This window comes from Bhargavaea ginsengi, assembly GCF_900109165.1.
In the GTDB taxonomy this organism is placed as follows: domain Bacteria; phylum Bacillota; class Bacilli; order Bacillales_A; family Planococcaceae; genus Bhargavaea; species Bhargavaea ginsengi.
In genome coordinates this window covers 54,226-108,185 of the sequence record NZ_FNZF01000003.1, presented here as the reverse complement: position 1 = coordinate 108,185, position 53,960 = coordinate 54,226, and the positions used below count along the sequence as shown (strand labels likewise).

Below are 53,960 nucleotides of genomic sequence, written 5' to 3'. Positions count from 1 at the left end.
CCCAGTCAAAAGGGTTTGTCCTCGCCCTGATGTCGATTGCGAAAAGACAGAAGCGGGACCTGTGCCTGATCTTGTTTTCATCCCAGGTCCGGCAGTTTGAATTCAGCAAAGGGGACATCAGCGCCTCTCAGATCGTCCGGCTCGCAGAAGCATTTCTTGGAGGCGGGACAAAATTCGAGCTTGCCCTCGGGGAAGCCTTGGAGGTCATCGGCGAAAGCCGATTTAAAGAGGCCGACCTCGTGTTTGTCACAGACGGTGAAGATCAGGTAACGGACGAATTCCTGGAGCAATTTCACCAATTAAAACGTGAGAAGGCTTTCCAGGTGCTGTCTCTGCTCATCGGCACCAATCCGGAATCAGTCGAACCGTTTACCGACCGGGTGGTCCAGGTCAGTGATTTCAACGAAGAAGGCAGCTTTACCGCCTTTGAAGTCTAAGCTGAACAGGTATGCTCTCCTTTCCTTTTGTAAATGCTGAAAAGGAACAACACAGAGGAGGAGACAGCATGCTGAAGCTTCAGACACAACTTGAAGGGAAAGAGGCATCTTACGGCATTGTGAGCGACTGCATTCGTGACCTCGGCTATCATATGGGCGGAAACTGGGACTATGACCATGGCTGCTTTGACTATACCCTCTGCCAGGAAGGCGGAGAAACCATCTATGTCCGCCTTCCGTTCGTCGTCGTGGACGGCCAGCTGGATCACCCGTTTGCTACCATCAAGTTCGGCACGCCTTATGTGATCAAGCATGTGGTGCATGTAGGCCTGGATCATGACGGAAGTTCCCTGATGGATGCAACCGGCTTTAGCCAGTTCCAGAGTCCGGTTGATAAAGACGGGAACATCACCGATAAAAACAGGTGGATTCACGCAGGAGAAATGGCCGTAGAAGATCTCATGGACTGCATGCATTCGCAGGGGTTGCTGAAAACGAGCTGAATATGAAAACGCCCGTCCTGATGGACAGGCGTTTTTTCGTGATGGGCGCGCGGTTGTGTACTTTCGGGAGACGTTAGTGTACTTTCGCGGGCGGATGGTGTACTTTTGGGCGTCCATAGTGTACTTTCGTCGACGGATAGTGTACTTTAGCGGCCCTTTGGTGTACTTTCAAGGTCGTTTGGTGTAATTTCGCGGCCCCTTCGTGTACTTTCACGCAATGCCCCCGAACCTCATTCCCCCGTCAAAATCACTCCACCAAAACTCCCGCCGAGCACTTGCTTGCCGTGCTGGTTGTCGCAGCGGAATGTTGCGTATATGGCGGTTTTTCGTTCGTCCTTCTTATCCAGCTGTTCAATGGTGACGTCACAAACTATCGTATCTCCGGTGAATACCGGCCGGAAGAATTCGAAATTCATCGTGCGGGCGAGGACATTGTTGTCGCCGCCGACTTTCGTGGGCAGCGTCGCCGTCAGCAGCCCCTGGACGATGAGCCGGTCGAGCTCGTCGGGCTGCACGTGATGGTCGCCTTCGTCCTTTGAGACTTTCGTGAACAGCTCCACGTCTTCCTTGGTGAATGTCCGCTCAAAGCGGATCACATCCCCCGCTTTGATCCCCAATGCCGTTTCTCTCATTTGTGAATCCCCCTTAAGGTTTGCTGGCCGTGCCTTATAAGGAATTGTAACAGTCCGGACCGCTTCATTGCCAAGGGCTACATATTTGCGAGACAATGTTAATAGACTATTCAAATAAAAAGGGGGAAGGGTATTTGAACTACTTTGAACTGGACACACCGGCCCTGCTGGTAGACCAAGAAATTCTTCTGGAGAACATTCGCTCAATGCAAGCGTACGCCGATTCGAACAGTGTGAAACTGCGGCCCCATACAAAGACCCACAAGATGCCATACGTGGCCAAGCTGCAGAAGGAAGCGGGCGCATCAGGCATCACCGTCGCCAAAACCGGCGAAGCGGAAGTGATGGCCGCGCGCGGGATGAATAATATCTTCATCGCCAATCAGGTCGTCGGCAAGCCGAAGCTCGAGCGGGTTCGGAAACTGGCTGAGTCCATTAATGTCTCATTCGGGGTTGATAGCCCCGTCCAGATCAGACAGATTGAAGAAGTATTTAGTGGCGCACAAAAGCCGGCGCAGGTGCTCGTGGAAATCGAAGTCGGTGAAAAGCGCTCGGGGGTCATTGAAGAAAGCGGTTTTCGGGAGCTGCTTGAAGTGATCCGCAACAGTGAACATGTCCGTTTCCTCGGGGTGTTTTCCCATGACGGGCATACGTACAAGGCGGAAAACGCAGAGCAGTGCCTGGAGCTGTTTGAGGAAGCCTCGGCGAGGACGCTGCGGTTCGCGGAAACCGCCCGGGATGAGGGGATGGAGCCTGAAACCGTGAGCATCGGCTCCACACCGCCGTTTTTGCTCGGCTTCGATATCCCCAAAGGCATCACGGAGATCCGGCCCGGCACGTATGTGTTCATGGACGCCTCCCAGTCAAATGTGCTCGGCCATTACGACCGCTGTGCCGCCACGGTCCTGACGACTGTCATCAGCAAGCCGACCCGCGAGAGGGTGATCACCGATGTCGGGGCGAAAGGCATCACCGCCCAGACCCGGACAGCCGGCATCACGGCCACCAAGGGACTCGGAAAGATCAAGGAGTTCGACGATGTGTTCGTCGACGGCGTGTTCGACGAGCATGCCATCATCTACAACGAAGGATTCAGCCGCCAGGTTGAGATTGGCGACAAGGTCCGGATCATCCCAAACCATATCTGCCCGGTGTGTAACCTGCACGAGCGCGCCTGGCTTGTCTCAGGGGATGAAGCCGTGGATGAGATGCTGGTCGAGGCCAGGGGGAAATTATCTTGACCCGACCAAAGACCCGGATTCCTGACTATTGGACCATTTGTGAAACTTGAGTTGACCAATTGGAATTCATCCTGTAAGATGTCAATCAAATCAAAATAATCTTATCCAGAGCGGCGGAGGGAACTGGCCCGATGAAGCCCGGCAACCTTCAGGCGATGCCTGAAAGGTGCCACATCCAGCCGGACATCCGTTTGTCCGGGAAGATAAGAGAGTACGGGACAGTCGGCCTCTCTGATCACTCAGGGAGGCTTTTAGAATCCCATCAAAACTGAATAACGAATTCTTATCAAGAGCGGCGGAGGGACTGGCCCGACGATGCCCGGCAACCACCAGACAATGTCTGGAAAGGTGCTAATTCCTGTGGGAAGCAATTCCCAAGAGATAAGAAGAGGACGGAAAACCCGCGCTCTCTTCTTAGAAGAGGGCGTTTTTCAATGCAAAAGACAGCGGGATACATACGGATGAAGGGGAGAGGACAACATGAAAAACACGAAAATCAAACTGCTTGGACTGGCAGCGGCGGCACTATTGGCACTGGCGGGATGCTCGTCATCCAACGCGGAAGAAGACGGCAATCCGGAGAAGATCCGCGTGGACTACGCGCATTATTCGCCGACCAGCCTTGTTTTGAAAAAGTTCGGCTGGCTGGAAGAGGAATTTGAGGAAGACGGCATCAAGGTCGAGTGGGCATTCAGCCAGGGCAGCAACAAGGCACTGGAATTCCTCAACAGCAACAGTGTCGACTTCGGTTCGGCGGCCGGAGCGGCATCACTCATGTCCAAGGCGAACGGCGCACCGATCCAAAACGTCTACATCGCCTCGAAGCCGGAATGGACGGCACTCGTCACAGATCCGGATTCCGGGATCGAGAGCGTGGAAGACCTGAAGGGCAAGAAAGTCGCGGCGACGCTCGGCACGGACCCATACATCTTCCTGCTGCGCGCGCTCGATGAAGCCGGCCTGTCAGCGGATGACGTGGAAATTGTGAACCTTCAGCACAGCGACGGTGCAAGCTCCCTCACGACGGGCGCGGTCGATGCATGGGCGGGCCTTGACCCGCATATGGCGCGGCTCGAAGTGGAGTCTGGTGCGGAACTGTTCTACCGCAATGAAGACTTCAACACCTACAGTTTCCTGAATGTCCGTGAAGATTTCGCAGAAAAGTATCCTGAGCATGTCGGGCGGGTGATCGAAGCCTACGAGAAGGCGCGCCAGTGGGTGCTCGACAACCCGGAAGAGGCTGCAGAACTGCTTGCGGAAGAGGCGGAGATCCCGCTTGAAGTCGCGGAAATCCAGATGGAACGCAATGATTTCTCCAAACCGGTTCCGGGCGATGCACAGCGTGAAGCCCTGATCGAAGCCGGGAGGATCCTCCAGGAAGGCGAAGTCATCAAGCCGGACGCGGGTGTAAAGAAACTGACCGATGAACTGATTGACCCGGCATTCGCCGAAAATGCGATCGGAGAGGAGTGACCGGACATGGTAAAACAGGCGATCTCAATTCCCGGCACAAGCCGGCAGACTAAGGGTAAAGCAAACGCCAAAACAGCTGGCGCCCAGAAAGTGTTGCTCGGCGGCATCCTGCCGCTCGCCCTCATCATCGTATGGGAGGCGCTCAGCCGGGCGGGGGTCTTCCCGTCCTACCAGCTGCCGGCGCCGAGCGTGATTTTGTCGGCCATCACCGGCATGGCGCAGGACGGTTCCCTCTGGAGCCATGCCGGCATCACGGTCTACCGGGTGTTCGCAGGCTTCCTGATCGGGGCGCTTGTAGCGGTCGTGCTCGGATCCGTCGTCGGATTCTACAAGAAGGCGGAGCATGTGCTTGACCCGACTATCCAGGCTTTCCGTTCGATTCCGTCCCTTGCATGGGTGCCTCTGTTCATCCTCTGGATGGGGATCGGCGAACCGTCCAAGGTGACGATGATCGCTGTCGGCGTGTTTTTCCCGGTTTATCTGAACACGGTGAGCGGCATAGCCGGCGTTGACCGGAAGCTGATCGAGGTCGGCCGCATGTACGGCCTGAACGCTTATCAGCTGGTTACGCGGGTCATTCTTCCGGCGGCGCTTCCGTCGTTTCTGACCGGGCTCCGGAGCGGGCTCGGCCTCGGCTGGATGTTCGTCGTCGCGGCGGAACTGATGGGCGCAAGCCAGGGGCTTGGCTACCTGCTCGTCGTCGGCCAGAACACGCTGTCGCCCGAGACGATCATCGCGAGCATCATTTTGTTCGCCGTCATCGGCAAGCTGTCCGACTGGATCCTGAAAATCATCGAAGAGCGCGCCCTGCACTACCAGGACCGCGCAGTTAATTCGTAAAAAAGGGGGCCTCGGCCATGACACTTGAACTGAAAAACGTCGGTCGCACATTCGACGGCCAGACAGCGGTGCGGAACGTCAGCCTGTCCGCGGGGGAGGGCGAGATCATCGGCCTTCTCGGCACGAGCGGCTGCGGAAAAAGCACGCTGCTCCGGGCGATTTCGGGGTTGGACGGAGACTATGACGGAGAGATCCGGCTAAACGGCGAATTGGTGGACGGCGTGCAGGAGTCCGCGGGGTTCATCTTTCAGGAGCCGAGGCTGTTCCCGTGGCTGACCGTACTGGAAAACGTCACATTCGGACTGTCCGGCAAGACCGGGGACAAAGAGGCAAAAGGGCGTGAAATCCTCAGGAAAGTCGGGCTGGGGGACAGCGAGAACCTGTATCCGAAAGAGCTGTCAGGCGGCATGGCGCAGCGCGTCGCGATCGCCCGGGCGCTCGTTACTTCCCCCGAGGTCCTGCTTCTGGACGAACCGTTCAGCGCGCTGGACGCCTTCACGAAGATGCAGCTGCAGGACCTCCTGCTCGACATCTGGAAAGAGGCGGGCACGACGATGGTGCTCGTCACCCACGATATCGACGAAGCGCTTTATCTGTGCGACCGTATCGTCATCCTGCGCGGACGGCCGGGAGAGATCGTGAGTGAAATCAATGTCGGGGAGCCGCGGCCGAGACCGCGCGGCAGCACCCGGCTTGCGGAACTGAAGACGGACATACTGGAGAGCCTGGACCTGAGCCGGTCCCGATAAGGAGGAGACAGCATGACAATCGTAAAAGAAAAGATCCTGGCACCGCTGCCGGGCAACTATAACCTTGAAAACTATGACGAGATCCGGAACACATTCACCTGGGAAGATGCATCGGGCGAGCTGTTCTGGAAAGCCGGAAAAGTAAACGCCGCATACGCCACGGTCGACCGCCATGTCGACGAAGGCTACGGCGACAAAATCGCCCTCCATTACGCCAACGGGGACGAGCGGCGGTCTCTGACTTTCCGCGAGGTGAAGGAAAAGACGGACCACTATGCGCGGGTGCTGAAAAAGCACGGCGTGAAAAAAGGCGACCGCGTATTCGTTTTCCTGCCGAAAACACCGGAATGCTATATAGCCATTTTGTCGGTCATCAAGATCGGCGCCATCGCCGGCCCGCTGTTCGAAGCCTTCATGGAAGAAGCGGTAAAAGACCGGATCAACGACTGTAGCGGCACGCTCCTGATCACGGACCGGGAACTCGGCAAGCGCGTCCCACGGGAAGAGATCCCGTCGCTTGAAACGGTTTTGTACGACGATGAGATCGAAGCAGAGGAAATCGAAACGGTTCCGGGTGAGGAGCTGACCGAATGGGTCGGGCCGGAAGACGGCATGCTGATCCACTATACGAGCGGTTCCACCGGCAAGCCGAAGGGTGTCCTCCATGCGCACCGCGCCGTGTCCCACCACTACGTGTCGGGCAAATGGGTGCTTGATGTGAAGGACGACGATGTCTACTGGTGCACGTCCCACCCGGGCTGGGTGACAGGCAGCGTCTACGGCCTGTTTGCGCCGTGGCTCAACCGTGCGACAGTCATCATCCAGGGCGGCCGCTTCAAGGCTGAAGACTGGTACCGCCTCATCGAGGAATTCGGCGTGACGATCTGGTACAGCGCGCCTACCGCCTTCCGGATGCTGCTCTCCAAGGGAGATGCGCTCAAGCAGTTCGACCTGTCATCGCTCCGCCACATCCTGAGCGTCGGCGAACCGCTGAATCCGGAAGTCATCTACTGGGCGTGGAATGAACTCGGCGTCCGCATCCACGACACGTGGTGGATGACCGAGACCGGCGGGCACCTGATCGTGAACTTGCCGGCCGAGCCGATTAAGCCCGGCTCGATGGGCCGACCGTTCCCGGGCATCACTGTCGGCATCCTGGACGAAAACGGACAGGAACTGCCTCGCGGCGAAGTCGGCCAGCTGGCGATCAAGACCCCGTGGGCCGGCCTCATGAAGGAAATCTGGGGCAACAAAGACCGATTTGACGCCTACTTCAAATACGAAGGCTGGTACCTGTCCGGCGACCTTGCCTACCAGGACGAGGATGACTACGTCTTCTTCCAGAGCCGCGACGATGACATGATCAACTCCTCAGGCGAACGCATCGGCCCATTCGAAGTCGAAAGCAAGCTGATCGAGCACCCGGCCGTCGCCGAAGCAGGCGTCATCGGCAAGCCCGACCCGGTCCGCGGAGAAATCGTCAAGGCATTCATTACGCTCCGCCCGGGCTTCAAAGAGTCGGCCGAGCTGCTCGAAGACATCCGTATATTCGTCAGGCAGGGCCTCGCCGCACACGCCGCTCCGCGCGAGATTGAAGTGATGGAAGAGCTGCCGAAAACGGTCATCTCCGGCAAGATCCTGCGCCGTGAGCTGAAGGCGCTGGAAGTGGATCGGGCGGAGGAAGCATCAGTTGCAACAGGGAACTGACCTCCCTAAGTAAGCTGTCCGGAAAGTGTACTGATTTTGTTGATGACCCTATTCCTGAATCAAGAGACGCGGGAACAATATTAAAAGTCCAGACTGGGCTGAATAGAAAAGAGGGCCATATCATGAGAAAAAAATGGTGGACACTTATTGCAGTTTCACTATTCCTTGCCGGTTGTTCAAGTTCAACTGCTTCCGAAGATAGTGAAGAACGGACCATAAAAATTGGCGTGACCGGCGGGCCTCCGGAGCAAATCACAGAAATAGTGAAGGAAGAAGCTGCAAAGGAAGGCATCGATTTGGAAGTGGTTAAATTTAATGACTACATCACGCCGAATCGGGCTTTAAGCAGCGGAGAGCTGGAACTGAACATGTTCCAGACCAAGCAGTTCCTGGAGAACTATATCGAGGATCGTAAGGATGCCCTCGCGATAGTCGGGACGACTTACAATAGTACGTATGGGATTTACTCCGAAAAATACGAGAGTCTTGATGAAATACCTGACGGCGCAACATTGGGCGTGATCAATGATCCCGTGAATGTCGGCCGCTCCCTCCTTCTGTATGAAGAGGTGGAATTGCTCCAGGTAGAGCAGACAGGCGGGCTCCCGAAGATGAAGGATATTAAGGAGAACCCCAAGAAATTCAAGTTCACGGAAATAGAAGGGCCACTTATGCTGCGCACACTCGGCAGCATCGATGCGGGCGTCGTGGCAAGCACACATGCGATCGATCAGGGGATCAATCCATTGGAAGAAGCGATCTATCTGGAGACCGGCATGGAATTCCCGATGGTGGTTGCGGCCAAGGAAGAGGACAAAGACGACCCTGATTATAAAAGAATTACGGAATTGTACCATTCGGATGCCGTAAAAGAGTTTATAGAAGAGAGATATGAAAACGTGATTGTTGTGACAGACGACCCTTTCCAACTGGATGAATAGGGGGAAATGCAATGATTGAACTGAAAAACATCAGCAAGACGTTTCATGATCGAAAAACAAAAGTGGATGCGTTGAAAAACATCAATATTGAGATTAATGAAGGGGAAATCTTCGGGATCATCGGATTCAGCGGAGCGGGCAAAAGCACGCTGCTCCGGATCATTAATCTTCTCGAAGAACCGACATCCGGTGAGGTGTCGATCAATGGGAGAAATTTACTGACCCTGAAGGAAAGGGAATTGCGGAATGTCAGGAAAAAGATCGGCATCATTTTTCAGCAATTTCACTTACTCTCCTCCTATAACGTATTTGATAATGTAGCTGAGATCTTGCGGATGAATGGTGTGTCGAAACAGGAGATCAATAAAAAGGTTAAAGATTTACTGTTGCTTGTTGGTCTGGAAGATAAGGCGAACCAATATCCGGCCAATCTTTCGGGCGGGCAAAAACAGCGCGTTGGGATTGCCCGGGCGTTGGCGATGGATCCGGATATCCTCCTGTGCGATGAGGCAACATCTGCTTTAGATCCGAAAACGACGGATTCCATTTTGAAATTGCTGCTGGATATTAATAAAAAGCTCGGTCTGACCATCGTTTTGATTACCCATGAGATGGATGTCATTAAAAAAGTCTGTGACCGGGTTGCCGTTATGGAAAAGGGAGAAATCGTTGAACAGGGGACTGTGCTCGATATTTTCAGCAATCCTGTTCAAGAAACGACCAATCATTTTGTAGGGAACGTTTACGAAAACATGATTACAGAGGAGATGCTGTCCGCGTTGCGGGGAGATGACCCATCCTATATTCTGCGGCTGGCATTCCGCGGGGATTCGGCTCTGGATCCCGTTTTGAGTGAGGTGGCTTCCAGCTACTCCGTCACTTCAAATATCGTCCATGGTTCCATTACGTATTTAAAGGGAACGCCGCTGGGGATTTTGTTCGTACATCTATCGGGTGATGCCGACAAATTAAAACAGGCCATTTCTTACCTCGAAGAAAAGGTATACCGTGTGGAAGTCATCAGGGAAATCAGCGGGAAGCCTAAGGAGGTATTGGTATAGCCATGTTGGATCGAATGGATGAGCTGGCTCCGTTGTTTGGCATCTCTTTATACGAGACGCTTGTCATGGTCATTGTTTCGCTGGTCATTGCGACCATCATCGGAATTCCTCTGGGGGTCCTGCTGGTCGTTACGAGGCCGAATCATTTATACCCCAACAAATGGATCTTCCAATTGTTAAACACAATCGTCAACATTATCCGGTCGCTTCCGTTTATCATCTTGATGCTTGCGATCATCCCGTTTACGGAGCTGATAGTCGGAACTTCCATCGGGATCCGGGGGGCCATTGTACCGCTCATCGTCTATATTGCCCCATACATTGCCAGACTCGTTGAAACAGCTTTCCTGGAAGTCAATTATGGAATCATCGAGGCGTATAGAGGGATGGGAGCTTCACGTTTTCAAATTGTCATCAGGATCATGCTGAGGGAAGCACGACCGGGAATCTTGCTTTGCATGACCATTGCCTTAATCGGTTTGATCGGCGCCACTGCAATGGCGGGTGTGATCGGGGCAGGCGGACTCGGTGACCTGGCACTCAGATACGGCTATCAGCAATGGGATTTGCCGGTCATGTTTGGCACCGTCATTATCCTGATCGTACTCGTGCAGATCATCCAGTCCCTGGGGAACTATTTTGCAAAGAAATTGAAGATGTCGGCCTAATTGAACCCGGACGCAGTGAGATGTGCATTCGTCACTTTCAGGACGTGAATCGTCACTTTCAAGACGCGATTCGTCACTTTCACGGGCCGATTCGTCACTTTCGAGCCGCCAATCGTCACTTTCACTAAAATAGGCATCATCCGATTCGCTTTGGATGATGCCTCTCTTAATTAGCGCTTCCCGTCCCATTCATCATGAAACTCAGCAAGGAACGCCTCCATATACCGGTGCCTTTCTTCCGCGATCCGCCTGGCTTCATCCGTGTTCATCAGATCCTTCAGCTTGAGCAGCTTTTCGTGGAAATGGGCGATGGAAGTGCCTGTGTCGCGGTCCGGGTCATGGATCGCCTGTCCCCGGTTGCCGCCGAAGGAGAATGTTCGTGCGATTCCGATGGCGCCGATCGCATCCAGCCGGTCGGCGTCCTGGACCACCATTCCCTCAATGGTCGATGGGCGCTTTGAGCCGTTCTTGCTGAAGGAGACTTCGCCGATAATCGTGCAGACAGTCTCAGCCTGGACGGTCGCAATTCCCTGTTCATCCATGAACGCCCGCGCGTTCGGCAGCCCGTTGCCGGTGCCGAACAATTTCGGGTCGTCCGCATCATGGAGCATCGCAGCGAGCCCTACCAGTTCCCGGTCGGCACGTTCCGCTTCCGCGAGCCTCATTGCCATCCGGTACACCCGGAGCGTATGGTGGACGTCGTGCCCGGTCGCGTCCTCGCCGAACAGTCCGCTGATCCGTTCCAAAGCTGCCTTATATAAAGCTGGATTCATCCGATCTCCCCCTTATGAGCAATTCTCTCCATTCTACCATCCGCAAAGGAGTAAGATGGAAACACCAGGGAGGGATTTCGATGCAACATTTCCAGCGTGATATAAAAGACCATTGGCGGGTGCGTTATCAGAACCCCGGCTTCCCGCATGTCCAGCAGGGCTGGGTGCTGCCGCCGGGGCAGGAGAAGTCGTTCGATCCGTTTATTGTCATGGCGGAAGACTGGTTCAAGCGGGGGACGTTCTCCGACCATCCGCACCGCGGTTTCCAGACGATCACCTACGTGATCGACGGCCGGCTCGAGCATATCGACAATGCCGGCGGCTATTCGGTGCTGGACGCAGGAGACGTGCAGTATATGAACGCCGGGTCCGGCGCCCGCCATGCCGAGGAGGCGTACGAGAACGATCTGATCCATACGCTGCAGCTCTGGCTGAATCTGCCGGAGCGGCTGAAGGGGTCCGATTCCTTCTATCAGAATATCCGCGTGGAAGACGCGCCGGTTGCCGAGTTGGACGGCGGCTCGATCCGGGTTTATTCCGGTGACGTCGCCGGAGTGAAAGGACCGATGGAAAGCCTCGTGCCGATCACGATGGCAGAGGTCTCACTCCATGCAGGCGCCGAGTACACGCATGTCCTGCCGGAAAATCACAACGCCTTCCTCTATGTGCTGGCGGGAGATCTGGCAGCGGGAGAATCAGGCACCGCCTTGTCCAAGACGGATATCGCCACGCTCACCTTCAATGAAGAAGGGGAGGAGTCAGTGCCAAGCGAGCTGCAAATCCGCGCCAACAGCAGAACCCGCGCGCTAATCTATTCCGGCGTCCCGCTCCGTGAGAACGTCGTCGCCCATGGCCCGTTCGTCATGAATTCCGAAGACGAGATCCGCCAGGCCTTCTTCGACTACCAGGCCGGTAAATTCGGACCGCCTGCTGTTAAATAAGGAATACGCAAAGCCCCGCCGGCGCGCGGGGTTTTGGAGTTGGAGAAAAGGGAAACGTTGCAGTAATGAGCTGAGACGTTGCGTTAATCGGTTGAGACATTGCCATAACAAGATGAGACGTTGACATACTAAGTTGAGACGTTGCCATATGAGTAAAACGTTGCGATATAGTGGAGAAGCATCGCTGAATACCGCGAAAAACGCAGACGATAAAACCGATCCAAAAATAAATATTCCGACTTCAAAAAATGGGTTGCATGGTCAGTTTTTCTTTGCTAATATAAACGTTGTCCGATTGAGACACGGCCCCTTGGTCAAGCGGTTAAGACACCGCCCTTTCACGGCGGTAACACGGGTTCGAATCCCGTAGGGGTCATATACGGAGGGGTAGCGAAGTGGCTAAACGCGGCGGACTGTAAATCCGCTCCTTCGGGTTCGGCAGTTCGAATCTGCCCCCCTCCACCACTTTTTATGTTTAAAATGCCCGTTCCCGGGTAACATTAAAAAGGCAACACTTCATAGCGTTGGGGTATAGCCAAGCGGTAAGGCAACGGACTTTGACTCCGTCATTCGTTGGTTCGAATCCAGCTACCCCAGCCATTTTTTTATTTTCATGAGCCATTAGCTCAGTTGGTAGAGCATCTGACTTTTAATCAGAGGGTCGCAGGTTCGAGCCCTGCATGGCTCATAACGGAACGCCTTCCCGGCAGCGGGAAGGCGTTTTTTCGTATTTCTTTATGAATTCTCCATCCCGCCCATCTTGCGTTCCTTTCGATCCTCTTCGTCTTCCTTGCTGTCCCGCCTGACTTCCTGACCATCATCGGCTTCATTCATTTCCTCTGTAGCTTCTTCCATCTCCTCGATCTGCTCCTCGATTTCCTCCATCTCCTCCTGATACTCCTCCTCGACCTCGGTGGTAGAGGGGATGAATGGATCGGTATTGTAGTCGACGCGCTTGCCGTAGCGGAGCATCTCATAGATGACCATGCCGTTGTTCGGCATGCCGTTGATCGTTTTCATCGGAACGACGTCGAACAGCACATAATAGAACTGATAAAACAGGAAGCGGTTCCAGAAGGTCACGTATTCCGTGATGACATCGTTCGCGATCAAGGCATTCAGGACCAATGCAGGGACCAGGTTGATCAGGATCGGCCCCGCGTAAATAAGCACGTAAACGAATTTGCCTTTGCGTTTTAGGTCATCATAGGAGAACCAGCTGTACAGGTGATAATATCTGCGAACATCGAAAATCCAAAACTTGAAGACGCGCGGCCCCGACCCGATTGTGAGGCGCGGGTTTACCACACCGAAGACCGCGCTCGTGATCACATAGCCGAGCTCGCGCAAGAAGATGACCACCGGCAGGATGATAAATGCCGAGATGACCAATGAAATCAGATCCTGAAGTCCGAACACCGGCATCCCCCCTTTCCGTCCGACGTATCTACCCCTTTTCATACCCTTAAAACATCGGTGTATGACTGCCGTTTAATGGGAAGGCTTGTCTGAAGGGGTCAGGCGGGATTACCTGTGCGAGATTGCTATAATGAATATGAGACATTTGAGAGGGGGATTCGACGTTGATTCTGAATAACGCGAAGCTGTATGGCCAGGAAGGGCTGTGGACAATCGATATTGAGGATGGACAAATCCGGTCTGTGGCTGCTGCCGGAGAAGCGAACTTGTCAGGGAAGGAAGTAAGGGATCTGGAAGGCAAGCTGGTGCTGCCACCGTATGTGGAACCGCATATCCATCTTGACTACGTATTCACGGCAGGGACGCCGCGCTGGAGCAAGTCGGGATCCGTCTTCGAGGGAATCGAGATCTGGGCAGAGCGCAAACAGCTTCTGAATGAAACAAAGGATGACCTGAAAAAGCGCGCACTCCGGGCGATCGAACTTCAGGTAAAGAACGGCATCCAACATGTCCGGACGCATGTCGATGTCAGTGACCCGACACTCAAGGGCATGGAAGCCCTGCTTGAGGTCAAGGAAGAAGTGAAGCCTTGGGTAGACCTCCAGCTCGTTGCGTTTCCTCAGGAAGGGCTGTACACGAAGCCGGACGGCGAAGAGCTTCTGATCCGCGCGATCGAGATGGGTGCGGACGTCATCGGCGGCATTCCGCATTACGAGCTCACCCGTGAAGAAGGTGTCAAGTCGGTGATCCGAGCGCTTGATCTTGCGGAGGAGTATGGAAAGCTGGTCGACATCCACTGCGACGAGATCGACGATGACCAGTCCCGCTACTTGGAAGTGCTGGCGGGCGAAGCGCTCCGCCGCGGCATGGGCGACCGGGTGACGGCAAGCCACACGACCGCGATGGCTTCCTACAGCAACGCCTATACGTACAAGCTGTTCCAGACATTGAAGCAGGCCGGTATCCATTTCGTGTCGCTGCCGAAGGCGAACCTGCATCTGCAGGGCCGTTTTGACGCCCATCCGGTCCGCCGCGGTGTGACCCGGGTCAAGGAGATGCTGGCTGAAGACATCAACGTCTGCTTCGGGCTGGATTCGATTGTGGACCCGTGGTATCCGCTTGGCAATGGCGAGCTGATGAGCGTCGTCGACGCAGGCCTGCACGCCTGCCACATGACCGACTACGCGCACATCGTGAAGGCGCTTGACCTGGTCAGCGTCAACGGGGCGAAGGCGCTTCATCTCGGCGACGAAGAATACGGTGTGAAGGAAGGCAACCCGGCCAACCTTATCGTCATCAATGCCGACTCGGAATACGAAGCGGTCCGCACGCAGGCACCGGTTCTCCTGTCGGTCCGGAACGGCGAAGTGATCACGGAGACACAGCCGGCTGTGACAGAGACAACCTTCAGGACGGAAGCATAAGCTTAATCTAAAGAGCGAGGTGGCAGCGTGAAGGTTCTCGAGTTGAATGGTGTCAGGCTCAGGCCGCTGGAGCGCGGAGATTTCGATGCGCTCTGGGAATTGTATTCACCGGATATTTTCTTTTTTATGCTGAATCAGGTCGAGACGAAAGAGCGTTTTGACCAGTGGCTTGAAACGGGAATTATCGCGATGGAGACCGGGGACAGCTGCCTGGCGTTCGCGGTGGAAAGTGCAGAGACCGGAGACGTGATGGGAACAACGAGGATCTTCGGCATCGACCCGTTCAACAAGCTGTGCGAAATCGGCTCCACGTTCTACGGCAAGGAATACCAGCGGACCCATGTGAACACAACATCGAAGTACCTGCTGCTCCGCCATTGCTTCGAGGAAATGGACATGATCCGCGTGCAGTTCAAGACCGACTCGGAAAACGGACGGTCGCAAAAAGCGCTCGGGCGGATTGGCGCGAAGCTGGAGGGCGTCATGCGGAACGAACGCATCCGCTCCAACGGCAACCCGCGCGACGTCCACCTCTACTCGATCATCGACCGTGAATGGCCGGAAGTGAAACGGCACTTGGAGCGGCTGATGGACAGGGATTGAAGAAACCGGCATACCATCCGTAAAAGGAGGCATGCCGGTTTTCATTTCCCGGTCAGATTATTTAATTTGGCTTCGATTCTGTTCAACTGCTCTTTCCGTTTTCTGCGAGAACGGCTGAACAGCACAACAGCGGCAATGATGCCTGCTGCAACTGCCAGATAAAAAGTGATGACTAAAAGGTCGCCCATGTTGGTCAATGATCCCATCTCCTTTATCATGGTATTTATAACTTAACTCACAAGTTCAATCTGGAAAAGACTTGAAGAAAATAATGCAGGCCGGAAGGGAGTCATCCAATATGGATTTTGAAACAGTGATGCAGGAGCTGGAATCCCTGGGCAAGGAACGTACGAAAAAGATATACTTGTCCAACGGAGCGCATGAGCCGCTGTTCGGCGTGGCGACCGGTGCGATGAAACCGATGTCGAAAAAGATCAAGATCAACCAGTCCCTGGCGGAGGAACTGTACGCAACGGGTAATTATGATGCCATGTACTTTGCCGGGGTCATTGCCGATCCTAAAGCCATGACGGAAGCTGATTTTGACCGCTGGATTGATGCAGCATATTTCTATATGCTGTCCGACTATGTGGTGGCCGTCACTTTGTCCGAGTCACCTCTGGCACAGGACATTGCCGACAAGTGGATTGCGAGCGGCGAGGAGCTCAAGATGTCGGCGGGCTGGAGCTGCTATTGCTGGCTGCTCGGCAGCCGTAAGGACGATGAATTCTCCGAGGACAAGCTTTCCTGGATGATGGAAGCCGTGAAAAACGAGATTCATGATGCGCCGGAACGGACAAAAGCGGCGATGAACTACTTCCTGTATACGGTAGGGATTTCTTACCGTCCGCTTAGTGAACAGGCGCTCGAAACCGCAAGAGAAGTCGGCACCGTCGAGATGAAGCGGCCCAACAAGAAAAGCAGTTTCCTGAACGCCTCCGAAAACATCCGGAAGGACCTGGACAAAGGAAGGCTCGGATTCAAGCGAAGATATGTCCGGTGCTGAGACCGAAAAAAGCCTGTATCTGGGAGGAGGCGCCTCCTCAGATACAGGCTTTTATTATGTGTTCAGCTTTTCCCACTCGCTCAGTGTCATCCGTTCCGTCAGCTTGTTCGGATTGTCCATCTTGCATATGAACTCCAGGCTGTTGCCGTCCGGGTCGTTAAAGTGGATCTTGGCATGGGCATAGTCCTCTTGTGGCATCACAAACGGTTCGTCCGGACCAAATCCGAATGCCTCCCTTGGCTCGTATCCCCTTTCTCTTAACCAGCTGACAGCACCTTTCAACCCCTCGAGCGATACCTGGAAGGCGATGTGCCGGATAGATGGGTGATAGTCCAATTCGACTTTCTCAGATTGCCATAGACCCAGCCAGCTTTTGTCTTTTTCGATCCACAGAAAGGCCAGCCCCTCTCCGTGGGTGTGTGCAATTTCCAGCCCGAGGCCGGTGTAAAACTTAAGCGAGCGTTCCAGGTCACTGACCGGCAGATGGGCTTCATACAGTCCCATGATCATGCTTGGAATTTCCCCCTTTTTCCATGGTGTACACGACCATTATAACGGAACAGACTGACTCTTCCGATGAATAATTATCCTATTCTTTGTCCGGTTGAGCCATCTGCCTCTTTCGATTCATAATAGTAGCAAGATGTGAAAAGGGGGATGCAGCATGAACAGTCAGAAAGAAATTTCCATCATCGGAGTTCCGGCGGATTTCGGACAGAGCCGGCGCGGGGTAGACATGGGGCCGAGCGCAATCCGCTACGCGGGTGTCGTGGAGCGGATCGAGGCGTTGGGGCATATCGTAATGGATGAAGGGGATATTCCGGTCGACATGGATGCGCCGCGCGAAGTGTCGGGCACGAACCTGAAGAACCTGAAGGCAGTCACCGAAGGGAACCGGAAACTAGCCGAAAAGGTGTCTGAGACGGTCCGCGGCGGACGTTTCCCGCTGGTCCTAGGCGGCGATCACAGCATCGCGATCGGGACGTTGGCCGGACTGAACGAGCACTACAGCAACCTCGGGGTCATCTGGTATGACGCTCACACCGACCTGAATACAGCAGAGACGTCACCATCCGGGAACATCCACGGCATGCCGCTGGCCGTCGCGATGGGACTCGGCCACGGGGACCTGACCTCGATCGGCAGCGGGCCGAAGGTGAAGCCGGAAAATATCGTCGTCATCGGCGCGCGCTCCATCGATCCGGGAGAGCGTGAACTGGTAAAGGAAAAGGGCATCCGTGTGTATACGATGCATGAGATCGACCGGGACGGCATGACAGCAATCATGCAGGATGCCATCCGCTATCTGGAAGATCGAGGTGTCGACGGCGTGCACCTGTCGCTTGACCTGGACGGGCTGGATCCGCTTTACACTCCTGGTGTCGGCACTCCGGTGCAGGGCGGCCTCAGCTACCGGGAAAGCCACCTGGCGATGGAAATGCTCCACTCGGTCGGACGCATCACTTCAGCTGAATTTGTAGAAGTGAATCCGATCCTCGATGAGCGCAATAAAACAGCAGACGTCGCCGTCGGCCTGATGGGCTCATTGTTCGGCGAAACCTTGATTTAAAGGCGTTTTGAGCCGGTTCCCGACCAAGGGGACCGGTTTTGTACTTTTTCAAGATTTTTAGATTTTCCTTTGATACAATGAAGTCAATAAGTGGGATTACAGTGTACGGTAAGACATGGGTGTTCTGAATTCAAACTTTTTCACAGAAAAAGTGAAACCCTTTGAAGCGCCCGTCCGTATACCAATTAGCCGCATGAAGCGGGGGGAAATCGAGAACAATGGAAGACATCGTCAAAAAAAGAATTAAACAAGTCCTGAAGGGGGACCAGTCGGCTTTCGAAGAAATCGTTTCCCTCTATCAGAACCGGCTTTACCAAGTATGCTATCGGATGCTGGGCAATCGGCATGAAGCCGAGGATATCGCGCAGGAGGCGTTCATCAGGGCGTACATCAACCTGCACACGTTCGACCAGAAGCGGAAGTTCTCTACATGGCTGTACCGCATCGCGACCAACCTCTGCATCGACCGGATCCGCAAGAAAAAACCGGATACGTTCCTTGACGCACCGGTGCCGGGGACCGACGGGCTGGATCATTACTCCAGCCTCGCCCATGATGCGCCGCTGCCGGAAGAGGAAGTCGAGAAGATGGAACAGCAGGAGCGGGTCCAGTATGAGATCAGCCGCCTGCCGGACAAATACCGGTCGGCGATTGTCCTGCGCTACATCGAGGAACTTCCGCTCCAGGAGATCAGCGAAATCCTTGAGCTGCCGCTGGGCACAGTGAAGACACGCATACATAGGGGCCGAGAAGCCCTTAGGAAACAAATGAAGAAGTTGTAGGAGGGAACCGGGATGAAACCGTGTCCGGAAGAAATTGTCCAGTACATGCATGATTATCTGGACGGGGAAATCACCCGCCGGGACGAGCAGATTCTGAAAGAGCATCTCGAGAAATGTCCGGACTGCCAGGAACATATGGACCAGCTTAGCCGTTCGGTCGCATTTCTGAGCAGCGCATCGCACATCGAGGCACCTGAAGGATTTAGCAGCCGCATTATGGCCTCGCTGCCGAAGGAGCGCCAGAGTGCAGGCCTGCGCCGCTGGTTCGGCCGTCATCCGATGCTTGCCGCAGTGGCTATGTTCATGCTCCTTGCCGGGATTACCCTGTTCTCGAATTTTAATACATCCGACGGGCAGCTCGCTGTGTCCACCCAGCCGAACCTCGTCATCGAGGGGAATAAAGTCATCGTCCCCGAAGGCGAAAAAGTTGAAGGTGACCTTTTTGTGAGAAACGGTGAACTGCATATTGAAGGGGAGGTCGAAGGTGACGTCACCGTCATCAACGGCTCCAAATATATGGCCTCCACGGCCGTCGTATCCGGCCGGATCGAAGAAATCGACCGGGCCTTCGAATGGCTCTGGTACACGATCAAGTCCGGCATCAAAGATGGCCTGTCCGTCTTTGAAGGCCCGGATGCCGGTGATGAGGAAGAGTAAGGCAAGCGCGCTGTAGGGCGCGCTCTGTGACTGCAGGCTTTGCCTGCAGTTTTTCATTGCACCGATCAGGGGAAGTGACGAAAGACCAGACACCACGTCCAGAGTCCGACACACACCTAAAAAATCCGCCGCCCCATTCCGGGTCGGCGGATTTCTTCATTTCACCATATTCTCCGCACCGATCTTTTCATAAAGACCGCTTTTTCTCAGGAGGATTTTCTTCTCGTCCGGGATGCCCTGGAGAAGGAGGCGCACTCCCTGGCGTTCGGCGAGGTCATGTGCAAAGGAGAGGGCTGCGACGCCGCCCGCATCCAGCGCGGAGAGCCCGTGGAGCCGCAGCATCAGGACGTCGGAGCGGGTTTCCAGCAGTTTCTCGATTTCTTGTTCGAACACCTGGGCCGTACCGAAGAAGAGCGGGCCTTCCACTCTGGCCGTTCGTAACGACGATTCCTTCGGGATGCCGCTGTAGATATAGTCATCCGGCGTTGCCTCTGCCGGCCGGACTTTCAGCTTGCCGCTCATCTTTTTGAGAAAGACGAGAACGGCGAGGAGGAAGCCGACCTGGACGCCGACGGTCAGGTTGACGAAGACGGTCAGAAGGAACGTCACCCACAACACAGCCGAGTCGCCGGTCTTCAGGTGGGAAATCTTAATGAACGAACGCAGGCCGCTCATGTTCCAGGCGACGAGCATGAGGATCGGCGCCATGCTGGCGAGCGGCACATGCGAGGCGAACGGCGCAAACAGCAGCAGGACAAGCAGGACAAATACGCTCTGGACGACACCGGACAGCGGGCTGACGGCTCCCGCCCGGATGTTGGTTGCGGTGCGGGCGATGGCGCCGGTCGCCGGGATCCCGCCAAAAAGCGGGGCGGCCATGTTCGCAATTCCCTGTCCGAACAGTTCGCGGTTGGATGCAGACTTTTTGCCTCCGGCCATGTTATCGGCGACGACTGCGGACAGCAGCGACTCGATCGCACCGAGCGCCGCGATGATCAGGGCCGGCTGCCAGAGTTCGAGGATTTTGCTCCCGGTGATTTCGGGAAGGCGGAACTCCGGCAGTTGCTGCGGAATACCGCCATAGGCCGTCCCGATTGTCGGGAGGTGTCCGGGATAGAAGAGCACCGACACGAGAGTCGGAATCAGAAGGGCGGCCAGAAAAAGAGGGACGCGCGGTGCGATACGGGGCAGGATGATGATGACCGCGAGCCCGATTGCCGCGGTCAGAAACGCATACCCGTTAAATGTGCCGATATTGCGCAGGAGTTCCCACATGTTCTCGTGGAAAAATTCCTTTCTCTCCACGCCCTCGAGGCCGAAAAAGTTGCCGATCTGGCCGGTAAAGATCGTGACGGCGATTCCCGCGGTGAATCCGATAGTCACCGCCCGCGGGACAAAGTGGATCAGGTCCCCGATTTTCAGAAATGACATGATGACGAGGAATATCCCCGCCATGAAGCCGGCTACAAGCAGGTCCGAGTAGCCGTACTCCAGGACGATGGCGAGCAGGATCGGGATAAATGCGCCTGTCGGTCCTGCGATCTGGAAGCGGGAACCGCCGAGAAGCGCCACAAGAAGACCGGCGATCACTGTCGTATAGATACCGTATTCCGGCTTTACTCCGGAAGCGATCGCAAACGCCATGCCGAGCGGAATGGCTACGATACCGACGGTGATGCCGGCGAGAATGTCCTTCCTGGCTGTTTGGCCATTCAGCGACTCGAAACGGCCCAAGTTCCTCATGATGATTCACACTCCGTTATATGATTTGAAGCGGAACCTTTAATTAAAGTCCCGATAATATACATGAATCATTATAAGTTAAAATGAGGAAATATGAAACAATATTATAGTACTATAGTTACAGCGCGGTTGCGCGACAGCACTGTCGGCTTCCGCCCGGCCCGCCGAGAAGCAGAACCGTTCCGCCCGTCTTTCAACAGCTGTCTCCAACATCAATAGGATGCTGTTAAGGCGAGCGGGAGAACCATACGATATGGTATACTATTCGATATGCAAGCGTTTAGAAAAGGCGGGGATGCCTGTGGCGTTCTTTGAGCGTTTTACGGACCTGACATGGGTGGAAGCCCTGGTGAATATCCTGGACATTCTTCTGGTCTGGTACGTTCTTTATAAACTGATTACCATCATCAAGGGCACAAAGGCTGTCCAGCTGCTTAAAGGTGTGTTCGTCGTCGTCATCGCCTGGTTTGTCACGAAGGAGCTTGGCCTGACGACGATGTACTGGATCATGGAGCAGGTGCTGACGTGGGGGTTCCTCGCAGTCATCATCATCTTCCAGCCGGAGCTCCGGCGCGCGCTCGAGCAGATCGGGCGCGGCAAGCTGTTTTCCAGGAGCAGCCTGGCGGAGGAAGAGGAGCGGGACCGTCTTGTCGAGGCCGCTACGAAGTCGGTCGGCTATATGGCAAAGCGGCGCATTGGCGCACTGATTTCGATCGAGCGGGAGACCGGGCTGTCCGAGTATATCGAGACCGGCATTCCGATGAACTCGGAGCTGACTTCAGAACTTCTCATCAACATCTTCATCCCGAATACCCCGCTTCATGACGGGGCGGTCATCATCCAGCAGAACCGCATCGCCGCAGCGGGATGCTATCTGCCGCTTTCGGAAAGCCCGTTCATCTCGAAGGAGCTCGGCACGCGCCACCGCGCGGCGCTGGGGCTCAGCGAAGTGACGGACGCGATTACGATTGTCGTTTCCGAAGAAACGGGTGCCGTCAGCCTGACGCGCAACGGCGATCTTCACCGCAACCTGCCGCCTGAGGAGTTCGAGACACTGCTCAGGAAAATGTGGTTCGGCCCCGCGCCTGAACCGCAGGCCGCCTCCAAGCGGAAACGGGGAGGGAAGTAGTATGGATAAGTTCATGGACAATCCGTGGTTTATCCGCGGCATCGCCCTGTTCTTTGCCGTTCTGATGTTCTTCGTTGTGCAGTCGGATGAAGAGCAGGGCAGCCGTGCAGCCGGCGGGACGGATATCGCCGTCCTGAAGGATGTACCGGTGGAAGTGTATTTCGACGATGAAAACACCGTTGTCACGGGCGTGCCCGAGACCGTCAGCATGACGATCGAAGGGCCGGGCAACCTGGTCCGCACGACACGGTCACTCAAAGACTTCACACTGTTCGTCGACTTGCGCACGCTCACGATGGGTGCGCACAATGTCCGCGTGCAGACTGAGAATATTTCCGACAAGCTCGAGGTCTCCATCGATCCCGATACGGTCGATGTCGTGATCGAGGAGCGGATCAGCCGGGAGTTCAGGGTCGATCCTGAGATGAACGAACGGCTGCTTGCGGAAAATCATGTCATCAATTCACTCGAGGCGGATCCGTCAACCGTCATGGTCACCGGCGCCAAAAGCGTAGTCGAGTCGATCAGCTTCGTGAAGGCGTCGGTAACGGCGGATCCCGGAGTGGACGGGCCTCTTGAACAGCAGGCAAGTGTCCGCGTGCTTGATCGCGATCTGAATAAAATGAATGTCCTCATCGAGCCGGCGGAAGTGACAGTCAAGGCCGACATCTCCGAGTATTCACGCTCGGTGCCTGTCTCGCTTCAGCAGTCCGGCACCCCCGGGGAAGGTGTCACCATCGATGCCATCAACACGGCGACGGAGTCCGTCAAGCTGTTCGGCCCGAGGAACGTCCTGGATGAAATCGGGGAGCTTCCTGTCCCGGTCGATGTTTCAAAAGTGACCGCCAGCGGGAAATTGACCGTGGAACTCAAAAAACCGGCCGGCGTGACAAAGGTTTCGCCCGGCTCGATCGACGTCGATATCCGGGCGACGGTCAACGACAGCGATGAGGAAACAGCGGAAGCGCCGGATGAAACGGAAGAGCAGGTCGCCGATGCCGAACCGCCAGCGGAACCGGGAGAGCCGGAAAGCCCGTCAGGCGGAACATCCGGCGGCGGAGACACTGCCCAGAACAGCGGCGCAGAAGGCGAAGGGAATGCCAATGAAGAGGCGTCCGGAACGCTTGAAGGGCTTGCAGTGGAAGTCCGGGGTCTTGAGGAAGGGCAGACCGGGGAGGTCATCCAGCCTGAAGGGCCGCTCTCCCTCAAGATCCAGGGGCCCAAAAGTGCCGTGGACAGCGCCAAATCCGGTGACTTTAAGCTATTCGTCAATGCAGGCGGCATGAGTGAAGGAGAAGCTTCGCTCGTCGTGCATGTGGACGGGCCGTCCGGGCTCAAAGCCGAACCGGCTCCGGAGCGGGTCACGGTCCGCATCGCCACTGCCTGAATACTATTGAACGTCAACAGTGAAGGAGAGAGTCATGATGGGTAAATACTTCGGAACAGACGGGGTGCGCGGTGTCGCCAATGAAGGCCTGACACCTGAACTTGCATTCAAGCTCGGCCGCTACGGCGGATATATCCTCACAAAACACGCATCCGACAAACCGCAGGTGCTGATCGGACGCGATACACGCATTTCGGGCCAGATGCTCGAGAACGCCCTTGTGGCGGGACTTCTGTCGATCGGGGCGGATGTCATGCTCCTCGGTGTCATCAGTACGCCGGGCGTCGCTTATCTGACACGCGCGATGAGCGCGGATGCGGGTGTTATGATTTCCGCATCACATAACCCGGTCGAGGATAATGGCATCAAGTTCTTCGGCGGTGACGGCTACAAACTGAGCGACGAACAGGAAGCGGAAATCGAGGAACTTCTCGATAAGGAAACCGATGAACTGCCGCGTCCGGTCGGTGCCCATCTCGGCACGGTCACCGATTACAAGGAAGGCGGGCAAAAGTACATCCAGTACCTTAAGCAGACGGTCGATGAGGAATTCACGGGCATCCACGTTGCGCTCGACTGCGCGCACGGCGCCACATCGTCCCTCGCGACGCACCTGTTCGCTGACCTGGATGCAGACATCTCGTCGATGGGCTCTTCGCCGAACGGCCTGAACATCAACGACGGCTGCGGCTCGACCCATCCTGAAGTGCTCGCCGGGTTCGTCCGGGAAAAAGATGCGGACATCGGTCTCGCCTTCGATGGTGACGGTGACCGCCTGATTGCGGTCGACGAAAACGGCCAGATCGTCAACGGAGACCAGATCATGTTTATCCTGGCGCGCCACCTGAAAGAGGAAGGCCGTCTGAACAAGGACACGGTCGTCTCGACGATCATGAGCAACCTCGGGTTCTACAAGGCGATCGGAAACTATGACGTGAAGAGTGTCAAGACCGCAGTCGGCGACCGCTATGTCGTTGAAGAAATGAAAAAGAACGACTTCAACCTCGGCGGCGAGCAGTCCGGCCACATCATCATGCTCGACTACAACACGACCGGCGATGGCCTGCTGACCGCGCTCCAGCTCGTGAACGTCCTGAAGATGACCGGCCGCACGCTGTCGGACCTCGCATCGGATGTCCAGATGTACCCTCAGGAACTGGTGAATGTCCGCGTCACCGATAAGCATGCGGTTACGGACAACGCCAAAGTCGCCGCGGTCATCTCGGAAGTCGAGAAAGACATGGCGGGCAACGGCCGTGTGCTCGTCCGCCCTTCGGGCACCGAGCCGCTCGTGCGCGTCATGGTCGAAGCCCAGAGCGAAGAAGAGGCCGCCAGCTACGTCAGCCGCATCGCGGAAGTCGTGCGCGGAGAGATGGGCCTGGAAGCTTAATCGAATGAATCAGAGATCCGTCCGGAAAGAATTCCGGGCGGGTCTTTTTCATTCCGGTCGGAACGGGTAAAGAAGAAGGAAAGAAGGAATGACTTCCGGGGAAGGAGCGGATGAGGATGGCGAAGTTAAGCTGGATCGCCCTGCCCGTCGCTATCCTGCTGGTGTTCGGAGCTTGCGGGCCGTCGGACGGGCAGGAGGAGACGCAGACGAATGATGACCCTGAACAGGTGAAGCAGGATGTGCTGGCGGATGTATGGGAAAGAGTCATGCAGGAATCCGAGGCCGAACCGAAGCTCCCGAGGGATCTGGAGACCGGCGACCAATATTTGACCGCCAGGGTGGCTGCGAATGCTGAAGGGTATGAAGTGTATTACTATCTGATGGATCAGCCTGTTCCCGTGGACGATCCGCAGCTGGAGGACCAGGCCCCTTATCTCATTGCGGATGCCATTGTCTTTGACAGTGCAGAGGGCGCGCGGGCAGGCGTCAATTATGAGCCCGAGATGGGTACGGGGCAGCCTGCCGACCTTGGCTACGGCATCACCGGGTATATGGATGCCGGTGCCGGAAACATCCATCTCGTGTGGCATGAAGGACGATGGTCATTCCTCGTGCATCAGCGAAACAGTGAAGAAGCCGGGGACGAGATGATGCAGCTGGCACGGGATATTGTTGAAAAGCTGGAACAGAAGCGGCTGCCGGCCCCGCAGGAAGTTGGTGCCGGCACATTCGACATGAAGGGTGATGGCGCTGCAGCGCACAATCTGCAATGGCAGGCCGAGAACGTCGTGTATTCGGTCCGCTCAAGAGATCATCTCCAGCTGATCGACATCGTGGCCAATATGAATGAATAAAGAACCGTCCGGTCGTGGGGCCGGACGGTTTTTTCAAACAGGAAGTGGGCATGGTGAAGTAGGCAAGTGATGGTTAGAATTTCAAACAATTGTTTGCTGTTAAAACACTTGACGTAATTACAGACATAAGTTTATAATATAAACAAATGTTATTAAGAAAGGAGTGCGGGGGATGAATGAAAAAGAAGCGGCGATTGTTGAGCTGATCCGGCGGAACCCGTACCTTTCCCAGCAGGATATGGCAGAGACGCTTGGAATCTCGAGGCCTGCGCTGGCGAACCTGATATCCGGCCTGATGCGGCGCGGCATCATCCGGGGACGTGCTTATATCCTTTCTGAGGAAAACCGCGTCGTCGCGATTGGCGGGGCAAACGTCGACCGGAAGTTCCACCTCAAGGCATCCGTACAGGCGGGAACATCCAACCCGTCGACGGTCACCTCCTCGGTCGGAGGCGTGGCGCGAAACGTCGCGGAAAATATCGGACGCCTTGGCCATCCGGTGACTCTTCTGACGGTCGCAGGCAATGACGCTGACTGGCAGCGCATTGAGCAGGCCACCGCGCCTCATGTGGAACTCGCACACACTGCGCTTCTTCCGGGGAGGACGACCGGCTCGTATTCCGCTGTCCTGGACCCTGACGGTGAGATGGCAATCGCGCTGGCCGATATGGACGTGTATGACGAACTGTCACCGGAATACATCGACGCCCATGCACCGGTCGTTCAGGGAGCGGCGCTCGCCGTGATCGACCTGAACTGCCCGAAGGAGACCGTCGCCCATGTGCAGGAGCTGTCCCGTCAGAGCGGAACTGAACTCGCGATTGTTCCGGTGTCGTCGCCGAAGATGGACCGGATGCCGGACGATCTTGACGGTGTCACCTGGTTTATCTGCAACAGGGACGAGGCGGAAGCCTATACCGGCATTTCGGTGAACGACGATGCTTCCTGGAAAGAAGCGGTTCGGCTCTTATTGGAAAAAGGGGTCGTGAATGCAATCGTGACGGCCGGTTCAAAAGGGGTCATGGCAGGCAACGCGGACGGTATCCGGCATTTCCCGGCAATCAGCGGTGTCCATGTGGAAGATGTGACCGGGGCGGGCGACGCGTTCGTTTCCGGTGTGCTCCACGGGCACCTGACCGGCATGGCCTTTGAAGACAGAATTCGCTGCGGGCTCCTGAACGCGGGAAAGACGCTCGCTTCAGGCGCAACGGTGCGCCCGGAGCTCTCGGCACAACAACTTAAATCTGAAATGGAGGAACTCCGATGAAACAATATCTCGAATTTTCCAAGGAAGTCAAAGAAGCGATTGAAGCAGGCAAGCCGATTGTGGCGCTTGAGTCGACGATCATCTCCCACGGTATGCCGTACCCTCAGAACGTACAGACAGCACGTGAAGTTGAGCAGATCGTCCGCGATGGCGGTGCGGTCCCTGCGACAATGGCACTGATCGACGGCAAGATCAAAATCGGCCTGTCCGATGACGAGCTTGAAATGTTCGGTAACGCGGACAACGTTGCAAAAGCATCCCGCCGTGACATCGGTTATCTGCTTGCAACGAAACAACTCGGCGCTACAACAGTCGCAGCGACAATGATCTGCGCAGATCTCGCCGGCATCCGGGTATTCGTGACCGGCGGTATCGGCGGCGTGCACCGTGGTGCCGAAACGACGATGGACATTTCCGCGGACCTTGATGAACTCGGCAAGACAAATGTCGCCGTCGTCTGCGCGGGAGCGAAGTCGATCCTCGACATCGGCCTCACACTCGAATACCTCGAAACAAAAGGTGTTCCGGTTGTCGGCTACGGCACGGACGAGTTGCCGGCATTCTTTACGCGCAAGAGCGGCTTCCCGCTCAGCATCAGCACGGACAGCGCGGAAGAAGTGGCGGGTATGCTGAAGGCGAAGTGGGACCTCGGCCTTGAAGGCGGAGCGGTCATCGCCAACCCGATCCCGGAAGATGACGAACTCGACCCGGCCTTCATCAACGGCATCATCGAGAACGCTTTGAAGGAAGCGGAAGCAAACGGCATTTCCGGCAAAGAAACAACACCGTTCCTGCTCGGCAAAGTAAAGGAACTCACTGAGGGCAAGAGCCTGGTCGCCAACATCGCGCTCGTCAAACACAACGCGAAAGTCGGCACGGGAATTGCCGTTGCGTATAACGAACTGAACAATTGATTTTGGAAAAGCCGTCCGGATGGGCGGCTTTTACTATTGTGTGGATGTCGAAGAACCTCATATCAGGTGAATCAACTGAGAGATTTTTGAATAATGTGTGTTATGTTTGTACAATGATCTTGAGAGACGGGGAAAGGCAGAAACACCAGGTGGATAAAAGGGGGAGATATGGTGGCAGGCTTTGAAGTTTTTATTTATATCGCACTGGGAGTGACACTGCTTTTGGTGATCTCGTCCATCATTCTGCAAAAGTCGATACCGGAAAAGAAAACTCAACTCCTTAAATTTGGGTACTTGGGTCTTCTTGTAATCAGCATCGGAATATTTATTTTCAGCTTCTATATCGGTGCCTGGGAAGGGATCGGATATGGATTTATGGCCGTTTCCATTTTCGTCGGTACTGTATTGGGCGTCCTTATAAACAGCATGGTCAATTCCGTTATTCTCAGTAAAAATAGATAACGGGTTGGCTTTTTCTTTTGGAAGAGCAGTCTCAAACCGGGAAGGGCGCATCTGCTGGCTTCATCGATCATGCCTCTTGCAATCAGGGAGAAACGGATTATAATAGAGGAATGAACGTTCATTCCGGTCTTTTTTGCCGGAAGAACAGGAGGGGTCTTGTGGCGGAAAATAAGCATGAAAACATACTGAGGGCCGCGCAGAAGCTGTTTGCCGAGCGCGGGTATGACGGGACGACGGTGCCGATGATCGCAGAAGAGGCGAAGGTCGGCGCAGGGACGATCTACCGGTATTTCGAGAACAAGCAGAAGCTCGTCAATGAGCTGTTCCGCGGATCCGTGGCGCAGTTTGCGGCAACGCTCCAGGCCGGTTTTCCGGAGCAGAAGGATTTCAGGGAAAAGTTCCGTCATGTCTTTTACCAACTGATCCGCTATTCCCGCGAGCAGCCGGAAGCTTTCAGGTTCATCAACGCGACGGTAAACGCCTATTTCCTCGATGAACAGAGCAAGTCGGATTTCGAAGGCTTCATGGACTTTATCGAGCGCCATCTCGATGAAGGTAAAGAAGCGGGGTTGCTGCGCGATCTGCCGTCACAGGCATTTATCGCTATCGTCTACGGGACGATTTTCCACCTTTCCCGGACGTTCGAAGACGGGATACTGGAGCCGGATGATGAACTGCTGGCCGGGATTGAGAAAAGTTGCTGGGATGCCATCAGCGCGGGCTGATGGCTTTCCCGGATGAAACGGAATGAATACTCATTCCGAAAAAACTTCAAAACGGAATGAACATTCATTCCGCTTTGTGCAATATAGACGAAAGGTGATCCAATGATGAAATCTAAGACAGCAAGAATCACGGCGCTCGTCCTCTGGCTTCTGGCCACGGTGCTGGCCGTCGTCACGATGCCGGACATGGAACAGCTGGTCCGGGAAAAAGGGCAGATTTCGATTCCCGACTCGTTCCAGAGCGTCGTCGCAGATGAGATGGCGAAAGACCTGAGCGGGGAGGGTGACCGCTATGAGCTGATCGCCGTCTTTAACAGCGGCAATGGCAAGGCATTGAGCGAAACCCAGAAGGAACAGATCCGGTCGGTCATCGATGGGCTGGAGTCGGACCGGAAAAAACTCGGCATCACGGATCTTCTCACTCCGTTTGACAGCGAGGAGGCGGAAGCGCAGCTTGCGTCTGAAGATAACACAACGTACCTTGCCCAAGTTTCGGTCGACAAGACGCAGGGCGAGCTGAAGGACGTCCGTAAAGACATCCGGGAAGCGGTTCAGGCGGACGGCGTCGACACGTATCTGACCGGTGCAGAACTGATCACCGATGACTTTTCGAGTTCGACTCAGGACGGCGTGAAAAAGACCGAGCTGATTGCGGTCATCTTTATCGTCCTCATCCTGATCGCGGTGTTCCGCTCTCCGGTCGTTCCGTTTGTCTCGCTGCTCGGTGTCGGGGTGTCGTACCTCGTCTCGCTCGGCGTCGTCACACAGATTGTCGATAAGTTGGACTTCCCGTTTTCGAACTTCACGCAGGTGTTCCTCGTCGTCATTCTGTTCGGGATCGGGACCGACTACAACATCCTGCTGTTCACGCGCTTCAAGGAGGAGCTGAGCCGCCAGGAAAGCAAGGTGGCCGCCCTTCTTGAAACCTATCGGACTGCCGGGAAAACGGTTCTTTACAGCGGCGTCGCGGTCATGATCGGTGTCTCGGTGCTCGCACTTGCCGAGTTTTCGCTGTATCAGTCGACATCTGCGATTGGCATCGGTGTCGCGGTGTTGCTGCTTGTCCTCATGACGCTGAACCCGTTTTTCATGGCGCTGCTCGGCCGGAAGATGTTCTGGCCTTCGAAGAATTTCGAAGGCCACGGCGACAGCAAGCTTTGGCATTTCCTGTCCAAACAGTCGGTGCTCCGGCCGTTTCTGGCACTGCTGTTCACACTCGCGGTCTGTGTGCCGTTCATCCTCCTGCATGACGGGACGCTGAACTACAACGACCTGTATGAAGTGGACGATAAATATGAATCCAAGCAGGGCATCAATGTCATTGAAAAGCATTTTGAACCGGGCTTCTCGTCTCCGGCAACCATTATGATCCAAACTGATGAACCGATGGATTCGCAGGAAACGCTGAAGACATTGGATGAACTGGCCGGCAAGATCGGCAAGGTCGACGGTGTCTCGAAAGTGCTCGCGCCGACCCGCCCGGCAGGCGAACGAATCGGGGAACTGTATATTGATGACCAGTCGAGGACGCTGAACAGCGGGCTCGGCGATGCGAAGTCGGGCGTCGAGGAAATCCGCGGCGGCCTGACGGATGCGGAAGGGCAGGTCGGCAGCGGAAGCAGCACCGACCTCTCCAACGTTCAGCGCCTGATAGACGGCACCGGCGAACTGAAAAGGGGCGCGGCTTCCCTTCAGGATGCGCTCGGCCAGGTGACGTCCGGGATGCAGAACGGGGCGGCTGGTGCCGGCGAGATCCGTCAGGGGCTTGCCTCCGCAAATGAAAATGTGCAGACCCTGCAAAACGGTGTCACCGAGCTGCACAACGGCTACACGGCGATCGAATCTGGCCTCGGCTCGTTCACGCAGTACTTTAACGGCATCCGTGAGGCGGTGGCTGGTGCACAGGGCGCGTTCGGCCAGATCGAGGCCTCGCTCAACGCACTGATTGAAAGCAACCCGGACATGGCTCAGGACCCGAATGTCCAGCAGGCGCTTGGCACAGCCAAGGCGGCTCAGGAACAGCTGGCCGGCCTGAGCGCACAGCTTGACCAGATGACACCACAGTATGAGGGCGTGCTTGCCCAGTTCCGTGAAGCGAATGCCTCGCTCCAGTCTGTGGAAGACGGCCTGGGCGCCCTGAAGACAGGAGTCGGACAGCTTCAATCGGGTGCATCTGAACTGGAATCGGGCCTGAATGACGGGGCAGCCGGTGCCGGACGCATCCAGCAGGAATCCGGCGGACTCGCAACCGGTCTGGATACAGTCAATAACGGTCAGCAGCAGCTGATGGCAGGACTTTCCGACCTTCAGGAAAAGATGGGCCAGCTCCAGACCGGCCTTGCTGCAAGCACCGAAGGCCTCGGACAGGTCAGCGAAGGGCTGGAAGAAGCACAGAGTTACCTCGGTGGCCTCAGCGATTCGGAAGCGTCCGGAACATTCTTCGTTCCGGAAGACATTCTGAAAGGCGAGGACTTCCAGGAGGCGCTCGACATGTACATGTCGCCTGACCGGAAGACCGCCCGGATGACGGTCATCCTTGACGTCAACCCGTTCTCCGCGGAAGCGATGGATGTCGTCCAGGTGGTCCGTGATCAGGCACAATCGGGGATTAAAGGCACCGAACTGGCGGATGCGGACATGGCCGTCGGCGGCAAGTCTTCGCAGAATGCTGACCTGCAGGAGATGTCGGCGGGCGACTTTAGTCGGACGGCAGCGATCATGCTGATCGGTATCGCGATTGTGCTGATCTTCATCACACGCTCCGTCCTCCAGCCGATCTTCATCATCATCTCGCTGATCCTGTCGTACGCTGCGGCACTCGGTGCGACGGAGATGCTGAGCAACTGGTTCCTCGGCATGAGCGAACTTGGCTGGAACGTTCCGTTCTTCAGCTTTATCATGATCGTTGCACTGGGCGTCGACTACAGCATCTTCCTTATGATGCGCTATAAGGAAACCGACGGCGATCCGAAGCGCGCGATCGTCGACGCGTCCCGCCACATGGGCAGCGTCGTCATCTCGGCTGCGATCATCCTCGGCGGCACCTTCGCTGCGCTGATCCCGTCCGGTATCCTGACACTCATTCAGGTAGCGATTGTGGTCATCGTAGGACTCGTGCTCCTGGCCTTTGTCATGATGCCGATCTTGCTTCCGGCACTGATTGCGCTGTCGACCAGGACGAAAGAAGAGAATTGATTGAGAAAGCCTCCGAACCGTTAGTGGTTTGGAGGCTTTTGCTGTCTGAAGGAGAACTGGAAAGGGAAAGAGAATGTTACTGAACAAGGTTCCAGGGGGGATGCAAGTGAGCGGAAGGTTATTGAGAGTGGGGACAGTCTATGTTCCGGTGATGGATGTGGACCGTTCGTCAAGATGGTACACGGATTACCTGGATGCCGAAATCAGTTACCGGGATGAGGACAAAGCGATTGTCAACCTTGCGGGACAAAGCTTCTTTCTCGTGAAAGCGGCGGAAGGCGAGCGGTCGAATTTCACCGATATCCACGGTGAGGAGCGGTTTTCGCTGACCTTTGAAGTGGACGGTCTGGAAGCTCTCGAATCGGTCCACCAGGAATTCACGGATAAAGGAATCCGCGTCGGTGACATCGAAGACCGCGGCCACGCCGGACGGAATTTCGTCTTTGCCGATCCGGACGGCAACCGGTTCGACGTATGGAGTGAACTGAGCCCGGCTTATAAAGAACTCATTAACCAGAGTTTTAGATCCAACGCCTGATCAGTCCGCCGACGACCCAGCCGAACACAGCGTGGGCGAGCGTCCACCAGATCCACGCCTCTCCGTCAGAGAAATCGGGCGGCTGCTCGGAAAGTGCGGTGAGTGAAAACAGCAGCCCGCCGCCGATAGAATAGACCGCGACATACGGCAGGATCTGCTTTTCCATCCCGAACGGCCTCAGCAGGAAATACAGCACGACCGCGCTCACGATGCAGGTGATGTTGTGGAACATGAACCCGACCAGCCAGACGGGTTCCCATGTGTTCACGACAGGTATGTAGTCAAAGTTGAACAGAAGCACATACGCCGGGCTCCCGGTCACCCATTGGATCACCTTCATGACCGCGATCAGTACCAAACCCGCGATGAATCCGATGAGTGCCAGCTTTCCGATCGTTTTTATCATTTGGCCACCCCGCACTTAATAGAATAGTTTTCTATTCCCCGGAGAGGGCCGGGAAAACGCTTGTTGTGACGAAGAAATGCACAGATGAGTTTAGTGGAAGTCAATCATGAAGGGAGTTGGGGAGGATGGATCATCAGACGGAATGGAGACTGGACGCAGCCAGAAACCTCGCGGAGAAGCTAAAAGGGAAAGCCGGCATCCGGGCGATACTGGTCGGCGGCTCCGCAGCGCGGGGCTATTCTGACGTGTACTCGGACCTGGAACTGATCGCTTATTGGGACCGGCAGCCCAACAAAGAAGAAAAGCGTGCCATCGCCGGGGAACTGGGTGCAGTCCACCGGTATCCGAAAATCGACCACGGCCATGAGAGCGCCCTTGAGATCGAAGGCTTTCCTGTGGACCTGTGGCATAAATCCGTATCGGAGGAAGAGGATATCCTGGACCGGGTTTTCGATGAGTTCAGCACAGACCTTGGAGCGCATAATGTTGTCGACACAGTACGCACAGGCATCCCCCTGTACGGGGAGGAGCTGGTCCGGAAGTGGCAAGAAAGGACAGAGCAGTACCCGGATGAACTGGCCCGCCGCTTCCTGGATGAGTACCTGCCGCACTTCCATCTGCGCCAGCTCCACTTTGCGGCCCGCCGAAATAATCCGGCGGCCTTCTTTAACATCATGAGCAACATCCAATCCAGCCTCTTCATCGTTCTGCTCGCGCTGAACGGCTCTTACTTCCCGACCTACAAATGGATGTTCAAGCGGCTTCACGAACTTCCGGTCAAGCCGGAAAACCTGGAGTGGCGGCTGAGGGAGATGTACAGGGAGTCCCCGACTGAGGCTGCTGCAAGAATGCAGGAAGTGCTTGAAGAAACGTTGCAGCTTGTGGAAGCGCAGTATCCGGATCTTGATACCGAATTTGCCAGGTACGGCGTGGACCAGCCCGTGCCGGAGCGGTTTTCCGACAGTCCGTTTGAGTGAAATCAATAGAGATAGGGAGAGGGTTCACATGTACAACACCATTATCTTTGATGTCGACGGAACACTAATTGACACGGAAAAAGCCGTCCTGGGTTCGCTTCAAAAAATGCTGAAAGAAGACTACGGCAAACAGATGCCGCTGGAAGAGTTGACGTTCGTCCTTGGAATCCCGGGTTCCAGCTCACTTCCCCTGCTGGATATCACGGATATCGGGCAGGCGAACAAGCGCTGGAATCATTTCATGAAAGAGTTCTTTCACGAGATCAAGGTGTTCGACGGGATTAAGGAAGTACTGGGGACCTTGGAGGACCGGGGCCTGGTACTCGGCATCGTGACTTCAAAGACAAATCAGGAAATCATAGACGACTTCGAGCCGTTCGGACTGTCAGGCTATATGACGCACTCGGTCTCCGCCGATGACACTGAAAAACACAAGCCCAACCCGGATCCACTATTGAAGTTTCTTGAGATTTCAGGCGCCGATCCTAAGACGGCGATTTACATAGGGGACACGGTTTACGACTATAAATGTGCACGGGATACCGGTATCGACTTTGGTCTGGCCTTGTGGGGCTGCAAACATCCGGAGAAGATTTCCGCGGCATACAACTTTGAGAAACCGCAGGATATCATGCGCATACTGGAGTAAGAGGACTCTTCAAGGGGAGAGTTGAAGGGATGACCAAAATGGCAAAACGATTCGGGTTCACCTATATTGAAACGATTTGGAGAGGATGAAGTGGTTTTATACTGAAATCCTTCATTTAAATCTTATCTGGGAAAGTGAAAACTCGATTGCCTTTAAGATAGGTGAGCATCAATTAAGTATTGGTTTCCATAAGGATTTCGAGCCATTAACTCCTTCATTTTCAATTCAACCAGGATGGGAGGGAGGTACAGTACCAAGGACAGGCTGGTCGATAGAGTGTGAACAAGAGGATTTTAATGAAATTGTGCGCTCGGTGATTAATCATGGTGTAACAAGCTATTTTAATAAACCCGAATGGAAAGGCTATTGGAGCTTTCCCATATTAGACCCTATGAATCATACAATCGAAATTACTTGTACAGAAAATGTTTAAGGTTTGATGGGAACGCATTAATCTTTTTCCCGGAATAGCCATCCCAGCACCGCACCGTAAAGCGCATGTCCCGCGAGCCACCAGGCGAGAGACACCCAGTCGGCAGGTGACGGAGTGCGGCCGGAAAAGGAAGTGACCGGCCAGATCAGGGCACCGATCAGGGTGTTCACGGTGACGAGCCAGACGATGACGCGGTTGCCGAGCATCCGCATCCGTCTGACGAGCCACAAAAGGACGGTCGCGAGGATGACCGAGACAATCAGATGGAAAAGGAATTCGACAGGAGCGGGATAGGTGAAGGCGTTCACGACCGGGATATAGTCGACATTCATGAGGAGCGTGTACACGCTATGGCCGCTTTGTTCCTCAACCGCCCACAAAAATGCCCCGAGCAACATGCCGCTGATGATCCCGGCTCCGATGCCATGCAACATCCATTTCTGTTTCATCCCGGTCACCTCCCATCTTTCTCCAATTGTACAGGATTAGGAGATGATTGGGAACTGGGGGCAGCGGGAGAAGGTGGTCCGCAGGCAATTTCGTCATTCAGTCCTTAGGTTTCAGCATTCGGCTTCTTAATCTTGTCATTCACAGTTGCCTTCAAAGTGAATGACGAAACTGGAGGGCGGAATGACGAGATTACCGGCACGAATGACGAAATTGCCAATCCGAATGACGAAATTGGAGAGACAATCAACTGGTTTGAAAGGGGAATAGCTATGCCGACCTGTATTTTTTGCGACATCATCAATAGGAAAGCCAAGGGGCATATCATCTATGAGGACGACCTCGTCTGCTGTTTCCTTGATAAGTACCCGATCAACCCGGGGCACGTCCTCATCGTGCCAAAGCGGCATGCGGTGGAGTTCGCTGATGTGGATCCGGACAGCCTGCAGGCGGTGATCCTTGCCGCGCAGAAGGCTGCGAAGGCAATTGAATCATCCTTAGGGACGGACGGCATCACCATCATGCAGAACAACGGGATATTCAAAGATGTGGAGCATTATCATATGCACATCGTTCCGCGGTACAAAAGGGACGGATTCGGCTGGGTTGAGCCTGAGATTGACGTGTCTTCAATCGATTTTGACTCCCTTGAAAAGAAGATCAGAGGGGCTATGGAAGAATGAGGCTGGAGACTGCCCGATGTATACTGGAGCCGCCGGAGGCTGGTGATCTGGAGGCGGTCAAATCGCTTTATGGAAACGATCAGGTGCGCGCATATCTGGGCGGAACGAGAACTGGCGCTGAAGTGGAGCGGGCCTTCGCTGACATACTGGAGAATCCCGATAGTTACTGGTTGGTTCGCCATAAGGATGACGGGGTATTCATGGGCACCGTCTCACTGGACCTTCACCATGACGGGGAGGCCCAGGAGGTCTCTTATCAGCTTCTGCCGAAGTTTTGGGGCAGGGGCCTCGGGAGTGAAGTAGCAGGCGAAGTCATCCGCCATGCCTTCTGCAACCTTGGGCAGAATCGGTTGCTTGCAGAAACTCAAACTGCCAACACTGTCTCCCGCCGGTTGCTGGAGCGGCTTGGGATGAAAGAGGAGAGACGAGTGGAACGATTCGGGGAACAGCAGGTGATCTATTCGCTGAGTCGGGAAAGTTTCAGGAAGGATGATCCGCAGCCGATTTCGTCATTCGAGCTCTAGGTTTCATCATTCATCGGTCCAATCTCGTCATTCCCTCGGTTGATTTCGTCATTCGTGGCTATATTTGTGGTGAATGACGAAACTGGAGGACGGAATGACGAGATTACCGGCACGAATGACGAAATTGCCAATCTGAATGACGAAATCGGTAACCATAAAAAAGCCGTCCGGCGCCTGCCGGACGGCTTCATCTGTCTACATTAAATCCAATCATTCACATAGGCCATCAGCCCGAGCACCGCTCCGACTGCACCACCAAAGAAGATGAAATAACGGGTGCGGATGTCAGCGAGGCTGAACGATTTATTCTCATTCTCCATAATTGGATGCCTCCACTTAGTCAAAGATATACTTGAGCGCTTTGATCGCCTGGTCGCAGTTTTCCACGGTGGCGCTTGCCTTGCGGGAAAGTTCCTTTAGCGCATGGATGTGCTGCTCCGGACGGATAAGGATGAGCGGCTTGCCGAGCGCGACCGCAGCGCTTGCGTCCATTGCGGTGTTCCATTGCTTGTATTTCTCACCGAACAGCGCGATGACGAGATCTGACTTCTGCATGAGCACCTCGGTGCGCAGGTTGTTGAAGCTCGATGCCGCCCAGTCTTTGTAGAACGGTCCCGGCTGCTCGCCGATGATCTCTTCGCCGATGTTGTCGGAGCGGTCATGGTTCTCCTGAGGCCCGACAAAGTCGATCGGCAGATTCAGGGCAGCTACTTTCTGTTTGATTTCATCCCGCCAGGACGAGTGGATCTCTCCGGCCAAATACACAGTCAAACGCATATGTATCCCCTCCACAGAAAATTCAGTCTGATTCATTGTATCATGAATGGCTGAGCGATGGCGAAATTAGAACCACACAGCAGACTGCATGAGTGGCTTTCCTGCTTCACTCAGATGGAGATAGCAACGATATAAATGTACCCGGCCACCATAAGGAGGATCAACGCGATTCCTGTCCACGCAATGTGCAGAATGCCATACGAATGAAGGACGAGAAGGATATAGAATGTGATGGCGAGCCCGATTACGGCCACATCGTAGAAACGAAAATCGAGGAAAGACAGAATCACCCTGATGAGAAGGAGAGTTGCGAGCGCTCCTGATACCGTTCCGATGAATCTGGGTACCGGCAATCTGTTGAATAGCCAATCAATCAAGAAACCGCCGATCGAACTGATCAGAGCCGCAAACACCAACAGAATGATCAGGTTTAGGTAGATGAACATTTCACATATGCCTCCTCGCCTTTATTGGGGTCATTTATCACAGGACGATTTATAAAAGACAGAGTTACAGAAATGTCCAACTTAAGCAATAAAAAAAGCACCCCAAAAGCGGGTGCTCATAATAGTTATTTCGATAACTTCACTCTCTGCAGCCTCAGCGCGTTCAGGACGACCGACACGGAGCTGAATGCCATGGCGGCGCCGGCGACCCAAGGGGCGAGGAGGCCTGCGGCGGCAATCGGGATGCCGGCGCTGTTGTAGGCAAATGCCCAGAACAGGTTCTGCTTGATGTTGCGCATCGTTTTGCGGCTCATCAGGATGGCGTCTGCGATGCTGTTCAGGTCGCCGCGGATGAGCGTAATGTCGGCGGCTTCCATCGCAACGTCCGTGCCTGTGCCGATCGCCATGCCGACATCGGCGGTAGCGAGGGCGGGGGCGTCGTTGATGCCGTCGCCGACCATGGCGACTTTCTTGCCTTGTTGCTGGAGATTCTCGACTTCCTTCGCTTTGCCTTCCGGAAGCACTTCAGCGATGACCGCATCGACGCCGACCTGTTTTCCGATTGTCTGTGCCGTGCGTTCGTTGTCACCGGTCATCATGATGACCTGAATTCCCATGTCTTTCAGGCGCTTGATGGCTTCGACGGACGTTTCCTTTACGGTGTCTGCGACGGCGACCATCCCGGCGTATTGGCCGTTGATCCCTGCGATCATGGCCGTTTTGCCTTGGCGTTCGAGTTCTTCCATGACAGGGAGGACCTCCTGCACATCGATGCCGTATTCCTGCATCAGCTTGCGCGTCCCGATGATGATTCCTTGTCCGTCCACAGTCGCAATGACGCCATGGCCAGGAACCGCTTCGAAGAATTGGACGTTGCCGAGCTGAATTCCCCGGTTCTCAACACCCTGTACGATCGCTTCCGCGAGCGGGTGCTCGGACTGCTTCTCTGCAGCGCCGATCAGCGAGAGGAAAGGTTCTTCATCCTGGCCGTCCGCAATACGGACATCGGTCAGGACCGGCTTGCCGTGGGTGACCGTACCGGTCTTGTCGACGACGACCGTGTCGATGCCCTGTGTCTGCTCAAGGTGTTCGCCTCCCTTGAACAGGATGCCGAATTCCGCTGCCCGGCCGGATCCCGCCATGATGGAAGTCGGGGTCGCAAGCCCGAGGGCACATGGGCAGGCGATGACCAGGATGGCGATCAGCACTTCAAGGGCCGGCGTGAATTCGCCCGGCTGGACGAAGAAGAACCAGGCGATAAATGCCAGAACGGCAATGCCGACGACAATCGGGACGAAGATTCCTGAAATTTTATCCGCCATGCGCTGGATCGGGGCTTTGGAGCCTTGTGCATCTTCGACGACTTTGATGATCTGGGCAAGCGCAGTATCGCGTCCGACCTTGGTCGCGGTCATCTTGATGAACCCGTTTTTGTTGATGGTGGATCCGAAAAGCGCGTCTCCGGCCTGCTTGTCGACCGGAAGGCTCTCGCCGGACAGCATCGATTCGTCCACGGCAGTGGCGCCTTCCAGCATTTCACCGTCGACCGGGATCTTTTCGCCCGGTTTGACGAGGATCGTGTCGCCGACCATGACTTCATCAAGCGGAATCTCTTTTTCCGTTCCGTCTCTCAGGACGGTCGCGGTCTTGGCCTGGAGGCCCATCAGTTTTTTGATCGCCTCGGAAGAACGGCCCTTGGCTCTCACTTCAAACAGTTTCCCGAGAACAATCAGCGTGATCAGCACGGCACTTGTCTCAAAGTACAGGTGGGGCACATGATCGGTTCCCGTAGTCGCAATCGCCTGATAGACACTGTAGAAGTAAGCGGCTGAGGTACCCATTGCGACGAGAACGTCCATGTTCGCACTGCCGTTGCGGAGCGCTTTGTAGGCGCCCACATAGAATTGCTTGCCGATGATGAACTGGACCGGAGTCGCAAGCGCCATCTGCACCCACGGATTCATCAGGATTTCCGGCACATACATAAATGACGTGAAGGAGAAGTGCGCAAACATCGTCCAGAGCAGCGGCAGGGAGAGGATCAGCGACGTGATGAACTTGCGCTGCTGGTCTTTGATGTGCTGTTCCCGGTAATCGGCCGGTTCCTCACCGTCCTGCTTCTGATGCGCGCCGTAGCCGAGCTTTTCGACTTTTTCAATGATATCCCGGATGGATACTTCAGAAGGGTTGTATTCAATGGTTGCCCGTTCAAGGGCCAGGTTGACGTTTGCCGACGCCACGCCGTCCATCCTGCTCAGCCCTTTTTCGACGCGTGTCGAACATGCGGCGCAGGTCATGCCGGTGATCTCAAATTCCGCTTTTTGTTTTACCACTCCATAGCCGAGCGCTTCGATCTTCTGTTCAAAATCGGCTTCGCTCAGTTTGGATGGATCATACGTGATCGAGGAGCTCTCGAGGGCCAGGTTGACGGACGCCTGCTCGACGCCTTCCATCCGGTTCAGCCCTTTTTCGATTCGGGTTGCACAAGCCGCGCACGTCATCCCGGTGATCTGTATGTTGGCTTCTTTAGCTGAAACAGTCATCTTCGTTCCACCTTTCACTTATACCGCTAAGGGGTATATTTTTGCCAAAAGAAATCAGGCTACACCGTAACCTTGTTCTTCAATGTTCTCTTTGATCGCTGTTGGGGAACTGGTCGCTTCGTCGTAGGAAACTGACACTTGCGCTTTTTGCAGATCCACCTTCACCTGCAGAACGCCAGGGAGTTCTCCGACGCTTCCTTCAATAGCATTTACACAATGGCCGCACGACATGCCGCGGACCTCAAGAGTCGTTTCTTTCATTATAAATCCTCCTTGATTGTTTACAAACTTGACGGCTTCTGAGTTGTTGTTTACATTTGTAGTCTTCTTACCTAAAGTCTACGTTTGTAAACGTTAGCTGTCAAGTGTATTTTCTGCATACGAGTGGGGGGTATACAAAAGGCGGAAAAGAGGTCCTATTACTCAACACGTAATTAGACACGATGAACCTTAATGATGATGCACATTGCAGTGACATTGTCCGGGAATACAGTTGCACGGAACCTCATCCACCGCGTGTTCCTTTTTCGCATCGAGAACTTCCTGGAGAAGGGCGATGTCCTGATGGCTGAGAGTAGCCCCTGACAGGACACCCGCTATCGTCTTTCCAACTTCCTTATTGCACACATGGCTGAAAAACTCGCCCAGCGAATGGCGGACAAACTCGTTTTCTCCGACTTTCGCGGAATATAGGTACCGCCGTCCTTCCGTTTCGGTGTCCAGCATCCCTTTATTGACGAGCCGGCCGATGAAGGTTTTGGTCGTGCCGGGCTTCCATCCCATCTTCTGTTGTAGGACCTCGATGATCTGTTTGCTGGATACCTTACCGTGTGCCCAGATGACCCGCATGACTTCCCATTCGGAATCGGTCACTTTGAAATCTGTTTCCGTGCTCATCAGGCAACTCTCCCTTCAAGAACATGTAGCTTTGATTCAAGTTTACGTTTGTAAACGAAAGAAGTCAAGGACAAATGCCCGGCTGCTTTTAAAGGAGGAGAAATTGCCATCCCCCGGTAAAATCGTGATGATGGGGTAAAGATACTCAAGAGACGCAGGACCGGATGGGAGGACGACAGCATGAAAGTGGGCTATGCCTGTATCAATACGACGTTAAAAGGCGGCTTCCGCACGTGCCGCGTGGCGACAGTGGAGAAGGAGGGCGAGCGGGTAGTCAAAGAGCTGACGCTCGCCAATCTGCGCCACACAAAGAAAATCATAGGGTGGAACATCGTCCACGGCATCGGATTCTACCGGCTGAGCAGTGACCTGATCGTGCTCGCGACGCATCCGGTGAACACGTGGGACTGGGCGAATGACCCCGACGTGCAGGAAGTCTGCGGGGAGATCAAAGCCCTTCGGGACAAATTCAATCTGCGGATTTCCATGCATCCGGGCCAGTACTCGGTGCTGAACTCACCCAACCCTGAAGTCGTCAGGAAAACGCATGAGGACCTCGAGCACCATGCGACGCTCATGGAACTGACCGGGGCGGAAGACATGATCCTCCATCTCGGCGGGAAATACGGCGATCCGGAAGCCGCGCTTGGGCGGCTGATCGAGGAGACGGAGCGGCTCCCGGAATGGATCCGCACCAAGTTGCGCTACGAGAACGACGACCGGACATATAATCTGTCCGAGGTGCTATATGTCTGCGAAGCGGCCGGCATCCCAGCCTGCTTCGACATCCATCACCACCGCTGCCATCCGGCGGACGAACCGCTGGACGAGCTGCTGCCGCGCGTCTGGAAAACATGGGAGCGGGTGGGCATCCCGAAAATCCACATCAGTTCTGGACGCGACCGCCCTGACGACCGTCCGCACCATAACTACATCGTGCCCGAAGACCTCGACTGGCTGCTTGAGGAACTGGACGGAAAGGACGTCGACATCATGGTCGAGGCGAAGATGAAGGAACAGGCCGCGCTCGGCGTGATTGAAATGCTGAAGGAGCGGGGGATTGAGGTAGATCAGCCGTAAGCGAGGAGAGGCCGCGGTGTTCGGCAGCTTATTGTACTTTCACGAGCAGGTTGTGTACTTTCGGGACCGCTTTGTGTACTTTCGCGGGTCGATGGTGTACTTTTGAGGACCGTTAGTGTACTTTCAGCAAAATCGTCGATCAGAAAAGGACCATCAATGGCGATGGTCCTTTTTGCATGGCCTTTCATAAAGTGGTGCAGGGATCTTAGGAATCGTAAGATAGACGTAAACCATATGCGAAGGGGGAATCCATATGAGTCATGAGGAGCGTTTTTACGACAAAGTCGGAAAGATAAATGGATGGGATTTTGGTGATTTAAAAGTATTCTCCGAAGGGGTGGAATGGGACTTTGTTCAAGAGGTGAAGAGCAGGTGCAACCAGACTGATATGCTGTTGGATATCGGCACGGGCGGCGGAGAATATCTGTTGAAGCTTTCCCCTTCACTGCTTTTGGCAATCGGAATTGACTTATCCAACGAAATGATCAAAACAGCCAAAACGAACCTTCGGAATTCAACTGTTTCCAACGTCAGGTTCTTTCAAATGCCAGCTGAGGCGCTGCAATTCCCGAATGGATTGTTTGATATGGTTACGAGCCGCCACGCTCCTTTTTCTTCGAATGAAGTCTATCGTGTGTTAAAGGCCGGCGGACTTTTTATGACACAGCAGGTAAGTGAATCCGATAAATCGAATATCAAAAAGGCATTTGGCCGTGGCCAGTCCCTGGATGAAAAAGATAGAACACTACAAGAACGGTACATACAAGAGTTGCAGGTGGCCGGGTTTTCCCATGTCCAGGCATTTGAATATGATGCGACGGAATACTATGAGCGGCCTGAAGATCTGCTTTTCTTATTGAAGCATACCCCCATCGTTCCGGACTTCGGCCGGGATCAGAATGACTTCAAGGTCCTGAATGAGTTTATTGAAACAAACACAACTGAAAAGGGAATCCGGACAAATTCCAAAAGGTTTTTGATTATCGCGAAGAAATAAAGGAGGGGGATAGATGGGTGCCAAGAAAATAGGCGGAGTGCTCCTGATTATTCTGATCATCGGATACTTCATCTATGATATTTCCAAGAACACAACCTATGAAGAACTGGTCACTGAGCTGATTGATGAGAACGAAACGGTCGAACAGATCTCGTTTTATAGCGATGTTCCCTATATGACGAGCACGGTACATACGGCAATCCATGATCAGGACCTGATCAGCGAGATCATGACAACCGATATGAAGATGAAAAGAATCTCACCCTATGAACTCCCGGCAATCACCAGTACGATGGTGATCCAAACCGATCGGCAAGATTACAAGGTCGGCTTTGATGCAAACAGCATCATGATCGGTTCGATCGCTACATGGTGACGGACGACTATTTGAATGCCATTGAAAGAGTTTTAATAAGAGAAGATCTGGATTGGGAAATCATCGAATACACACCGTTCATCTGGTAAAAGGGGCTGTCCGAAAAGTATATTTCCAACATAAAAAGCAAACAGCAGTGGCTCTGGTCGCTTTCCGGGGGCGTTGCCTCAGCCGGCGCCAGTACGCAGACTGGCGTCTGTGCGCATCGCAAAGCGTTGCGCAACATCCGGAGTCTTCGGCTAACGCTATTCCCGCAGGACAGGGAAGCTTCCTCGAACAAGCCTCGCACGAAGGAAATGCGAAGCATTTTCGAGGAGTCTCCCGACGCCACTGCTGCTTGCCATAGATACAAGTATTTAATTACTTATTGGACAGCCCCTTGTTGATGATGTTCATTTGTGTCGAGACTCAGCAATTAAACCTCTTTGTTCTTGTGTGGACTGTCCCACAGCCAGGTTGCCACCCGGACAAATGCCAAGATGAATACGGACTTCATCAGATTAGAGATCCAGTTTACTGAACCAAACTGAACCCAGTCATAGACAACAAAAAACAGAAACAACAGTATGGAAAATATGATGAAAATGCGGGCTTTGCGTTTCATAAAAATCCTCCAAAGAGCTGCGATATAAAACGATGTACGGCGATAATAACTAGAGCAAGATAAATAAACTTGTTCTTTATTAGCAGTGAAATTCCCTCCGGCTTTAAAATTCAGCAGGTTGCAACCTTCGATAATATGAATGCACCGAGTACTTAAAACGTATCCCTGCTGGCCGGGTCGTCCCGTTTAAATAAACGATATAGAAAAGTTAATAGAGCGAGGAGCGCAGTGATTCCGGTCGAAATGAGTATCCCGATATCCCGGTAGCTCCAGTACACCCCGACCAATAGGGCACCCATCAGGACAGTGTCCAGAAGTTTGAAGCCTTTATGGTCAAAGACGGTATCCAGGTCTTTTGCAATCGTCTTGTTTAAGATCTCCCGGACAATGCCAAGTGCGAGCAACACAAGAATCGCTTCCAACTCTGAAGTGCGTTGGAACACCATGACGATTGCGGAGACCGCTGACAGGTAAAACAAAAGCTCTAAGGTGATTTTCCACTGGTTGGCGGAGATGATCATGGCTCATCTCTCCGGCAGACACACACCATCTGACCGCTTCCCGCTTGGAAGGGGCGCCCGCTCCAGTCACCGTACCTATTCTCCAGCCGGAAACTGTGCTGCCGGAGGAGCCGCTCCAGTTCGAGCGGATACGTATAGCGGAGCGAGATGCCGTCCTGGCCGAGCGGGGTCCCGTCCTCGGCAAATCGTTCCGTCGTACAATGAAGGATCTGCGTGACAGGCTCATAGGTCTCAGTGTGCACCTCTTGGATCCGACGACCGCCGGCTTCCGCATACTCTTCATAACGGTCCGGTTCGGCGAGTTCCGATGGCACGGGGTTTCGCGTGTCGAAGATGAACCGGCCGCCCGGCTCGAGATGCCGCCGGACGCTTTCCAGCATCCGGTCCTGGTCCTCATTCGTCAGAAAGTGCTGGAACGAGTTGCCTGCCATGACGATGAGGGGTGCGGAAACAGAAAGGTCGAGCAATCGGCAGTCCTGCTGGAGGAAGCGGACGGGCAGTCCTTGTTCCGCCGCTTTCTCCCGGGCACGTTCAAGCATTCCCTCATGCAGGTCGACGCCGGTCACTTCATAACCGGCTTCTGCGACTGGGAGCGAAATCCTGCCTGTGCCGCAAGCGAGGTCGATGACCGCTGAGCCAGGCGGGGGCAAGTGCCCAAGGATGAACCGGGTGTCAGCGTCGTAACCATCGTACTGCCTGTCATACTGAAGCGGATCATTATAGATTTCCAGGTTATCCGTTGTCTTCATGGAATCCCTTCCCCTCAATGCAAGTTTCATAGTTTCTCTTCACCAAGAAGCTTCCACAAGCTTTCCCGGTGTCATGATAGAGTTCCTTATCGACCTCAAGATCAGTGCTGCGGTTGGATTCAGGATAGCCCGGCTCTTCATTCGTGACTGAAAGGAGGCCGTCATCGGTCCATTGGACATCGAAGCGGCTATTGGCTTCCGCGTAATAGACGGTTTTTGGCTTGCCGCCTTCCGCCGTGACATCCACCCAGACGGTAACGCCGCCAGCCGCTCCGCCATACGGACGGTAATAGGCGCTTGCCGTGTACCTGCCGGAAGGGGAGTCGAGCGGCTCCATGTAGGATTCACCTCCGCTCCGGTCAAACGGATGGAAATGTGTTTCATAAATAGAAAGGCCGATGGCGGCTGCCGTGAGTCCCAGAAATGCGGCAAGCATTCCTTTTGTAACCTTCTTTCGCGCAAGCAGCCGGACCAGCAGCAAGATGCCGGCCAGAGCAGCACCAAGTACCAATAGTGAAATCAGCAGATAACTCCCCATCTTTATCCCCCAAATCCCCCTGTTATTTCCACTATACTGTAAAATCAGAGTTTGATGTAGAGGGAATTGGAATCATTCTGACAAAATCCCCCGCCGAACCGCTCCATTGCAATCCGACGGGGGCTCAGCAGCTTTCTGGGCTAGGTCAATCAAGGACCTTCCTGAACACATAACTGACCCGGTCATACTCCATCTTTTCTTCATAGAAACGGTGTGCATCCTCACGTTGCAGGCCCGAAGACAGGGCGACGCTTGTGTAGCTGTTCTCCTTCGCCCAGTCGTGAACGTAATCCAGCAGCTTTTGACCGTATCCGCCAGATCGGCGGTTCCGGTCTGTGACCAGGTCGCACACCCAGACAAATCTGCCATAGTAAAGGGTAATCATCGGCTTAAAGCCGATCACCGAAATAATTTCATTGCCGTCCTGAAGAGCCAGCATCCTGTAGCTGTCCTTTTCCTGTGCTTCTTTCACAAGTTCAAGGTAGGCGATTTCATCTAGATGTGTCCGTAATTGCTTCATTACCGGAAAAGCGGCCAGCAGGTCACCGGTTGACTCGAGTTCTTTGATGATGAGTGTGTCCATGTGTGCATCCCCTTAGGTTAGGATTCATTTTTCTTATGCGCTTTCCGGCTCGAAATAGCCGGACTTCCTTCTGTCAAACACTGACACGGACAAGGCGCAGGCCAGGACAATGGCTAGCAGGGCGAAGCCGATCGCCGCCCCTTGCACGCTGAACCATTCCGCCAGCATGCCGAGCAGAAGGGTGAAGAGAATCTGCAGGACGTTCTGGAAGATGGACCCCAGACTGCCGACGCGTCCCATGAGAGCGGTCGGCACGTTGCGCTGGTAGAACGTGTCGTATCCGGCATTGCTGAACGCCATGAAGATGCCGAGCAGGACAAAGGCGGCCATCGCGGTATAAAAACCGGCTGAGCTATAGAAGGCTGCATACGCCGCCATCGTCAGCACGGTCCCGAATCCGAGGTAGGCCTGCAGAGACAGCTTTTTCGCAAATGCGGCAGAAAGCGCTGCCCCGATGAGCGACCCGGCTCCCGCAATGCTTACGAGCAGCCCGTACTTCTGGTCGCCGAGAGCCAGGTCCTGCTTGATGAACGTCACTTCCTGTGAGTCCAGGGCAAACGCCAGCATGAGCGCGGTCTGGAAAATCAAATAGATGCGGAAGAAGAACGGCTCCGACCGGATAAATCGGGCGACTTCGCCGAAATCATCACGCAGCATCCGCCATCCGAACCGCCCGGACGGGGCACCCGTTTCTTTTGGTACCGGCAGAAGCGCGATGGCGGCAGCGCAGATGAAGAACGTCGCGCTGTTCAGGAAGACCGTCCAAGTCGACCCGACAGTCATGATCAGCACACCCGCAAGCGCCGGGCCGACGAGGAACGCTCCGGAATTCATCATCCCCATGAACGAATTAAACCGCTTGCGTTCATGGTCCGGGACAAGCTTCGTGATGACGAATGTTGAACTGGGACCGAAAAACGTACCGGTTGCATTGGTCAGGAAGACCAGCAGATAGACCACCCAGATCGACCCGGCGAATGGCATCATGAAGACAAGCAGTCCCCGGATGAGGTCGGAGGCGATCATGAGCCGCTTCTTGTCGGAGCGGTCAATCACCGATCCGGCGAACAGGCTCATCAGAACTCGCGCCGACGGTCCAACGACATAGAGAAGGGCGACTGCCGCTGCCGAACCGGTCATGTCGAGCACAAGCAGATTCAGCGCGATCAGATAAATCCAGTTGCCGAACTGAGACACCCCGATGCCTCCGATCAACAACCCGTATAACGTACTCCGCCTCATCCCCATCCCCCCGGAAAAACGTGTTAACCCAACTATACTGCAAGGACAGAAGGATAAGGAGATAGGATTATTGCAATTTTAATACATCGGATAGCTTCCGAACGTGCAATCTGGGCGGTCGAATATGCAAACTCGCAGCTCCAACGTGCAGACTCGCGGCCCCAACGTGTAATCTTAAGCCCCGAACGTGTAAACTCGTTCGTTCTGTCACAAATAACGTGTTGCTGCCCGATCCGGGTGTGCACGTTTCTTGCGTGCAGAAAAGTTTTTTCGTTTTCCAATCATTATTTATTGATATTCGATATACATTTATCTATAATCGAGAAGAATCAACGGAAAGAGGTGTGCTTGATGAAGAGGGGATCGACGTTATTCCTAAAGCTCACTTTGGTGGTGATGGGCCTGCCGGTGCTTGCAGTCGTCCTTCAACTTGGCATCGAAGTATCGCTTGCCCTGATCCGAGGAGAAGCACTGCTGTTTGCGGAATGGGGACTGTTCGCCGTATTGGCCGGATCGGCGGTGCCTTACCTCATGGCATTGCGCGAGGCGTGGCGGCTGCTGGGGCTGATCGATAACAGGGGGGCGTTCTCGGAGCCTGCCATCTTGGCATTGCGGAAGATCCATCACTGTGCCGCGACGGTCGCCATCCTGTTTGCGCTCGGCGTTCCCGTATTCGTTGAGCTTGCCCGGATTGAAGAAGCCCCCGGCCTAGTCGTCATCGGCATGGGCATCGTCGGGATTTCAGTCGTCATCGCTGTTTTCTCGGCGGTACTCGGACATCTTCTGAAACAGGTCATCTCCATCCGGACGGAAAATGAATTCATTGTCTGATCCATCAATAAGAAACGAGGTGCAAGATATGAAAAAAGGTTCTACATTGCTTTTGAAGCTCGCAGTCATCGTGATGGGAATTCCGGTGCTCCTGATTGCGGTGCTGATCCTACCGAAAATTGTCCTGGAAGCAATGGGATTTATCGGCGAAGGGATGCAGTTGCCTTGGATCGTCCTAGGCCTGATGGCCATCATGTACATTTCGGCCATCCCGTTTTATATGGCCCTTTACCAGGCATTGAAGCTCCTGGGCTACATCGACCGCAACGAGGCATTCTCAGAGCTGTCGGTCGAGTCGCTCAAAAAAATCCGTAACTGTGCCGTCACGATCAGTGCACTGTATGTGGCCGCACTTCCGCTCATCTTCATGATCGCCGAATGGGATGACGCCCCGGGCCTCGCCCTGATCGGCCTGGTCATCGTCGGTGCGTCGCTCGTGATCGCCGTCTTCGCCGCGGTGCTCCAGCGGCTGCTGAAACAGGCGATCGACATCAAACGAGAAAACGAACTGACGGTCTGAGGAGGGAGCCAAATGCCAATCATCATTAATCTCGACGTCATGCTTGCCAAGCGCAAGATGAGCGTCACCGAACTCTCCGAAAAAGTCGGCGTCACGATGGCCAACCTGTCCATCCTGAAAAACGGCAAGGCCAAGGCCGTCCGCTTCTCGACGCTCGAATCCATCTGCAAAGCGCTCGACTGCCAGCCGGGGGATATTTTGGAGTATCGGGAAGAGGATTAGCCTGTAACAGGGGCGAATGTGTACGCTGAACATCCAATTCATAAACTAAAGGAGCGTACCCGCATGATCCTTTTCTTTGGATACAACTGGCAGGTAAGAGACGAGTGGTTTGCCTGGTGCAGGCAGCTGCCTGAAGAAGAGCTGGTCAGGTCCAGAACCGGAGGCGTGGGCAGTATCTTGAAGACGCTGTTTCATATCATTGACGTCGAATACAGCTGGATCCGGGGAATTCAGGGCAAGGAAGATATCGTGTTCGACTTTGCCGACTGCGATACGCTAGAGAAGGCCCGGTCCCTCTCTGACCGATGCAGAAATGAGGTCATAGAGTGTCTGAAAGTTAAAGGAGAGGGACGGAATGAAGATGTGGTGCGTGTCCCGTGGGAGGTTGAGGTGTACACAGTGGATGAGGTGTTGCATCACCTTATCGCACATGAAATCCATCACATCGGACAGCTCTCGGTATGGGCGAGGGAGCTTGATTTCACTCCGGTACCCGCACATTATGTAGGGCGGTCAATAAAGCCGCTCTTCTCTTATTAAACAGCAGGAAGGGACCATCGATTGCCGATGGTCCCTTTTTCATGCGATTGAGGTTGAATGACGAAACCGCCGCCCATGACTTAAGACGGTTCTCCCGGCAACTGCTCCCGTCCGGACCTCCCCGGAAACTCGATCACCTGCGCAGAAGCCGGCCGCTCGTACAGGCTCATCAGCTCCACCGGTGTCTTCCTCAAGCGGTAGCTCATCTTCACGCGGTCCCACTCCGCCCCGAACTTGATTTCGTATTCATCCCGGAGCGCGCGCATCATGAATTCCAGGTACGTCATGTCGTTCCGGTTTTCCCATGAATACACTTTCTCCGGAGTGATGATCCGGATGCCCCGGGCCATCATCAGGCCCATCATCGTGTCCCAGTCGAACTTGATTCCTAGTCCAAATGAATGGATGTGCCGCGTAACGATGGCGTCAAACTCGCCCATGTCGGCCCACCTCAGCAGCTCCATCGCGGCTTCGTTTCGCTTATAGCTGCTGGCTTCGTAAAAAAGATCATAGTCACAGCGCCCCTCGACCACACGCAAGAGGAGTTCCTCGTTGTCGTCGGCAGAGGCATGGAGCGGCGCGCGCCCCCAGTAAGTCGAGCGGACGTAAACCGCGGCTTTGCGGATCGGCGGCAGTTGGATGGTCATGGCGGATCTCCTCCAATAGATTCTGAGATGAACCTAGTGTGGGAGATTCGGCGTGAAATTATACACACCGTCGGAGGGAGGAAGAGGGGGCGCGAAGAAATATGGTAAAATTGTGGAAAGGAGGCGTTTCCTTTGGTAAGATTCCTTTCTGCTGCAGGATCCGCAATTATATTCACGGCATTGCTGTGCTTGTTTCAATACACACCAAAAGACGAGGTGGAGCCCGGAGTCTATCATTTCGGACTGGGCGAACTGTTTACGATCTACTTGATTTACATCGCACCGATCTATTTAACGTTGGGAATTGGCGTGTCCTGGACGGCTGATCAGTACATCCGCGGCAAGTTCAGGAAACTGCGGGCATATGTTCTGAGTGGAGCCGGAATCACGGGACTGATCGCGATTCTGACGATGCAGGATGACTTCATTCTTCCGGCACTCCTGCTCTCTGTCCTGCTTGGAGCTGCCGCTGCGCTGGTTTACTGGCTGACCGAATTATGGGTGGGCCGGATATGTAAGAAGAGCCGACACGTGCATCATGTTCGGGCATAGCCAGGTGATTGGGGAGGGGGAAGAATAGAGGGGCGCTGATCGCAGGAACCGGAGAAAGTGGCCATTCAGCGTTATCGGTTTAGGTATGTTGGTTGTGGGAACCATCTTAAATTTGGTGTTCGGGCCGGGCCCATTTGTACCTTCCATATGGTCTTGCTTAACCGTAGCCATTGTAGGGGTCATGATCGATGTAGTGATAATCCTCTTCAGAAAAATCAAATCAGCAAAGAAAAGGCCTAAGGAGAGATGAATGCTGGATTTTATAATCACAGTTGCTGCAATCGGAGGATTAGTTTTTGTGATTTTTTTAGTTGCTTATGCGAATGCAATAAAAAGTATAAACAAAAAGAAATAATCTCTCACAACGTCCTCGGGAAACGAGAATGTAGTGTCATCATAAAAGCATTCGTGAACGACCATATGATCCTGTCACAATAATTCTATAACATGAAAACATCTCATTAAAAATTGTAATGAGGTGGCTTTTGATTAGTTATTGATCGCTTTACAAAATGCTAATTGGGGGTTGGGAAATGGGAAGTCATTCTTTGTTAAAGGGTTATAAAGTCTCTGTAGCAACAAGTAGAGAATCAGACCAAATCATATGTCTTTTGAAAGATGTGGCGAAATGGCTCAAGGAACAGAAAGTTGACCAATGGGGATTCTTGGCCGGCGGAGGGGAAGACGAAGAAATCAAACAAGCCATAAATAAAGGAGAGACCTTTATCGTTAATAAGGATGGAGAGGCGGTGGCCACCTTTACATTGTGTCAGCAACAAAGTTGGTGGGACCAACATACTTGGGGGAAATTAAGTGATGAAGCCATTTACCTTCATCGGTTAGCGGTAAGGCCTTCGGAAATCGGATCCGGCTTGGGTAAGATTGTTCTCCAATGGTTGGAAACTGACCTTAAGGATCAGGGGAAGAGCACATTAAGATTGGATTGTGTAAGAGATAACTTCAAATTAAACAACTTTTATCTATCCAATGGTTTTAATAAAGTGGGTGAGACTGACGGACATTCTTTGTATCAAAAGAGTCTTTTATGATGTAAAGCAATCTCGAAAGCTTAATGTACAAGTACCAAAAGTGGAAAAAGGAAAATAAAAACAACTCCTAACGTCCAGATTTCCAACACACTTACAGTTGTTGTGTTGGTGGAGTACATAAAAATGGGGATGAAACAATGTGGATCATATTAGGCGTTCTTGCGATCGCCGCAACATTTACAAATCTTTATTTGTACAAAGCAGGGAAGGATTATAGGCTGGCCATGGCGATGGGGTTATCGCTCACGGCTTTGACCCTTTGTGCAGAATACAGCCTGGTATCCGATTGGGTGAAAGCGGAAGATTGGGCAGCGCTGATGGATGTCGTGCCTGGCATGGAACGGGCGTTATGGGTGCTGACCCTCATTTCGATTGTGCTGAATATCTCACCGGTTCTATTGGAGCTAAGGGGAAAGCCCCCAGGTAAAGGGAGAAGGTTTGGATGATTTTGCTGTATCTCAACATAGCGGTTGCATTGATTGCCTTGCTGCTGAAGGTGACACTTGGCTTGTTTTCCATCAGTGCGGTCTTCTTTGTCCTGCCGATCATCTTCTCGCTTTACGGCCTACAACTCATCAAAAACCACAAGAGAAAAGAAAGCTATTTTATCATGGGCGTGACAACCCTGCTGACCATAATGGCTCTGAGCAGTTTACGATAATCAAAAGCCCCGATCCCTCATGGTTGTTCGACAACCTCGGCGAAGTGGACGTTTCGTTTTCCTGAAACAAACAATCGAACAGTCATGACAAAAAGCCTTCGAATCCCGAAGGCTTTTCATAGTTTCTTCCACCGGGAATGTTGTATAAAATGGGGAGGGGTTTTACAAGGAGGACAACATGGAAACAGATTTAATATTGATCATCAAAATGATCGTGATCGGGCTTGTCCAGGGCTTTACCGAACCGATTCCGGTATCGTCCAGCGGGCACGTCATGGTGGCGAGTGAACTGCTCGGTCTGGGGGAGCAGGGCTTCACGTTTGCGATCCTGACCAATACCGCTTCGCTGCTCGCCATCCTGTTTATCTACCGTCAGGATATCGTAAGGCTCGCGGTCAACTCGCTGAACTACCTGAAAACGAAGGATGAGCGGTA

Annotated in this window: 64 protein-coding genes, 4 tRNA genes and 2 riboswitches (2 of these 70 only partly in view); of the genes, 49 read left to right on the top strand and 19 right to left on the bottom strand. The window is 54.2% G+C overall.

What is annotated here, in order from left to right; translation table 11 throughout:
• Positions 1-437: the final stretch of a vWA domain-containing protein gene (locus BMX91_RS09195; RefSeq protein ID WP_092052708.1), read on the top strand. It extends 970 nt beyond the left edge of the window; only the last 437 of its 1,407 coding nucleotides appear in the window; its start codon lies beyond the left edge, outside the window; the stop codon is at positions 435-437.
• 68 nt (positions 438-505) lie between these two features.
• Positions 506-940, top strand: coding sequence for a YugN family protein (locus tag BMX91_RS09190; RefSeq protein WP_092052705.1), 435 nt, complete (start codon positions 506-508; stop codon positions 938-940).
• A gap of 230 nt (positions 941-1,170) precedes the next feature.
• Here BMX91_RS09190 and BMX91_RS09185 read toward each other — a convergent pair whose 3' ends face one another.
• Positions 1,171-1,572 (bottom strand): FAS1-like dehydratase domain-containing protein, encoded by a 402-nt coding sequence (locus BMX91_RS09185; RefSeq protein ID WP_407640877.1) that lies wholly within the window; start codon positions 1,570-1,572, stop codon positions 1,171-1,173.
• Positions 1,573-1,706: 134 nt separating this feature from the next.
• Here BMX91_RS09185 and BMX91_RS09180 point away from each other — a divergent pair, with 134 nt between their 5' ends.
• The 8 genes from BMX91_RS09180 (at position 1,707) to BMX91_RS09145 (ending at position 10,252) form a co-directional block, all read left to right on the top strand.
• Positions 1,707-2,813 (top strand): D-TA family PLP-dependent enzyme, encoded by a 1,107-nt coding sequence (locus BMX91_RS09180; RefSeq protein WP_092052702.1) that lies wholly within the window; start codon positions 1,707-1,709, stop codon positions 2,811-2,813.
• Between the two features lie 98 nt (positions 2,814-2,911).
• Positions 2,912-3,023, top strand: a riboswitch (SAM riboswitch).
• A 70-nt stretch (positions 3,024-3,093) separates the two neighbouring features.
• A riboswitch (SAM riboswitch) is annotated at positions 3,094-3,201 on the top strand.
• A 92-nt stretch (positions 3,202-3,293) separates the two neighbouring features.
• Positions 3,294-4,286, top strand: coding sequence for an aliphatic sulfonate ABC transporter substrate-binding protein (locus BMX91_RS09175; protein ID WP_092052699.1), 993 nt, complete (start codon positions 3,294-3,296; stop codon positions 4,284-4,286).
• 6 nt (positions 4,287-4,292) lie between these two features.
• On the top strand, positions 4,293-5,126 hold the full coding sequence (locus BMX91_RS09170) for an ABC transporter permease (protein WP_092052696.1): 834 nt from the start codon (positions 4,293-4,295) through the stop codon (positions 5,124-5,126).
• A gap of 17 nt (positions 5,127-5,143) precedes the next feature.
• Positions 5,144-5,875, top strand: a complete 732-nt coding sequence (locus BMX91_RS09165) for an ABC transporter ATP-binding protein (protein ID WP_092052692.1) — start codon at positions 5,144-5,146, stop codon at positions 5,873-5,875.
• 12 nt (positions 5,876-5,887) lie between these two features.
• Entirely contained in the window at positions 5,888-7,582 is a 1,695-nt protein-coding gene (gene acsA / locus BMX91_RS09160) for an acetate--CoA ligase (RefSeq protein WP_092052689.1), read from the top strand.
• Positions 7,583-7,704: 122 nt separating this feature from the next.
• Entirely contained in the window at positions 7,705-8,523 is an 819-nt protein-coding gene (locus BMX91_RS09155; protein WP_092052685.1) for a MetQ/NlpA family ABC transporter substrate-binding protein, read from the top strand.
• 11 nt (positions 8,524-8,534) lie between these two features.
• Entirely contained in the window at positions 8,535-9,584 is a 1,050-nt protein-coding gene (locus tag BMX91_RS09150; protein WP_092052682.1) for a methionine ABC transporter ATP-binding protein, read from the top strand.
• Between the two features lie 2 nt (positions 9,585-9,586).
• The gene (locus tag BMX91_RS09145) at positions 9,587-10,252 is read left to right on the top strand and encodes a methionine ABC transporter permease (RefSeq protein ID WP_092052678.1); all 666 of its coding nucleotides are present in this window, start codon (positions 9,587-9,589) and stop codon (positions 10,250-10,252) included.
• A gap of 170 nt (positions 10,253-10,422) precedes the next feature.
• On the opposite strand, the gene BMX91_RS09140 is transcribed toward BMX91_RS09145, so the two are convergent.
• Positions 10,423-11,025, bottom strand: coding sequence for an HD domain-containing protein (locus tag BMX91_RS09140; RefSeq protein ID WP_092052674.1), 603 nt, complete (start codon positions 11,023-11,025; stop codon positions 10,423-10,425).
• Between the two features lie 80 nt (positions 11,026-11,105).
• Here BMX91_RS09140 and BMX91_RS09135 point away from each other — a divergent pair, with 80 nt between their 5' ends.
• From BMX91_RS09135 to BMX91_RS09115, 5 genes are all read left to right on the top strand, one after another.
• The gene (locus BMX91_RS09135) at positions 11,106-11,966 is read left to right on the top strand and encodes a pirin family protein (RefSeq protein WP_092052671.1); all 861 of its coding nucleotides are present in this window, start codon (positions 11,106-11,108) and stop codon (positions 11,964-11,966) included.
• A 304-nt stretch (positions 11,967-12,270) separates the two neighbouring features.
• Positions 12,271-12,342 (top strand) — tRNA-Glu (locus BMX91_RS09130).
• 5 nt (positions 12,343-12,347) lie between these two features.
• Positions 12,348-12,431: transfer RNA gene (locus tag BMX91_RS09125), tRNA-Tyr, on the top strand.
• A gap of 60 nt (positions 12,432-12,491) precedes the next feature.
• Positions 12,492-12,566: transfer RNA gene (locus tag BMX91_RS09120), tRNA-Gln, on the top strand.
• 15 nt (positions 12,567-12,581) lie between these two features.
• A tRNA-Lys gene (locus BMX91_RS09115) sits at positions 12,582-12,654 on the top strand.
• 47 nt (positions 12,655-12,701) lie between these two features.
• Here the strand turns inward: BMX91_RS09115 and BMX91_RS09110 are convergent.
• Complete coding sequence (locus tag BMX91_RS09110; RefSeq protein WP_245744373.1) at positions 12,702-13,391, bottom strand: zinc metalloprotease; 690 nt, start codon at positions 13,389-13,391, stop codon at positions 12,702-12,704.
• A gap of 158 nt (positions 13,392-13,549) precedes the next feature.
• Between BMX91_RS09110 and codA the strand changes: the two genes are divergently transcribed.
• Positions 13,550-14,809, top strand: coding sequence for a cytosine deaminase (gene codA / locus BMX91_RS09105; RefSeq protein ID WP_092052665.1), 1,260 nt, complete (start codon positions 13,550-13,552; stop codon positions 14,807-14,809).
• Positions 14,810-14,836: 27 nt separating this feature from the next.
• Positions 14,837-15,412, top strand: a complete 576-nt coding sequence (locus BMX91_RS09100) for a GNAT family N-acetyltransferase (protein WP_092052661.1) — start codon at positions 14,837-14,839, stop codon at positions 15,410-15,412.
• A 41-nt stretch (positions 15,413-15,453) separates the two neighbouring features.
• Here BMX91_RS09100 and BMX91_RS15750 read toward each other — a convergent pair whose 3' ends face one another.
• Entirely contained in the window at positions 15,454-15,609 is a 156-nt protein-coding gene (locus tag BMX91_RS15750; protein ID WP_177168338.1) for a hypothetical protein, read from the bottom strand.
• A gap of 101 nt (positions 15,610-15,710) precedes the next feature.
• Here BMX91_RS15750 and BMX91_RS09095 point away from each other — a divergent pair, with 101 nt between their 5' ends.
• On the top strand, positions 15,711-16,418 hold the full coding sequence (locus tag BMX91_RS09095; protein WP_092052658.1) for a DNA alkylation repair protein: 708 nt from the start codon (positions 15,711-15,713) through the stop codon (positions 16,416-16,418).
• Between the two features lie 54 nt (positions 16,419-16,472).
• Here the strand turns inward: BMX91_RS09095 and BMX91_RS09090 are convergent, their stop codons facing one another.
• A complete protein-coding gene (locus BMX91_RS09090; RefSeq protein WP_092052654.1) occupies positions 16,473-16,928 on the bottom strand; it encodes a VOC family protein in 456 nt (151 codons plus the stop codon).
• A gap of 154 nt (positions 16,929-17,082) precedes the next feature.
• Between BMX91_RS09090 and rocF the strand changes: the two genes are divergently transcribed.
• The 3 genes from rocF (at position 17,083) to BMX91_RS09075 (ending at position 19,427) form a co-directional block, all read left to right on the top strand.
• A complete protein-coding gene (gene rocF, locus BMX91_RS09085) occupies positions 17,083-17,988 on the top strand; it encodes an arginase (RefSeq protein ID WP_092052651.1) in 906 nt (301 codons plus the stop codon).
• Between the two features lie 218 nt (positions 17,989-18,206).
• A complete protein-coding gene (gene sigW / locus BMX91_RS09080) occupies positions 18,207-18,770 on the top strand; it encodes an RNA polymerase sigma factor SigW (protein WP_092052647.1) in 564 nt (187 codons plus the stop codon).
• Between the two features lie 12 nt (positions 18,771-18,782).
• A complete protein-coding gene (locus BMX91_RS09075) occupies positions 18,783-19,427 on the top strand; it encodes an anti-sigma factor family protein (RefSeq protein WP_092052643.1) in 645 nt (214 codons plus the stop codon).
• A 156-nt stretch (positions 19,428-19,583) separates the two neighbouring features.
• Here the strand turns inward: BMX91_RS09075 and BMX91_RS09070 are convergent, their stop codons facing one another.
• Positions 19,584-21,170: a SulP family inorganic anion transporter gene (locus tag BMX91_RS09070; RefSeq protein WP_092052639.1), complete on the bottom strand. Its 1,587-nt coding sequence runs from the start codon at positions 21,168-21,170 to the stop codon at positions 19,584-19,586.
• Between the two features lie 295 nt (positions 21,171-21,465).
• Here BMX91_RS09070 and cdaA point away from each other — a divergent pair, with 295 nt between their 5' ends.
• The 10 genes from cdaA to BMX91_RS09020 all read left to right on the top strand — a co-directional run bounded on the left by cdaA (position 21,466) and on the right by BMX91_RS09020 (position 33,031).
• The gene (gene cdaA, locus BMX91_RS09065) at positions 21,466-22,299 is read left to right on the top strand and encodes a diadenylate cyclase CdaA (RefSeq protein ID WP_218143878.1); all 834 of its coding nucleotides are present in this window, start codon (positions 21,466-21,468) and stop codon (positions 22,297-22,299) included.
• Between the two features lies 1 nt (position 22,300).
• Complete coding sequence (locus tag BMX91_RS09060) at positions 22,301-23,686, top strand: CdaR family protein (protein ID WP_092052635.1); 1,386 nt, start codon at positions 22,301-22,303, stop codon at positions 23,684-23,686.
• 37 nt (positions 23,687-23,723) lie between these two features.
• Positions 23,724-25,076, top strand: a complete 1,353-nt coding sequence (glmM, locus tag BMX91_RS09055) for a phosphoglucosamine mutase (RefSeq protein ID WP_092052631.1) — start codon at positions 23,724-23,726, stop codon at positions 25,074-25,076.
• A gap of 116 nt (positions 25,077-25,192) precedes the next feature.
• Positions 25,193-25,930: a hypothetical protein gene (locus tag BMX91_RS09050; protein WP_092052628.1), complete on the top strand. Its 738-nt coding sequence runs from the start codon at positions 25,193-25,195 to the stop codon at positions 25,928-25,930.
• A gap of 172 nt (positions 25,931-26,102) precedes the next feature.
• The gene (locus BMX91_RS09045) at positions 26,103-27,197 is read left to right on the top strand and encodes a carbohydrate kinase (RefSeq protein ID WP_092052624.1); all 1,095 of its coding nucleotides are present in this window, start codon (positions 26,103-26,105) and stop codon (positions 27,195-27,197) included.
• Positions 27,194-28,111, top strand: a complete 918-nt coding sequence (locus BMX91_RS09040) for a pseudouridine-5'-phosphate glycosidase (RefSeq protein ID WP_092052620.1) — start codon at positions 27,194-27,196, stop codon at positions 28,109-28,111. Before BMX91_RS09045 ends, BMX91_RS09040 begins: the two co-directional genes overlap by 4 nt.
• Before the next feature lie 171 nt (positions 28,112-28,282).
• Positions 28,283-28,573, top strand: coding sequence for a YesK family protein (locus BMX91_RS09035; RefSeq protein ID WP_177168337.1), 291 nt, complete (start codon positions 28,283-28,285; stop codon positions 28,571-28,573).
• A gap of 158 nt (positions 28,574-28,731) precedes the next feature.
• Complete coding sequence (locus BMX91_RS09030; protein ID WP_092052614.1) at positions 28,732-29,298, top strand: TetR/AcrR family transcriptional regulator; 567 nt, start codon at positions 28,732-28,734, stop codon at positions 29,296-29,298.
• Between the two features lie 102 nt (positions 29,299-29,400).
• Positions 29,401-32,493, top strand: coding sequence for an MMPL family transporter (locus BMX91_RS09025; RefSeq protein WP_092052612.1), 3,093 nt, complete (start codon positions 29,401-29,403; stop codon positions 32,491-32,493).
• A gap of 106 nt (positions 32,494-32,599) precedes the next feature.
• On the top strand, positions 32,600-33,031 hold the full coding sequence (locus BMX91_RS09020; protein ID WP_092052609.1) for a VOC family protein: 432 nt from the start codon (positions 32,600-32,602) through the stop codon (positions 33,029-33,031).
• Here BMX91_RS09020 and BMX91_RS09015 read toward each other — a convergent pair.
• Positions 33,015-33,437: a hypothetical protein gene (locus tag BMX91_RS09015; protein ID WP_245744371.1), complete on the bottom strand. Its 423-nt coding sequence runs from the start codon at positions 33,435-33,437 to the stop codon at positions 33,015-33,017. The genes BMX91_RS09020 and BMX91_RS09015 overlap by 17 nt on opposite strands.
• A 125-nt stretch (positions 33,438-33,562) precedes the next feature.
• On the opposite strand from BMX91_RS09015, the gene BMX91_RS09010 reads away from it, so the two are divergent.
• The 3 genes from BMX91_RS09010 (at position 33,563) to BMX91_RS15635 (ending at position 35,496) form a co-directional block, all read left to right on the top strand.
• Complete coding sequence (locus tag BMX91_RS09010; RefSeq protein WP_092052606.1) at positions 33,563-34,414, top strand: DUF4037 domain-containing protein; 852 nt, start codon at positions 33,563-33,565, stop codon at positions 34,412-34,414.
• Positions 34,415-34,442: 28 nt separating this feature from the next.
• Complete coding sequence (locus BMX91_RS09005) at positions 34,443-35,063, top strand: HAD family hydrolase (protein WP_092052602.1); 621 nt, start codon at positions 34,443-34,445, stop codon at positions 35,061-35,063.
• 85 nt (positions 35,064-35,148) lie between these two features.
• On the top strand, positions 35,149-35,496 hold the full coding sequence (locus tag BMX91_RS15635; protein WP_143059367.1) for a hypothetical protein: 348 nt from the start codon (positions 35,149-35,151) through the stop codon (positions 35,494-35,496).
• Between the two features lie 17 nt (positions 35,497-35,513).
• On the opposite strand, the gene BMX91_RS09000 is transcribed toward BMX91_RS15635, so the two are convergent.
• Positions 35,514-35,945 carry a hypothetical protein gene (locus BMX91_RS09000; RefSeq protein WP_092052599.1) on the bottom strand — a complete coding sequence of 144 codons (432 nt, stop codon included), beginning with the start codon at positions 35,943-35,945 and terminating at the stop codon, positions 35,514-35,516.
• A gap of 132 nt (positions 35,946-36,077) precedes the next feature.
• Between BMX91_RS09000 and BMX91_RS08995 the strand changes: the two genes are divergently transcribed.
• The 3 genes from BMX91_RS08995 to BMX91_RS15745 all read left to right on the top strand — a co-directional run bounded on the left by BMX91_RS08995 (position 36,078) and on the right by BMX91_RS15745 (position 37,354).
• A complete protein-coding gene (locus tag BMX91_RS08995; RefSeq protein WP_245744369.1) occupies positions 36,078-36,626 on the top strand; it encodes an HIT family protein in 549 nt (182 codons plus the stop codon).
• Positions 36,623-37,150: a GNAT family N-acetyltransferase gene (locus tag BMX91_RS08990; RefSeq protein ID WP_092052590.1), complete on the top strand. Its 528-nt coding sequence runs from the start codon at positions 36,623-36,625 to the stop codon at positions 37,148-37,150. Before BMX91_RS08995 ends, BMX91_RS08990 begins: the two co-directional genes overlap by 4 nt.
• Before the next feature lie 66 nt (positions 37,151-37,216).
• Positions 37,217-37,354 carry a hypothetical protein gene (locus BMX91_RS15745; protein WP_177168336.1) on the top strand — a complete coding sequence of 46 codons (138 nt, stop codon included), beginning with the start codon at positions 37,217-37,219 and terminating at the stop codon, positions 37,352-37,354.
• Between the two features lie 132 nt (positions 37,355-37,486).
• On the opposite strand, the gene BMX91_RS08985 is transcribed toward BMX91_RS15745, so the two are convergent.
• The 5 genes from BMX91_RS08985 to BMX91_RS08965 form a co-directional block, all read right to left on the bottom strand.
• The gene (locus BMX91_RS08985) at positions 37,487-37,927 is read right to left on the bottom strand and encodes a YtoQ family protein (RefSeq protein WP_092052587.1); all 441 of its coding nucleotides are present in this window, start codon (positions 37,925-37,927) and stop codon (positions 37,487-37,489) included.
• 110 nt (positions 37,928-38,037) lie between these two features.
• A complete protein-coding gene (locus BMX91_RS08980; protein ID WP_092052584.1) occupies positions 38,038-38,373 on the bottom strand; it encodes a hypothetical protein in 336 nt (111 codons plus the stop codon).
• Between the two features lie 125 nt (positions 38,374-38,498).
• Positions 38,499-40,916 (bottom strand): heavy metal translocating P-type ATPase, encoded by a 2,418-nt coding sequence (locus tag BMX91_RS08975; RefSeq protein WP_092052581.1) that lies wholly within the window; start codon positions 40,914-40,916, stop codon positions 38,499-38,501.
• Positions 40,917-40,970: 54 nt separating this feature from the next.
• Positions 40,971-41,177, bottom strand: coding sequence for a copper chaperone CopZ (gene copZ, locus BMX91_RS08970; RefSeq protein WP_092052577.1), 207 nt, complete (start codon positions 41,175-41,177; stop codon positions 40,971-40,973).
• Between the two features lie 189 nt (positions 41,178-41,366).
• Complete coding sequence (locus tag BMX91_RS08965) at positions 41,367-41,813, bottom strand: CopY/TcrY family copper transport repressor (protein WP_092052573.1); 447 nt, start codon at positions 41,811-41,813, stop codon at positions 41,367-41,369.
• Between the two features lie 180 nt (positions 41,814-41,993).
• On the opposite strand from BMX91_RS08965, the gene uvsE reads away from it, so the two are divergent.
• The 3 genes from uvsE to BMX91_RS08950 all read left to right on the top strand — a co-directional run bounded on the left by uvsE (position 41,994) and on the right by BMX91_RS08950 (position 44,266).
• The gene (uvsE, locus tag BMX91_RS08960) at positions 41,994-42,893 is read left to right on the top strand and encodes a UV DNA damage repair endonuclease UvsE (RefSeq protein ID WP_092052570.1); all 900 of its coding nucleotides are present in this window, start codon (positions 41,994-41,996) and stop codon (positions 42,891-42,893) included.
• Between the two features lie 253 nt (positions 42,894-43,146).
• Positions 43,147-43,890, top strand: coding sequence for a class I SAM-dependent methyltransferase (locus BMX91_RS08955; protein WP_092052566.1), 744 nt, complete (start codon positions 43,147-43,149; stop codon positions 43,888-43,890).
• Positions 43,891-43,903: 13 nt separating this feature from the next.
• Positions 43,904-44,266 carry a hypothetical protein gene (locus tag BMX91_RS08950; protein ID WP_092052563.1) on the top strand — a complete coding sequence of 121 codons (363 nt, stop codon included), beginning with the start codon at positions 43,904-43,906 and terminating at the stop codon, positions 44,264-44,266.
• 756 nt (positions 44,267-45,022) lie between these two features.
• On the opposite strand, the gene BMX91_RS08940 is transcribed toward BMX91_RS08950, so the two are convergent.
• From BMX91_RS08940 to BMX91_RS08920, 5 genes are all read right to left on the bottom strand, one after another.
• Entirely contained in the window at positions 45,023-45,391 is a 369-nt protein-coding gene (locus tag BMX91_RS08940; RefSeq protein ID WP_092052555.1) for a hypothetical protein, read from the bottom strand.
• Positions 45,388-46,140, bottom strand: a complete 753-nt coding sequence (locus BMX91_RS08935; RefSeq protein ID WP_177168335.1) for a class I SAM-dependent methyltransferase — start codon at positions 46,138-46,140, stop codon at positions 45,388-45,390. The genes BMX91_RS08940 and BMX91_RS08935 overlap by 4 nt, the downstream gene beginning before the upstream one ends.
• Complete coding sequence (locus BMX91_RS08930; RefSeq protein ID WP_092052547.1) at positions 46,124-46,678, bottom strand: DUF5412 family protein; 555 nt, start codon at positions 46,676-46,678, stop codon at positions 46,124-46,126. Before BMX91_RS08930 ends, BMX91_RS08935 begins: the two co-directional genes overlap by 17 nt.
• Before the next feature lie 145 nt (positions 46,679-46,823).
• Positions 46,824-47,261 (bottom strand): GNAT family N-acetyltransferase, encoded by a 438-nt coding sequence (locus tag BMX91_RS08925; RefSeq protein ID WP_092052542.1) that lies wholly within the window; start codon positions 47,259-47,261, stop codon positions 46,824-46,826.
• Between the two features lie 33 nt (positions 47,262-47,294).
• Positions 47,295-48,503 carry an MFS transporter gene (locus tag BMX91_RS08920; protein ID WP_092052538.1) on the bottom strand — a complete coding sequence of 403 codons (1,209 nt, stop codon included), beginning with the start codon at positions 48,501-48,503 and terminating at the stop codon, positions 47,295-47,297.
• Positions 48,504-48,854: 351 nt separating this feature from the next.
• Here BMX91_RS08920 and BMX91_RS08915 point away from each other — a divergent pair, with 351 nt between their 5' ends.
• From BMX91_RS08915 to BMX91_RS08900, 4 genes are all read left to right on the top strand, one after another.
• Positions 48,855-49,334 carry a DUF2975 domain-containing protein gene (locus BMX91_RS08915; RefSeq protein ID WP_092052534.1) on the top strand — a complete coding sequence of 160 codons (480 nt, stop codon included), beginning with the start codon at positions 48,855-48,857 and terminating at the stop codon, positions 49,332-49,334.
• Positions 49,335-49,362: 28 nt separating this feature from the next.
• On the top strand, positions 49,363-49,854 hold the full coding sequence (locus tag BMX91_RS08910) for a DUF2975 domain-containing protein (protein WP_092052530.1): 492 nt from the start codon (positions 49,363-49,365) through the stop codon (positions 49,852-49,854).
• Between the two features lie 12 nt (positions 49,855-49,866).
• On the top strand, positions 49,867-50,076 hold the full coding sequence (locus BMX91_RS08905; RefSeq protein WP_092052526.1) for a helix-turn-helix domain-containing protein: 210 nt from the start codon (positions 49,867-49,869) through the stop codon (positions 50,074-50,076).
• Positions 50,077-50,139: 63 nt separating this feature from the next.
• On the top strand, positions 50,140-50,616 hold the full coding sequence (locus BMX91_RS08900) for a DinB family protein (protein WP_092052521.1): 477 nt from the start codon (positions 50,140-50,142) through the stop codon (positions 50,614-50,616).
• Positions 50,617-50,696: 80 nt separating this feature from the next.
• Here the strand turns inward: BMX91_RS08900 and BMX91_RS08895 are convergent, their stop codons facing one another.
• Entirely contained in the window at positions 50,697-51,263 is a 567-nt protein-coding gene (locus BMX91_RS08895) for a recombinase family protein (RefSeq protein ID WP_092052518.1), read from the bottom strand.
• Positions 51,264-51,395: 132 nt separating this feature from the next.
• Here BMX91_RS08895 and BMX91_RS08890 point away from each other — a divergent pair, with 132 nt between their 5' ends.
• The 5 genes from BMX91_RS08890 to BMX91_RS08870 form a co-directional block, all read left to right on the top strand.
• Positions 51,396-51,815: a hypothetical protein gene (locus BMX91_RS08890; protein ID WP_092052513.1), complete on the top strand. Its 420-nt coding sequence runs from the start codon at positions 51,396-51,398 to the stop codon at positions 51,813-51,815.
• Positions 51,816-52,348: 533 nt separating this feature from the next.
• A complete protein-coding gene (locus BMX91_RS08885; RefSeq protein ID WP_092052509.1) occupies positions 52,349-52,864 on the top strand; it encodes a GNAT family N-acetyltransferase in 516 nt (171 codons plus the stop codon).
• A 137-nt stretch (positions 52,865-53,001) separates the two neighbouring features.
• Positions 53,002-53,310 (top strand): hypothetical protein, encoded by a 309-nt coding sequence (locus tag BMX91_RS08880; RefSeq protein ID WP_092052504.1) that lies wholly within the window; start codon positions 53,002-53,004, stop codon positions 53,308-53,310.
• Positions 53,307-53,525, top strand: coding sequence for a hypothetical protein (locus BMX91_RS08875; protein WP_092052499.1), 219 nt, complete (start codon positions 53,307-53,309; stop codon positions 53,523-53,525). Before BMX91_RS08880 ends, BMX91_RS08875 begins: the two co-directional genes overlap by 4 nt.
• Positions 53,526-53,703: 178 nt before the next feature.
• Positions 53,704-53,960, top strand: the start of a protein-coding gene (locus tag BMX91_RS08870) for an undecaprenyl-diphosphate phosphatase (protein WP_092052495.1). 556 nt of this gene lie beyond the right edge of the window; the window shows 257 of its 813 coding nt (coding positions 1-257); its start codon is at positions 53,704-53,706; its stop codon lies beyond the right edge, outside the window.

Excerpts from the sequence above, each read along its gene's own strand:
- BMX91_RS09190 (WP_092052705.1), top strand. The coding sequence starts at position 506 with ATGCTGAAGCTTCAGACACAACTTGAAGGGAAAGAGGCATCTTACGGC.
- BMX91_RS09185 (WP_407640877.1), bottom strand. The coding sequence starts at position 1,572 with ATGAGAGAAACGGCATTGGGGATCAAAGCGGGGGATGTGATCCGCTTT.
- BMX91_RS09175 (WP_092052699.1), top strand. The coding sequence starts at position 3,294 with ATGAAAAACACGAAAATCAAACTGCTTGGACTGGCAGCGGCGGCACTA.
- BMX91_RS09170 (WP_092052696.1), top strand. The coding sequence starts at position 4,293 with ATGGTAAAACAGGCGATCTCAATTCCCGGCACAAGCCGGCAGACTAAG.
- BMX91_RS09165 (WP_092052692.1), top strand. The coding sequence starts at position 5,144 with ATGACACTTGAACTGAAAAACGTCGGTCGCACATTCGACGGCCAGACA.
- acsA (WP_092052689.1), top strand. The coding sequence starts at position 5,888 with ATGACAATCGTAAAAGAAAAGATCCTGGCACCGCTGCCGGGCAACTAT.
- BMX91_RS09155 (WP_092052685.1), top strand. The coding sequence starts at position 7,705 with ATGAGAAAAAAATGGTGGACACTTATTGCAGTTTCACTATTCCTTGCC.
- BMX91_RS09150 (WP_092052682.1), top strand. The coding sequence starts at position 8,535 with ATGATTGAACTGAAAAACATCAGCAAGACGTTTCATGATCGAAAAACA.
- BMX91_RS09145 (WP_092052678.1), top strand. The coding sequence starts at position 9,587 with ATGTTGGATCGAATGGATGAGCTGGCTCCGTTGTTTGGCATCTCTTTA.
- BMX91_RS09140 (WP_092052674.1), bottom strand. The coding sequence starts at position 11,025 with ATGAATCCAGCTTTATATAAGGCAGCTTTGGAACGGATCAGCGGACTG.
- BMX91_RS09135 (WP_092052671.1), top strand. The coding sequence starts at position 11,106 with ATGCAACATTTCCAGCGTGATATAAAAGACCATTGGCGGGTGCGTTAT.
- BMX91_RS09110 (WP_245744373.1), bottom strand. The coding sequence starts at position 13,391 with ATGCCGGTGTTCGGACTTCAGGATCTGATTTCATTGGTCATCTCGGCA.
- BMX91_RS09095 (WP_092052658.1), top strand. The coding sequence starts at position 15,711 with ATGGATTTTGAAACAGTGATGCAGGAGCTGGAATCCCTGGGCAAGGAA.
- BMX91_RS09090 (WP_092052654.1), bottom strand. The coding sequence starts at position 16,928 with ATGATCATGGGACTGTATGAAGCCCATCTGCCGGTCAGTGACCTGGAA.
- rocF (WP_092052651.1), top strand. The coding sequence starts at position 17,083 with ATGAACAGTCAGAAAGAAATTTCCATCATCGGAGTTCCGGCGGATTTC.
- sigW (WP_092052647.1), top strand. The coding sequence starts at position 18,207 with ATGGAAGACATCGTCAAAAAAAGAATTAAACAAGTCCTGAAGGGGGAC.
- BMX91_RS09075 (WP_092052643.1), top strand. The coding sequence starts at position 18,783 with ATGAAACCGTGTCCGGAAGAAATTGTCCAGTACATGCATGATTATCTG.
- BMX91_RS09070 (WP_092052639.1), bottom strand. The coding sequence starts at position 21,170 with ATGAGGAACTTGGGCCGTTTCGAGTCGCTGAATGGCCAAACAGCCAGG.
- cdaA (WP_218143878.1), top strand. The coding sequence starts at position 21,466 with ATGCCTGTGGCGTTCTTTGAGCGTTTTACGGACCTGACATGGGTGGAA.
- BMX91_RS09060 (WP_092052635.1), top strand. The coding sequence starts at position 22,301 with ATGGATAAGTTCATGGACAATCCGTGGTTTATCCGCGGCATCGCCCTG.
- glmM (WP_092052631.1), top strand. The coding sequence starts at position 23,724 with ATGGGTAAATACTTCGGAACAGACGGGGTGCGCGGTGTCGCCAATGAA.
- BMX91_RS09050 (WP_092052628.1), top strand. The coding sequence starts at position 25,193 with ATGGCGAAGTTAAGCTGGATCGCCCTGCCCGTCGCTATCCTGCTGGTG.
- BMX91_RS09045 (WP_092052624.1), top strand. The coding sequence starts at position 26,103 with ATGAATGAAAAAGAAGCGGCGATTGTTGAGCTGATCCGGCGGAACCCG.
- BMX91_RS09040 (WP_092052620.1), top strand. The coding sequence starts at position 27,194 with ATGAAACAATATCTCGAATTTTCCAAGGAAGTCAAAGAAGCGATTGAA.
- BMX91_RS09025 (WP_092052612.1), top strand. The coding sequence starts at position 29,401 with ATGATGAAATCTAAGACAGCAAGAATCACGGCGCTCGTCCTCTGGCTT.
- BMX91_RS09015 (WP_245744371.1), bottom strand. The coding sequence starts at position 33,437 with ATGATAAAAACGATCGGAAAGCTGGCACTCATCGGATTCATCGCGGGT.
- BMX91_RS09010 (WP_092052606.1), top strand. The coding sequence starts at position 33,563 with ATGGATCATCAGACGGAATGGAGACTGGACGCAGCCAGAAACCTCGCG.
- BMX91_RS09005 (WP_092052602.1), top strand. The coding sequence starts at position 34,443 with ATGTACAACACCATTATCTTTGATGTCGACGGAACACTAATTGACACG.
- BMX91_RS15635 (WP_143059367.1), top strand. The coding sequence starts at position 35,149 with ATGAAGTGGTTTTATACTGAAATCCTTCATTTAAATCTTATCTGGGAA.
- BMX91_RS09000 (WP_092052599.1), bottom strand. The coding sequence starts at position 35,945 with ATGAAACAGAAATGGATGTTGCATGGCATCGGAGCCGGGATCATCAGC.
- BMX91_RS08990 (WP_092052590.1), top strand. The coding sequence starts at position 36,623 with ATGAGGCTGGAGACTGCCCGATGTATACTGGAGCCGCCGGAGGCTGGT.
- BMX91_RS08985 (WP_092052587.1), bottom strand. The coding sequence starts at position 37,927 with ATGCGTTTGACTGTGTATTTGGCCGGAGAGATCCACTCGTCCTGGCGG.
- BMX91_RS08980 (WP_092052584.1), bottom strand. The coding sequence starts at position 38,373 with ATGTTCATCTACCTAAACCTGATCATTCTGTTGGTGTTTGCGGCTCTG.
- BMX91_RS08975 (WP_092052581.1), bottom strand. The coding sequence starts at position 40,916 with ATGACTGTTTCAGCTAAAGAAGCCAACATACAGATCACCGGGATGACG.
- copZ (WP_092052577.1), bottom strand. The coding sequence starts at position 41,177 with ATGAAAGAAACGACTCTTGAGGTCCGCGGCATGTCGTGCGGCCATTGT.
- BMX91_RS08965 (WP_092052573.1), bottom strand. The coding sequence starts at position 41,813 with ATGAGCACGGAAACAGATTTCAAAGTGACCGATTCCGAATGGGAAGTC.
- uvsE (WP_092052570.1), top strand. The coding sequence starts at position 41,994 with ATGAAAGTGGGCTATGCCTGTATCAATACGACGTTAAAAGGCGGCTTC.
- BMX91_RS08955 (WP_092052566.1), top strand. The coding sequence starts at position 43,147 with ATGAGTCATGAGGAGCGTTTTTACGACAAAGTCGGAAAGATAAATGGA.
- BMX91_RS08950 (WP_092052563.1), top strand. The coding sequence starts at position 43,904 with ATGGGTGCCAAGAAAATAGGCGGAGTGCTCCTGATTATTCTGATCATC.
- BMX91_RS08940 (WP_092052555.1), bottom strand. The coding sequence starts at position 45,391 with ATGATCATCTCCGCCAACCAGTGGAAAATCACCTTAGAGCTTTTGTTT.
- BMX91_RS08935 (WP_177168335.1), bottom strand. The coding sequence starts at position 46,140 with ATGAAGACAACGGATAACCTGGAAATCTATAATGATCCGCTTCAGTAT.
- BMX91_RS08930 (WP_092052547.1), bottom strand. The coding sequence starts at position 46,678 with ATGGGGAGTTATCTGCTGATTTCACTATTGGTACTTGGTGCTGCTCTG.
- BMX91_RS08925 (WP_092052542.1), bottom strand. The coding sequence starts at position 47,261 with ATGGACACACTCATCATCAAAGAACTCGAGTCAACCGGTGACCTGCTG.
- BMX91_RS08920 (WP_092052538.1), bottom strand. The coding sequence starts at position 48,503 with ATGAGGCGGAGTACGTTATACGGGTTGTTGATCGGAGGCATCGGGGTG.
- BMX91_RS08915 (WP_092052534.1), top strand. The coding sequence starts at position 48,855 with ATGAAGAGGGGATCGACGTTATTCCTAAAGCTCACTTTGGTGGTGATG.
- BMX91_RS08910 (WP_092052530.1), top strand. The coding sequence starts at position 49,363 with ATGAAAAAAGGTTCTACATTGCTTTTGAAGCTCGCAGTCATCGTGATG.
- BMX91_RS08905 (WP_092052526.1), top strand. The coding sequence starts at position 49,867 with ATGCCAATCATCATTAATCTCGACGTCATGCTTGCCAAGCGCAAGATG.
- BMX91_RS08900 (WP_092052521.1), top strand. The coding sequence starts at position 50,140 with ATGATCCTTTTCTTTGGATACAACTGGCAGGTAAGAGACGAGTGGTTT.
- BMX91_RS08895 (WP_092052518.1), bottom strand. The coding sequence starts at position 51,263 with ATGACCATCCAACTGCCGCCGATCCGCAAAGCCGCGGTTTACGTCCGC.
- BMX91_RS08885 (WP_092052509.1), top strand. The coding sequence starts at position 52,349 with ATGGGAAGTCATTCTTTGTTAAAGGGTTATAAAGTCTCTGTAGCAACA.
- BMX91_RS08880 (WP_092052504.1), top strand. The coding sequence starts at position 53,002 with ATGTGGATCATATTAGGCGTTCTTGCGATCGCCGCAACATTTACAAAT.
- BMX91_RS08875 (WP_092052499.1), top strand. The coding sequence starts at position 53,307 with ATGATTTTGCTGTATCTCAACATAGCGGTTGCATTGATTGCCTTGCTG.